The organism is Streptomyces bugieae (assembly GCF_036352915.1).
GTDB classification, from domain to species: domain Bacteria; phylum Actinomycetota; class Actinomycetes; order Streptomycetales; family Streptomycetaceae; genus Streptomyces; species Streptomyces endophytica.
Genome location: NZ_JAZBJP010000013.1, coordinates 112,230 through 169,502 on the forward strand (window position 1 = coordinate 112,230; position 57,273 = coordinate 169,502).

The 57,273-nt window shown below is 72.2% G+C and carries 46 protein-coding genes and 2 pseudogenes (1 of these 48 cut by a window edge); 28 read left to right on the forward strand and 20 right to left on the reverse strand.

The window, feature by feature from the left end; all coding sequences use genetic code 11:
* Positions 1–10: 10 nt before the first annotated feature.
* Both V2J85_RS21440 and V2J85_RS21445 read right to left on the reverse strand, forming a co-directional pair.
* Positions 11–469, reverse strand: coding sequence for a peroxiredoxin (locus tag V2J85_RS21440; RefSeq protein WP_261951749.1), 459 nt, complete (start codon positions 467–469; stop codon positions 11–13).
* 145 nt (positions 470–614) lie between these two features.
* Complete coding sequence (locus V2J85_RS21445) at positions 615–1,046, reverse strand: DUF3052 domain-containing protein (protein ID WP_030414571.1); 432 nt, start codon at positions 1,044–1,046, stop codon at positions 615–617.
* Positions 1,047–1,565: 519 nt separating this feature from the next.
* Here V2J85_RS21445 and aceE point away from each other — a divergent pair.
* Entirely contained in the window at positions 1,566–4,298 is a 2,733-nt protein-coding gene (aceE, locus tag V2J85_RS21450; protein WP_330822477.1) for a pyruvate dehydrogenase (acetyl-transferring), homodimeric type, read from the forward strand.
* 128 nt (positions 4,299–4,426) lie between these two features.
* Here the strand turns inward: aceE and V2J85_RS21455 are convergent, their stop codons facing one another.
* Both V2J85_RS21455 and V2J85_RS21460 read right to left on the reverse strand, forming a co-directional pair.
* Positions 4,427–4,852, reverse strand: coding sequence for a peptidase inhibitor family I36 protein (locus tag V2J85_RS21455; protein WP_261951747.1), 426 nt, complete (start codon positions 4,850–4,852; stop codon positions 4,427–4,429).
* A 552-nt stretch (positions 4,853–5,404) separates the two neighbouring features.
* Positions 5,405–7,006 carry an MFS transporter gene (locus V2J85_RS21460; protein WP_261951746.1) on the reverse strand — a complete coding sequence of 534 codons (1,602 nt, stop codon included), beginning with the start codon at positions 7,004–7,006 and terminating at the stop codon, positions 5,405–5,407.
* 115 nt (positions 7,007–7,121) lie between these two features.
* Between V2J85_RS21460 and V2J85_RS21465 the strand changes: the two genes are divergently transcribed.
* The 7 genes from V2J85_RS21465 to V2J85_RS21495 all read left to right on the forward strand — a co-directional run bounded on the left by V2J85_RS21465 (position 7,122) and on the right by V2J85_RS21495 (position 15,671).
* Positions 7,122–7,781, forward strand: coding sequence for a TetR/AcrR family transcriptional regulator (locus tag V2J85_RS21465; protein ID WP_261951745.1), 660 nt, complete (start codon positions 7,122–7,124; stop codon positions 7,779–7,781).
* 198 nt (positions 7,782–7,979) lie between these two features.
* Entirely contained in the window at positions 7,980–9,194 is a 1,215-nt protein-coding gene (locus V2J85_RS21470; protein WP_261951744.1) for an alpha/beta hydrolase family protein, read from the forward strand.
* A gap of 211 nt (positions 9,195–9,405) precedes the next feature.
* A complete protein-coding gene (locus tag V2J85_RS21475; protein WP_330822478.1) occupies positions 9,406–10,287 on the forward strand; it encodes a DUF4429 domain-containing protein in 882 nt (293 codons plus the stop codon).
* A gap of 134 nt (positions 10,288–10,421) precedes the next feature.
* On the forward strand, positions 10,422–11,927 hold the full coding sequence (locus tag V2J85_RS21480) for a sensor histidine kinase (protein ID WP_330822479.1): 1,506 nt from the start codon (positions 10,422–10,424) through the stop codon (positions 11,925–11,927).
* On the forward strand, positions 11,924–12,607 hold the full coding sequence (locus V2J85_RS21485) for a response regulator (RefSeq protein WP_261951741.1): 684 nt from the start codon (positions 11,924–11,926) through the stop codon (positions 12,605–12,607). The genes V2J85_RS21480 and V2J85_RS21485 overlap by 4 nt, the downstream gene beginning before the upstream one ends.
* A 410-nt stretch (positions 12,608–13,017) precedes the next feature.
* Positions 13,018–14,187 carry an alpha/beta hydrolase gene (locus V2J85_RS21490; RefSeq protein ID WP_330822480.1) on the forward strand — a complete coding sequence of 390 codons (1,170 nt, stop codon included), beginning with the start codon at positions 13,018–13,020 and terminating at the stop codon, positions 14,185–14,187.
* 263 nt (positions 14,188–14,450) lie between these two features.
* Positions 14,451–15,671 carry an acyltransferase family protein gene (locus V2J85_RS21495; protein ID WP_261951739.1) on the forward strand — a complete coding sequence of 407 codons (1,221 nt, stop codon included), beginning with the start codon at positions 14,451–14,453 and terminating at the stop codon, positions 15,669–15,671.
* A gap of 164 nt (positions 15,672–15,835) precedes the next feature.
* On the opposite strand, the gene V2J85_RS21500 is transcribed toward V2J85_RS21495, so the two are convergent.
* A complete protein-coding gene (locus V2J85_RS21500; protein ID WP_261951738.1) occupies positions 15,836–16,861 on the reverse strand; it encodes an aldo/keto reductase in 1,026 nt (341 codons plus the stop codon).
* A gap of 6 nt (positions 16,862–16,867) precedes the next feature.
* Complete coding sequence (locus V2J85_RS21505; protein ID WP_261951737.1) at positions 16,868–17,359, reverse strand: MerR family transcriptional regulator; 492 nt, start codon at positions 17,357–17,359, stop codon at positions 16,868–16,870.
* A 167-nt stretch (positions 17,360–17,526) separates the two neighbouring features.
* On the opposite strand from V2J85_RS21505, the gene V2J85_RS21510 reads away from it, so the two are divergent.
* A complete protein-coding gene (locus V2J85_RS21510; RefSeq protein ID WP_261951736.1) occupies positions 17,527–18,348 on the forward strand; it encodes a serine hydrolase domain-containing protein in 822 nt (273 codons plus the stop codon).
* A 63-nt stretch (positions 18,349–18,411) separates the two neighbouring features.
* Here V2J85_RS21510 and V2J85_RS21515 read toward each other — a convergent pair whose 3' ends face one another.
* Entirely contained in the window at positions 18,412–19,083 is a 672-nt protein-coding gene (locus V2J85_RS21515; protein WP_261951735.1) for a pirin family protein, read from the reverse strand.
* 57 nt (positions 19,084–19,140) lie between these two features.
* Between V2J85_RS21515 and V2J85_RS21520 the strand changes: the two genes are divergently transcribed.
* From V2J85_RS21520 to V2J85_RS21540, 5 genes are all read left to right on the forward strand, one after another.
* Positions 19,141–20,325, forward strand: coding sequence for a PucR family transcriptional regulator (locus V2J85_RS21520; protein ID WP_030414586.1), 1,185 nt, complete (start codon positions 19,141–19,143; stop codon positions 20,323–20,325).
* An 89-nt stretch (positions 20,326–20,414) separates the two neighbouring features.
* On the forward strand, positions 20,415–21,377 hold the full coding sequence (locus V2J85_RS21525) for an ACP S-malonyltransferase (RefSeq protein ID WP_261951734.1): 963 nt from the start codon (positions 20,415–20,417) through the stop codon (positions 21,375–21,377).
* Between the two features lie 13 nt (positions 21,378–21,390).
* Positions 21,391–22,437: a ketoacyl-ACP synthase III gene (locus V2J85_RS21530; RefSeq protein ID WP_261951733.1), complete on the forward strand. Its 1,047-nt coding sequence runs from the start codon at positions 21,391–21,393 to the stop codon at positions 22,435–22,437.
* A 105-nt stretch (positions 22,438–22,542) separates the two neighbouring features.
* Positions 22,543–22,791 (forward strand): acyl carrier protein, encoded by a 249-nt coding sequence (locus V2J85_RS21535; RefSeq protein ID WP_006605825.1) that lies wholly within the window; start codon positions 22,543–22,545, stop codon positions 22,789–22,791.
* Positions 22,792–22,868: 77 nt separating this feature from the next.
* Entirely contained in the window at positions 22,869–24,155 is a 1,287-nt protein-coding gene (locus V2J85_RS21540) for a beta-ketoacyl-[acyl-carrier-protein] synthase family protein (RefSeq protein ID WP_261951732.1), read from the forward strand.
* 102 nt (positions 24,156–24,257) lie between these two features.
* Here V2J85_RS21540 and V2J85_RS21545 read toward each other — a convergent pair whose 3' ends face one another.
* Both V2J85_RS21545 and V2J85_RS21550 read right to left on the reverse strand, forming a co-directional pair.
* Positions 24,258–25,148 (reverse strand): NAD(P)-dependent oxidoreductase, encoded by an 891-nt coding sequence (locus V2J85_RS21545; RefSeq protein WP_261951731.1) that lies wholly within the window; start codon positions 25,146–25,148, stop codon positions 24,258–24,260.
* A gap of 204 nt (positions 25,149–25,352) precedes the next feature.
* Positions 25,353–25,847, reverse strand: coding sequence for a DUF3145 domain-containing protein (locus tag V2J85_RS21550; protein WP_261951730.1), 495 nt, complete (start codon positions 25,845–25,847; stop codon positions 25,353–25,355).
* A 323-nt stretch (positions 25,848–26,170) separates the two neighbouring features.
* Between V2J85_RS21550 and V2J85_RS21555 the strand changes: the two genes are divergently transcribed.
* From V2J85_RS21555 to V2J85_RS21565, 3 genes are all read left to right on the forward strand, one after another.
* Positions 26,171–27,082 (forward strand): GDSL-type esterase/lipase family protein, encoded by a 912-nt coding sequence (locus V2J85_RS21555; RefSeq protein ID WP_261951729.1) that lies wholly within the window; start codon positions 26,171–26,173, stop codon positions 27,080–27,082.
* A 219-nt stretch (positions 27,083–27,301) separates the two neighbouring features.
* Positions 27,302–28,366, forward strand: coding sequence for an aldose epimerase family protein (locus V2J85_RS21560; RefSeq protein WP_330822481.1), 1,065 nt, complete (start codon positions 27,302–27,304; stop codon positions 28,364–28,366).
* 311 nt (positions 28,367–28,677) lie between these two features.
* On the forward strand, positions 28,678–29,376 hold the full coding sequence (locus tag V2J85_RS21565) for a DUF4097 family beta strand repeat-containing protein (RefSeq protein WP_330822482.1): 699 nt from the start codon (positions 28,678–28,680) through the stop codon (positions 29,374–29,376).
* Between the two features lie 185 nt (positions 29,377–29,561).
* On the opposite strand, the gene V2J85_RS21570 is transcribed toward V2J85_RS21565, so the two are convergent.
* On the reverse strand, positions 29,562–32,486 hold the full coding sequence (locus V2J85_RS21570; RefSeq protein WP_330822483.1) for a beta-glucosidase: 2,925 nt from the start codon (positions 32,484–32,486) through the stop codon (positions 29,562–29,564).
* A 199-nt stretch (positions 32,487–32,685) separates the two neighbouring features.
* Between V2J85_RS21570 and V2J85_RS21575 the strand changes: the two genes are divergently transcribed.
* Positions 32,686–33,408 carry a TetR/AcrR family transcriptional regulator gene (locus V2J85_RS21575; RefSeq protein WP_261951725.1) on the forward strand — a complete coding sequence of 241 codons (723 nt, stop codon included), beginning with the start codon at positions 32,686–32,688 and terminating at the stop codon, positions 33,406–33,408.
* A 130-nt stretch (positions 33,409–33,538) separates the two neighbouring features.
* Here the strand turns inward: V2J85_RS21575 and V2J85_RS21580 are convergent, their stop codons facing one another.
* Complete coding sequence (locus V2J85_RS21580; protein WP_330822484.1) at positions 33,539–34,288, reverse strand: DUF3824 domain-containing protein; 750 nt, start codon at positions 34,286–34,288, stop codon at positions 33,539–33,541.
* Positions 34,289–34,725: 437 nt separating this feature from the next.
* On the opposite strand from V2J85_RS21580, the gene V2J85_RS21585 reads away from it, so the two are divergent.
* From V2J85_RS21585 to V2J85_RS21595, 3 genes and pseudogenes are all read left to right on the forward strand, one after another.
* Positions 34,726–36,144: a pyroglutamyl peptidase gene (locus tag V2J85_RS21585; protein WP_330822485.1), complete on the forward strand. Its 1,419-nt coding sequence runs from the start codon at positions 34,726–34,728 to the stop codon at positions 36,142–36,144.
* Between the two features lie 168 nt (positions 36,145–36,312).
* A pseudogene (locus tag V2J85_RS21590) lies at positions 36,313–36,876 on the forward strand (carbon-nitrogen hydrolase family protein); the annotation flags it as partial.
* 123 nt (positions 36,877–36,999) lie between these two features.
* A complete protein-coding gene (locus tag V2J85_RS21595; protein WP_330822494.1) occupies positions 37,000–37,641 on the forward strand; it encodes a M15 family metallopeptidase in 642 nt (213 codons plus the stop codon).
* 177 nt (positions 37,642–37,818) lie between these two features.
* On the opposite strand, the gene rbsK is transcribed toward V2J85_RS21595, so the two are convergent.
* From rbsK to V2J85_RS21625, 6 genes and pseudogenes are all read right to left on the reverse strand, one after another.
* Positions 37,819–38,757, reverse strand: coding sequence for a ribokinase (gene rbsK, locus V2J85_RS21600; protein ID WP_330822486.1), 939 nt, complete (start codon positions 38,755–38,757; stop codon positions 37,819–37,821).
* 338 nt (positions 38,758–39,095) lie between these two features.
* Positions 39,096–41,170, reverse strand: a pseudogene (locus V2J85_RS21605) (ABC transporter permease/substrate-binding protein).
* Positions 41,160–42,944 (reverse strand): sugar ABC transporter ATP-binding protein, encoded by a 1,785-nt coding sequence (locus V2J85_RS21610; protein ID WP_330822495.1) that lies wholly within the window; start codon positions 42,942–42,944, stop codon positions 41,160–41,162. Before V2J85_RS21610 ends, V2J85_RS21605 begins: the two are co-directional and overlap by 11 nt.
* Before the next feature lie 399 nt (positions 42,945–43,343).
* The gene (locus V2J85_RS21615; protein ID WP_261951720.1) at positions 43,344–44,345 is read right to left on the reverse strand and encodes a LacI family DNA-binding transcriptional regulator; all 1,002 of its coding nucleotides are present in this window, start codon (positions 44,343–44,345) and stop codon (positions 43,344–43,346) included.
* Positions 44,346–44,654: 309 nt separating this feature from the next.
* A complete protein-coding gene (locus tag V2J85_RS21620; RefSeq protein ID WP_261951719.1) occupies positions 44,655–45,083 on the reverse strand; it encodes an organic hydroperoxide resistance protein in 429 nt (142 codons plus the stop codon).
* A 129-nt stretch (positions 45,084–45,212) separates the two neighbouring features.
* Entirely contained in the window at positions 45,213–46,235 is a 1,023-nt protein-coding gene (locus V2J85_RS21625; protein ID WP_261951718.1) for an NADP-dependent oxidoreductase, read from the reverse strand.
* A gap of 87 nt (positions 46,236–46,322) precedes the next feature.
* On the opposite strand from V2J85_RS21625, the gene V2J85_RS21630 reads away from it, so the two are divergent.
* Positions 46,323–46,754, forward strand: coding sequence for a MarR family winged helix-turn-helix transcriptional regulator (locus V2J85_RS21630; RefSeq protein ID WP_261951717.1), 432 nt, complete (start codon positions 46,323–46,325; stop codon positions 46,752–46,754).
* Between the two features lie 128 nt (positions 46,755–46,882).
* Positions 46,883–47,506 (forward strand): mycothiol-dependent nitroreductase Rv2466c family protein, encoded by a 624-nt coding sequence (locus V2J85_RS21635; RefSeq protein ID WP_261951716.1) that lies wholly within the window; start codon positions 46,883–46,885, stop codon positions 47,504–47,506.
* Here the strand turns inward: V2J85_RS21635 and V2J85_RS21640 are convergent.
* Positions 47,499–49,097 (reverse strand): MFS transporter, encoded by a 1,599-nt coding sequence (locus V2J85_RS21640; protein WP_261951715.1) that lies wholly within the window; start codon positions 49,095–49,097, stop codon positions 47,499–47,501. The two genes, V2J85_RS21635 and V2J85_RS21640, sit on opposite strands and share 8 nt — an antisense overlap.
* Before the next feature lie 227 nt (positions 49,098–49,324).
* On the opposite strand from V2J85_RS21640, the gene V2J85_RS21645 reads away from it, so the two are divergent.
* Positions 49,325–50,275, forward strand: a complete 951-nt coding sequence (locus tag V2J85_RS21645) for a TetR/AcrR family transcriptional regulator C-terminal domain-containing protein (protein ID WP_330822487.1) — start codon at positions 49,325–49,327, stop codon at positions 50,273–50,275.
* Between the two features lie 14 nt (positions 50,276–50,289).
* Here V2J85_RS21645 and V2J85_RS21650 read toward each other — a convergent pair whose 3' ends face one another.
* Both V2J85_RS21650 and V2J85_RS21655 read right to left on the reverse strand, forming a co-directional pair.
* Positions 50,290–51,549 (reverse strand): PucR-like N-terminal domain-containing protein, encoded by a 1,260-nt coding sequence (locus V2J85_RS21650; RefSeq protein ID WP_261951713.1) that lies wholly within the window; start codon positions 51,547–51,549, stop codon positions 50,290–50,292.
* 54 nt (positions 51,550–51,603) lie between these two features.
* Positions 51,604–51,750 carry a hypothetical protein gene (locus V2J85_RS21655; RefSeq protein WP_261951712.1) on the reverse strand — a complete coding sequence of 49 codons (147 nt, stop codon included), beginning with the start codon at positions 51,748–51,750 and terminating at the stop codon, positions 51,604–51,606.
* Positions 51,751–52,050: 300 nt separating this feature from the next.
* Here V2J85_RS21655 and pgfA point away from each other — a divergent pair, with 300 nt between their 5' ends.
* The 4 genes from pgfA to V2J85_RS21675 form a co-directional block, all read left to right on the forward strand.
* Entirely contained in the window at positions 52,051–53,061 is a 1,011-nt protein-coding gene (gene pgfA / locus V2J85_RS21660) for a cell envelope lipid trafficking protein PgfA (protein WP_330822488.1), read from the forward strand.
* A 219-nt stretch (positions 53,062–53,280) separates the two neighbouring features.
* Positions 53,281–54,489: a glycosyltransferase family 4 protein gene (locus V2J85_RS21665; RefSeq protein WP_261951710.1), complete on the forward strand. Its 1,209-nt coding sequence runs from the start codon at positions 53,281–53,283 to the stop codon at positions 54,487–54,489.
* Positions 54,490–54,497: 8 nt separating this feature from the next.
* Positions 54,498–55,223: a class I SAM-dependent methyltransferase gene (locus V2J85_RS21670; RefSeq protein WP_261951709.1), complete on the forward strand. Its 726-nt coding sequence runs from the start codon at positions 54,498–54,500 to the stop codon at positions 55,221–55,223.
* The coding region annotated (locus V2J85_RS21675) for an alpha-(1->3)-arabinofuranosyltransferase domain-containing protein (protein WP_330822489.1) crosses the window boundary (this coding region is incomplete at its 3' end): on the forward strand, positions 55,220–57,273 show 2,054 of its 3,750 nt. 1,696 nt of the annotated region lie beyond the right edge of the window. The genes V2J85_RS21670 and V2J85_RS21675, both read left to right, overlap by 4 nt.

Sequence of the window (57,273 nt, forward strand, 5' to 3'; positions counted from 1 at the left end):
GCGCCCCGGCTCAGAGGGTTTCGAGGGCCTTGACGTAGTCGTTCAGGTCGCGGGCGTCGGGCAGGCCGTTGACGACCGTCCAGCGGACCACGCCCTCCTTGTCGATGACGAAGGTGCCGCGCACCGCGCAGCCCTTCTCCTCGTCGAAGACGCCGTAGGCGCGGGAGGCCTCGCCGTGCGGCCAGAAGTCCGACAGCAGCGGGTACTCCAGGCCCTCCTGCTCGGCGAAGATGCGCAGCGAGAAGGGGGAGTCGTTGGAGACGGCCAGCAGCTGGACGTCGTCGTTGACGAACTTCGGCAGCTCGTCGCGGAGGGCGCACAGCTCGCCGGTGCACACGCCGGTGAAGGCGAACGGGTAGAAGAGGAGGACGACGGCCTTCTCGCCGCGGAAGTCGGAGAGCTTGACCAGCTCGCCGTGCTGGTTCTTCAGCTCGAAATCCGGAGCCTTCGTGCCGACCTCGATCGCCATGGGGGTGCTTCCCTTCCGCTCACGCTCTACAGAACGCGACCACCCTACGCGCCGGGGCACCCCTCCGGGGACCCGACCTGAACGGGTCCGAGCCCCCTCCGGAACAGGGCGGAGGGGGCTCGGTGGCGAGTGAGGGGCCTGCGGCTCAGCGCTTGCCGGACTTGGGCGTGACCAGCCGGCTGCCCGTCCAGTCCTTGCCCGCGTTGATGCTCCGGGTCTGCGACAGGCCCGCGGTCTGCGCGGCTTCGTTGATGTCGCTGGGCTCGATGTAGCCGTCACGGCCGGTCTTGGGCGTCATCAGCCAGATCTGGCCGCCCTCGTCGATCAGACCGATGGCATCCACCAGCGCGTCCGTGAGGTCGCCGTCTTCATCGCGGAACCACAGCAGAACGACGTCGGCCACATCGTCGTAGTCCTCGTCGACGAGATCCTGGCCGATCACGGTCTCAATGGCTTCGCGGAGATCCTGATCGACGTCATCGTCGTAGCCGATCTCCTGGACCACCTGTCCGGGCTCGAACCCCAGCCTGGCGGCAGGGTTGGTCCGCTCCTCCGCGTGGTCCGCGGTCGCGCTCACGGATTGCCTCCTGTCATGTTTCGGAAAATGCTCGGGGACCCCGCGCGTGCGCGGAGCATTGGGCGTAGTCCACACGGGCCGGGCGGATCGCGCAAGTACCCGGCGGTCCAGACCGCCGAAACGGTGACGTTTGGCGGCGTCTCGCCGCAACCGCGACCCCCGGAAGACAGGGTGAAGTGATTCACACCACAGCGTTCTGCGGGGTTTATCGGGTAGTCGCGCGTGACTGGTCCCTTCGGGGGGTGGCCGGGCCCGGTACCGGATCTCATTTCGGAGGGCGTACGTCCGTACGCGAAGCACTTTCCGCATGGGCGTATGGTTGCGATTTGGCCGACGCGAGAAATCGGCCCTTTCAGCGCCATCTCTCAGCGGATGGTTACCCATCGGTAGAGGTGACGTATCGCTGTGGCTCGGTACACGATGGAAGACGGCGCGACACCAAGGCAGAGACAGCATTCGTCCCGTGCACGGCATGAATAACGTGCGGAGCACGACACGACCCGAACACGAAGGAACAGCGTGGCTTCCGGATCCGATCGAAACCCGATCATCATTGGCGGCCTTCCCAGCCAGGTCCCGGACTTCGATCCCGAAGAGACCCAGGAATGGCTCGACTCGCTCGACGCGGCCGTCGACGAGCGAGGCCGGGAACGTGCCCGCTATCTCATGCTCCGGCTGATCGAGCGGGCCCGCGAGAAGCGCGTGGCCGTGCCGGAGATGCGCAGCACGGACTACGTCAACACCATCGCGACCAAGGACGAGCCGTTCTTCCCCGGCAACGAGGAGATCGAGCGCAAGGTCCTCAACGCGACCCGGTGGAACGCCGCCGTCATGGTGTCCCGCGCCCAGCGCCCCGGCATCGGCGTCGGCGGTCACATCGCCACCTTCGCGTCCTCCGCCTCCCTCTACGACGTGGGCTTCAACCACTTCTTCCGGGGCAAGGACGAGGGTGACGGCGGCGACCAGATCTTCTTCCAGGGCCACGCCTCGCCCGGTGTCTACGCCCGCGCGTTCCTCCTCGACCGGCTGTCCGAGGCCCAGCTGGACGCCTTCCGCCAGGAGAAGTCCAAGGCCCCCAACGGTCTGTCCAGCTACCCGCACCCGCGGCTGATGCCGGACTTCTGGGAGTTCCCGACCGTCTCGATGGGCCTCGGCCCGCTCGGCGCGATCTACCAGGCCCGGATGAACCGCTACATGGAGGCCCGCGGCATCGCCGACACCTCCAAGTCGCACGTGTGGGCCTACCTCGGCGACGGCGAGATGGACGAGCCCGAGTCGCTCGGCCAGCTGTCCATCGCCGCCCGCGAGGGCCTGGACAACCTGACCTTCGTCGTCAACTGCAACCTGCAGCGCCTGGACGGCCCGGTCCGCGGCAACGGCAAGATCATGCAGGAGCTGGAGTCGCAGTTCCGCGGCGCCGGCTGGAACGTCATCAAGCTGGTCTGGGACCGCAGCTGGGACCCGCTGCTCGCACAGGACCGCGACGGCATTCTGGTCAACAAGCTCAACAGCACCCCCGACGGCCAGTTCCAGACGTACGCGACCGAGACCGGCTCGTACATCCGCGAGCACTTCTTCGGCGACGACCACCGTCTGCGGAAGATGGTCGAGAACATGACCGACGACCAGATCCTGCACCTGGGCCGCGGCGGTCACGACCACAAGAAGATCTACGCGGCCTATGCGGCGGCCAAGGCGCACAAGGGCCAGCCGACCGTGATCCTCGCGCAGACCGTCAAGGGCTGGACGCTCGGCCCGAACTTCGAGGGCCGCAACGCGACCCACCAGATGAAGAAGCTGACGGTCGAGGACCTCAAGGGCTTCCGCGACCGGCTGCACCTGCCGATCCCGGACAAGGACCTGGAGGACGGCCTGCCGCCGTACTACCACCCGGGCCGGAACTCCGAAGAGATCCAGTACATGCACGACCGCCGCAAGGCGCTGGGCGGGTACGTACCCACCCGTGTCGTGCGCGCCGAGCCGCTGCATCTGCCGGACGACAAGGCCTACGCGGGCGCCAAGAAGGGCTCGGGCCAGCAGAAGATCGCCACGACCATGGCGTTCGTCCGCATCCTGAAGGACCTCATGCGGGACAAGGAGATCGGCAAGCGCTTCGTGCCGATCGCGCCCGACGAGTACCGGACCTTCGGCATGGACGCGTTCTTCCCGTCGGCCAAGATCTACAACCCGCTGGGCCAGCAGTACGAGTCGGTGGACCGCGAACTGCTCCTGGCCTACAAGGAGTCGCCGACCGGCCAGATGCTGCACGACGGCATCACCGAGGCGGGCTGCACGGCCTCGCTGATCGCGGCGGGCTCCGCCTATGCCACGCACGGCGAGCCGCTGATCCCGGTCTACGTCTTCTACTCGATGTTCGGGTTCCAGCGCACCGGTGACCAGTTCTGGCAGATGGCCGACCAGCTCGCGCGCGGTTTCGTGCTCGGCGCGACCGCGGGTCGTACGACGCTGACCGGTGAGGGCCTCCAGCACGCCGACGGCCACTCCCAGCTGCTGGCCTCGACGAACCCGGCCTGTGTCGCCTACGACCCGGCCTACGGTTACGAGATCGCGCACATCGTCAAGGACGGTCTGCGGCGGATGTACGGCGAGAACGCCGAGGACGTCTTCTACTACCTGACCGTCTACAACGAGCCGATCCAGCACCCCGCGGAGCCGGCCGACGTCGACGTCGAGGGCATCCTCAAGGGTCTGCACCGCATCAAGGCCGGCGAGAAGGGCGAGCACGCGGCCCAGATCCTCGCCTCCGGCGTCGCGGTGCCGTGGGCGGTCGAGGCCCAGCAGATCCTCGCGGACGAGTGGAACGTCAAGGCCGATGTGTGGTCGGCGACCTCCTGGAACGAGCTGCGCCGCGAGGCGGTGGACGTCGAGGAGCACAACCTGCTGCACCCGGAGGAGGAGCAGCGCGTCCCGTACGTGACGCAGAAGCTCCAGGGCGCCGAGGGCCCGAAGGTCGCGGTCTCGGACTGGATGCGTGCCGTCCCGGACCAGATCTCCCGCTGGGTCCCGGGTACGTACCAGTCGCTGGGCGCCGACGGCTTCGGCTTCGCGGACACCCGTGGCGCGGCCCGTCGCTTCTTCCACATCGACGCGCAGTCCATCGTCCTGAGCGTGCTCACCGAGCTCGCCAAGGAGGGCAAGGTCGACCGCTCCCTGCTGAAGCAGGCCATCGACCGCTACCAGCTCCTGGACGTCGCGGCCGCCGACGCGGGTGAGGCCGGCGGCGACGCCTGATCCTCCCGCGGCCTGCCGCCGCACCGCTTCCCTCGCGCCCCCCGGCCGGTGTCCTCCACCGGCCGGGGGGCGCGGTGGTGTGCGGCCCGGCGGGCCGGCACCCCGCGGTGGGACCGCCGGTGCGCGGTTCATCGCTCCCACACCTTGAACGCCCTTACCTGGTAAGGGGATCGGGGCACCCAGGTGCCGCCGCCGGGGTAGGTGTTGTACTCGGCGGTCTCGGCGCACTCCGCACTCTGGTACGTGGTGACCGGCCGGCCCATCCGGTTGGCGAACGAGGCGGCGCTGACGCCCTTGGGCAAGGCGATGCAGCTCTCGATGTCCGTGTCGGACAGCTCGAAGGTCCGCCGCTTGCCGGCGAAGTCCGCCCTCGGCCAGAGGCACAGCTGCCCCGCCGCGCACGGGCCCGAGGCCGCGGCGGTACGGCCGGTGGTGGCCGCGTGCGCGGGGACGGTGCCGAGCGCGGTCGGGAGGGTGAGCGCGGCGGCCAGGGTGGCGAGGCCGGTGAACAGCGCGGTGGCGGTGGTGGTGGACGTGCGCAGACGCAGACGCATAGGAATCTCTCCCCCGTGAGGTACGTGACGTGCCGCGGCGGGCGGCTGCCCGCGGCGGGTTCGTCATCGACCTTCGCCGGGCCGCGGTGCGGTTGCCAAGGCCCGGCCGGGTCCACCACCCGGATCAGGTATGTGGACAAGCGGACCGGCCCGAAGCGGGGCCGCGGCGTACGAGGTTGACGTGGCGCGGGGCGGCCGGGCGGGCCGCGGAAACCGTTCTTCGCTGACACCTGCCGGGGGCGGGGGCAGGGGCGTCGCCTGTAATGCGCGCGGGAGCCAGGTCGGTTCCCGGCACGGCTCACCAGGATGAGGGATTCGGCGTTGCGGAAGGGGTCAACTGCCGCTTGGTTCCTGGCCGATGGGACCGTGCGGCGGCCCGGAGTGGCTGGTTGACGCGGTCGGCCCCGCGGATCCGCGACCGCGGCCAGGCATCCGCGGCCGGCACAACGGCAACGCATGCGACGGCGCGCGGCCGGCCGAGGAGTGCCTCGACCGGCCGCGCGCCGGGTGATGCGGGCGAGCCCGGGCGCTCACACGCCCCGGCGGCCCGGGTCAGATGTGGCCGACGCCGGCACCCGCCTCGGCGTTCGCTCCGCGCTTGGTGAAGAGCGCGACGACCGCCGCGACGACCGCGACACCGCAGGCGACGGTGAAGGCCAGGCCCATGCCGGACACGAAGGTGTCGTGCGCGACCGAGGTGATCTTCTGCGCGAACTCCGGCGGGGTGTGCTTCGGGACCGGTGCGATACCGGCCGAGACGGCATCCGAGACCTTCGGCATCTGGGCGGGCGGGATCGGCGGGAGGCCGGCCGACTGCCACTTGTCCGGGAGGTCGTTCTCCACGCGGGAGGCCATCACCGCGCCGAGCACGGCCGTGCCGAGGCTGCCGCCGACCTGCATGGCGGCCTGCTGGAGGCCGCCGGCGACGCCGGAGAGCTCCAGGGGGGCGTTGCCGACGATGACCTCGGTGGCGCCGACCATGACGGGCGCGAGTCCCAGGCCGAGCAGCGCGAACCAGACGGACATCGGCCCGGTGCCGGTGCCGGTGTCCAGGCCGGCCATGCCGTACATGGCGACCGCGGTGAGGACCATGCCGCCGACCAGCGGGATGCGCGGGCCGAACTTGGTGATCAGGGCGCCCGCCAGCGGCGAGCCGACGATCATCATGCCGGTGAGCGGGAGGAGGTGCAGGCCGCTGTCCACGGGGGTCATGCCGTGGACGTTCTGCAGGTAGAACGTCACGAAGAACAGGCCGCCCATGAAGGCGAAGGCCATCAGCACCATCAGGATCGTGCCGGCGGTCAGCGGCACGGAGCGGAACATCCGCAGCGGGATGAGCGGTTCGCGGACCCTGGTCTCCAGGAGGGCGAACAGCGCGAACAGGACCACGGCCCCGATCAGGAAGCCCCAGGTCTTCATGTCACCCCAGCCCCAGTCGGTCGCCTTGATCAGCGGCCAGATGAGGCAGAACATCGCGGCGGAGAGCAGCACGATGCCGGGGACGTCGAACGAGCGGGGGGCGTTCTCCGCGCGGTGGTCCTTGAGGATCACCAGGCCGAGGATCAGGGCCAGCACGCCGACCGGAACGTTGATGAAGAACACGGACTGCCAGTTGACGTGCTCGACCAGCAGTCCGCCGACTATGGGGCCGCCGGCGGTGGAGGCGCCTATGACCATGCCCCAGATACCGATCGCCATGTTGAGCTTCTCGGCCGGGAAGGTGGCGCGCAGCAGTCCGAGGGCGGCGGGCATCAGCAGCGCGCCGAACAGGCCCTGGAACACGCGGAAGACGATGACCAGCGTGACCTGGCTGGAGAAGCCGATGGCTCCGGAGGCGGCGGCGAAACCGACGATGCCTATGAGGAAGGTCTGGCGGTGGCCGAAGCGGTCACCGAGCTTTCCGGCCGTGATCAGCGCGACGGCCAGGGCGAGCATGTAGCCGTTGGTGATCCACTGCACGTCGCCGAACGAGGCGCCGAGGTCTTCCTTGATCGCCGGGTTGGCGATGGCGACGATCGTGCCGTCCAGGGCCACCATCATGACGCCGATGGCGACGGAGAAGAGGGTCAGCCACGGATGGCCTCGCAGCCCCCTCGGGGGCTCCGGTACGGGAAGTTCCGGCGCGGCGTGGGCGACCGGGGTCTGGGAACTCATACCCAGAGGCTAATGTCAGCGTCTGACAATTGACAAAGCAATTCATGATTCGGTAACTGTCATCTCCCTCACAGGTAACCTGAGCAGCGAGAACACCACGGAAAGGCGGCGCAGGATGGCCACCTCGACGCCGCAGACGTCCCCCGTAGGCGGACTGCGCGAACGCAAGAAGCAGCGCACCCGCGACGCCCTGATCCGCGCGGCGCTCGAACTGTTCACGGAGCAGGGCTACGAGGAGACGACCGTCGACGAGATCGCCGAGGCGGTGGACGTCTCCCAGAGGACGTACTTCCGGTACTTCGCCAACAAGGAGGACGTCGCCTTCGCGGTCCAGGAGATGGTCGAGGCCCGCTTCCTCGAAGAGCTGACCGCACGCCCCGCCGCCGAGGACCCGCTGACGGCGCTGCGCAGCGCGGTGATGGTGGCGTGGGACGACATCGGCAGCGCCATCGAGTCGGTGATCCCGGTGGAGCTGCACATGCGGACGTACCGGATGATCGAGTCCACACCCACGCTCGTGGCCTCCCATCTGCGGCGCTCGTCCGAACTGGAGGAGCGGATCGCGGGGTTGATCGCCCGGCGCGAGGGGCTGGACGTCGAAGCCGATCCGCGGCCGCGGGTGCTGGTCGCCGCGTTCTGCGGGGTGATGCGGGTGGCCGGCAAGGTGTGGGGCGAGGGCCCGGACTGCAGCGTGGCGTCCATCCGTGAGCTGACCCAGTCCTATCTGGACCACATCCAGCCGGCGATCGGCGGCGACTGGCGTTCCGCCCGCTGAGGCCGAACCCCCCACAACTACCTGTAACGGACAGCCGCCGTTGAGCAACCCATTAACCGCATGATGAGACCGCCCCTGCACGACTGAGCGCGGGAAATCAGCAATTCATGTCCGGTTTGGTCGAAATACCCGCCGCGAAACGTGATATCACTCACGGGCCCGGCAGCTGGCCTGCCCGGTCTCCTAGGGTGGCCCGCGGTGACTTCCTTCCCGGGCCTGGGCCCCTCCTCCGGTTTTCTGCAGTCCACCGCCTGGCGTGCGGCACTCGCCTTGGCGGTGGTGTTCGTGATGCTCGCCATGACCGGCTGGACGGCCGTCAGAGGCACCAAGGACGACGCCAACCCCCTGGCCACGGCCAGAACCGCCTGGAAGCACGCCACCTTCCTCGGGCGTCCGTTGCCCGACCCCAACGGCTCCCCGGCCAGCCTGCGGACCTTCTTCGCCGCGCTCACCGCTGCCCAGAAGCAGCAGCTCGCCGCCCGTTATCCGCTGGTCGTCGGCAACATGGGCGGCGCGCCCGTCGCACTGCGTTACCGCGCCAACCGGATGGCGATCGACGACGCCCGCGCCGTGGAGAAGCGGCGGATGGCCGACCACCGGCTCACGCCCGTGGGCCGCCAGGAGGCCGGCCGGCTCATGCACCGCTTCGAGTCGATGATGAGCCCCGGGCGGCAGATCCTCGCCTTCGATCCGGCCGGCGGCGGCCGGGCCGCCGAGGTCTTCGGCAGCCTTCCGGCGGCGAAGCGGGTCTCCGTGGTGGTGCCCGGTGTGGACACCAACCTGTCGACCTTCGAACGGACCGCACGGGCCACCGCGGCGCCCGTCGGCATGGGGCGCTCCCTCTACGACGCCGAGCGCGCGGCCAAGCCGGGCGTGCGGACGGCCGTGATCGCCTGGGCCGACTACACCACGCCGTCCGGCCTCGGCGTCGAGGCCGCCACCGGGAACCTCGCCGAGGCCGGCGCGGTCCGCCTGCGCGCCCTGGTGAAGTCACTGCCGTCCTCCGACACCATCTCGCTGTTCTGCCACAGCTACGGCTCCGTGGTGTGCGGCGTCGCGGCCCGGCACCTGCCGGCGAACGTCGAGGACATCGCGGTCGCGGGCAGCCCCGGCATGCGGGCGGAAAGCCTCTCCGGGCTCGGCACCCACGCCCGGGTCTGGGCGATGCGGGACTCCGACGACTGGATCCAGGACGTGCCGTACCTGGAGGTCGGCGGGCTCGGCCACGGCGCCGACCCGGTCGATCCGTCCTTCGGCTCCCGGATCCTGTCCGCCGACGGCGCCGTCGGACACGCCGGCTACTTCGCGCCCGGCACCCGCAGCCTGCGCAACTTCGCTCTGGTCGGGGTCGGTTCGCTCGACTCGGTGGCCTGCGCGACCGACGACCCGCACTGCAGCACGGGCCTCGCCTGAGGTCCCGCGAGACGGCCGGTTCCCGCCGGTACGGCCCGGCGCCCGGGGACGGGCCGTGCCGACGGGAACCGTCACCGGTGGCGAGCGCGTCCATGGAACAAGGGCCGGAAGCGGCCGGGCCGAAGGCGCGTGACGCGCGTAGTCCTGGCAGGCGCCTTCGAGGTGTCCGGAAGGGGGACGGGCGGGCAACCGCCCGCATACGATGAGCCGCATGGGTGATGTGCTGGCCGGTTTTCATGCCGTCTGGGAGTTCGACACGGACTCCGTACTCATCCGCTTCGAACGGGGGATCCGCAGGCCGAAGCTCTTCCAGGCGCTCGGCGAGCGACGCATTCCGTACGAGGCGCTGAGCTCCGTCGAGGTGTCCGAGGGCAGACGCGGCACGGTGGTGCTGCACGCCGTGCCCCGGCCGGGCGCCGACCCCCTGATGGAGGCGGCCAACGGGCAACTCAAGGAGGAGGCCGATCCGTACCGGCTGGTGCTGCCGGCCGAGCGCGAGACGCTGGCGGAGTTCTACGCCGACGAACTGCGCACGGCGCTGGGCCCCGATGCCAAGGAAGCCGCCGAGCGTCATCTGGTGACCGCACCGGAACCTCCGCTCCACTTCAAGGCGTACGACGGCAAGGCGTCCTTCGACGGCCGTTCGGTCGCGTTCCGCTGGTTCTGGACGGGGGCGTCGTCGGCGAAATGGAAGTGCGGCGACCAGACCTTCACGGTGGGCGAGTTGGCCGGTGTCGAGTGGCGCTCGCCGGAGGTCTTCAACGGCTACCTCCGGTTGCTGGAACGCGGGGCGGCCGAGCCGGGGAAGGGCGAGGCCGACCAGGACCCGGCAGCCGTGGTGTTCGGGCTGGGGTACGGCCCGGTCCACGAGTCCCTGCCGTTCGCCGCCGCGGTCCTGCAGGCCGTGCGCGCCGCCGAGCCGGAGCAGGAGACCGCGGAGCGCGAACCGGTCTGCCGCCGGGCCGGGGACGCCCGCCGGGACCCGGCGGACATCGCGGACCGGATACGGCACCTGGGAGAGCTGCACGACGCCGGGCTGCTGACGGACGACGAGTTCAGCGCGAAGAAGGCCGAACTGCTGGCGGAGTTGTAGGGGCCGGGCTCGCTGCGGGCCCGGCCGCCTCGCCGCGGTGTCGTACCGCGGTGGGTCATACCGTGGTACGGGGCCGAAGGCCGAACCGTGGTATGACGCCCGGGCCCCGGCCGCCCGCTTAGATTGACTCCGCGATGAACGGACGATCCCCCACCCCAGCCCCCGAGGCGGCCCGCAGCGCCGAGCGCGAGCCGGCCCGGTCGAGAGCGCTGCGCGCCGCACGGCAGGCGCTGCGCATCCTCGCCGTCGAGCTCGGCACCCCGACCGAACCCGGCATCCCGCTGTTCGCCGGTGTGCAGAACCCCTGGCTGCGCCGGGTGCCGTATCTCGTCGCCTTCGCGTTCGCGGTGTCGCTGCTGCCGACGACCATCAATGTCCTCGGCAACGACTACGGCATGAACGGCGGTCTGGCCGGCGCGCTCGCCACCGCCCAGACCGTGCCCCTGATGCTGGCCGTGACCCGGCCGCTGCAGGCCTGGTGGGTGATCTTCGCCGCGGATGTCGTCTGTGCACTGGGGCTCACCGTGGTCGACGGCGTGGCGGACCGCGCCTGGCCCTGGACGCCCCCGGCGATCGTCGGCTATCTCGCACTGATGCTGGCGCTGTCCCTGCGCGAGCGCCGGCGCACCCTGATAGCCGTCTGGCTGACGACCGGCTTCGCCGGAATTCTCTCCGAGACGATGACCCCGGAGCGCAGCCAGAGCACCTGGGTGCTGATGTTCGTCCTCGCCGGCGTGATGCTGCTGATGGGCGCCACCCTGCGGGAACGGGGCGACGCACAGCGGAAGTTGATCGAGCAGGAGACCATCAGCGAGGCCGAGCGTGCCCGCCGTACGCTCCTGGAGGAGCGCACCCGGATCGCCCGCGAGCTGCACGACGTGGTCGCCCACCACATGTCGGTGATCACGGTCCAGGCGGACAGTGCTCCGTACCGCATCAGCGGGATACCCGAGGAGGCGCAGGAGGAGTTCGGGTCGATCGCCGCGACCGCGCGCGAGTCCCTGGCGGAGATGCGGCGGCTGCTCGGTGTGCTGCGCAGCGAGGAGACGGAACGGCAGGGCGGCCCGGAGAAGACCCCGCAACCCGGGGTGGCGATGCTGCCGAAGCTGGTCGAGGGCACCGTACGGGCCGGCGTGCCGGTGGAGTTGGTACTGCCGGAGGAGGCGGTGGTACTCGAACCGGCTGTGGATCTGTCGGCGTACCGCATCGTGCAGGAGGCGCTGGCCAATGTGGTGCGGCACGCCCCCGGCGCCCAGACCCGGGTGTCGGTCATCCCGACCGCGGACCGCACCCGGCTGACGGTGCTGATCGTCAACTCCGCCCCGCCCGCGGCGTTGGCGCCCTCCGCGCCGCTGGAGACGACCGGGACCGGCCACGGCCTGGTCGGGATGCGGGAGCGGGTGCGGCTGGTGGACGGTTCGCTCGACACCGGTCCGCTGCCCGACGGCGGCTTCCGGGTCGCGGCACAGCTGCCCTTCGCGGCCGCGCCCGGCTCTCCCTCAACCGGCACCGCCGCATCCGGCTCTCCAGCACCCGGCACCGCCGCACCCGGCTCCTCCGCGCCCGGTTCCCCGGCACCCGGTTCCGCCGCGTCCCCCTCGACCTCTCCCCTCTCAGCGAAGGATTCCGGCTCTTCATGACCACGCGCGTGATCATCGTCGACGACCAGGCCATGGTGCGCGCGGGGTTCGCCGCGCTGCTCGCCGCGCAGAGCGACATCGATGTGGTGGGCGACGCCCCCGACGGTGTGCAGGGGGTGGAGCTGAGCCGTCGGACGCACCCCGATGTGGTGCTGATGGACGTCCGGATGCCGGAGATGGACGGGCTGGAGGCGGCCCGGCAACTGCTCAGTCCGCCGCCCGGTGTCACCCACCGCCCCAAGGTGCTCATGCTGACCACCTTCGACGTCGACGACTACGTCTACGAAGCGCTGCGCGCCGGGGCCTCGGGGTTCCTGCTGAAGGACGCCCCGCCGGCCGATCTGATCTCCGCGGTGCGCGTGGTGGCGGCGGGCGAGGCACTGCTGGCGCCATCGGTGACCCGTCGGCTGATCGCCGATTTCGCCCGCCAGCGGCCGGCGCCCCGCAAGGACCGTGCCTCGCTGCGGCTGAACGGCCTGACCCCACGGGAGACCGAGGTGCTGGAGTTGATCGCCCGTGGTCTGTCGAACCAGGAGATCGCCGAGGCGCTGATCCTCGCCGAGCAGACCGTGAAGACCCACATCGGGCGGGTGCTGGCCAAGCTGGAACTGCGGGACCGCGCGCAGGCCGTGATCTTCGCGTACGAGTCGGGTCTGGTGGCGCCGGGGAGCGGCAGCTAGAGCGGTAGGTGGAGCTGTGGTGGAAGCTCTCCCTGGCGCCGCTGTGGTGGAGGCTCTCCCTGGCGCTGTAGTGGAAGCTCGCCCTCGAACTGCCATCGAAGGTCCCCTTGGAGCTGCAGTGGGAGCGGTGGGGCGGCAGCTCTTGGCGGCCCCGGTCGCCGGCCCTCTTCGGGCCGACGGCTGGGGCCGCGGCCTGTCGTACGCCCCCTGACGCGACGCGTGCCCCGCCCACCCGCGCAACCCCTACGTTCCCCCTACGCCCCCTCGCGCGCGCTCCTTCCTGAGGACGAGCGCGGTGCCGGACCCCCTACCCCGGTATCACCCGGGAGTTGGCTCCGCGGTGTGACGCCGTGTCATACACCGTCTCCCTACCTTTCCTCCGCCACACCAACGGGAGAGGGAGACACACCATGTCCGTGCTGCGCACCGTCGCTCGACGCAGCAAGCGCACGCTGATCGCCGCCGCGCTCGCGGTGACCGTGGCCGCCGGAACCGGCGGCTGGGCGGCCGGTTCCGCGCAGACCGCGGTCACCGGTCCGCCGCCCGGCGCCGCCGCCTGGCGTGCCGACCACTCCCTCGGCATGGGGTTGCCGGACCCGGCGACCGCCCGACCCGCCGCCGTCGCCCGCTTCTTCGCCGCCCTGACCGACGCCCAGCAGCAGGCGCTCGCCGTCCGGCACCCACTCACCGTGGGCAATCTCGACGGCGCCCCGATCGCCCTGCGGTACACGGCCAACTCCCTTGCCCTGAAGGCGGAACGTGCCCGGCAGCTGGCCCGTGCCACGGATCCGGCCGGCACCCTCCAGGACCACCAGCAGGCCAGGAAGGCAGCCGACCGGTGTGCCGCACTGCTCAAGCCCGGCCGCCGGATCCTCGCCTTCGACCCTCGGGGACGTGGCCAAGTGGCGGAGGTGTACGGCGACTTGACCACCGCAGAGCACACCGCCGTGATCGTGCCGGGCTCGGACATCGACCTGGGGTCGTTCGACCGCGCCAAGGACCCCTACGGCACACCGGCCGGGATGGCCAGGTCGCTGCGTACGCAGCTGACCGCCGACGCGCCCGGGACCCGTACCGCCGTCATCGCCTGGGTCGGGTACACCACCCCGGTCGGCCTCGGCCCGGACGCCGCCACCGGCCGGCTCGCCGAGGCCGGTGCGCCCCGCCTGGCCCGCCTCCTGTCCGGGCTGACGGCCACCGGCGTGCCGGCGCCGGCCGTGCTGTGTCACAGCTACGGCTCGGTGGTCTGCGGGCTGGCCGTGCCTCAGCTGGGTGGTCAGGGCCGCATCGCCGACCTGATCGTCTTCGGCTCCCCCGGTATGCGCCGGGACGACGTGGCGGAACTGCACACCTCCGCCCGGGTCTGGGCGGCCCGGGACGCGTCCGACTGGATCGGCGACATCCCGAACGTCGAGCTGCTGGGCCTCGGTCACGGCGAGGACCCCACCGACCCCGCCTTCGGCGCCCGGCACGTCTCCGCGACGCGCGCCGAGGGCCACACCGGCTACCTCGCCCCCGGCACGGACTCGCTCCGGAACTTCGCGGCCATCGTGCTGGGCCGGTACGGCCAGGTCAGCTGACACGCGCAAGGCGCGGGCGCGGCACGGCACCGGATGGCACGACACGGCACCGCACGGCACGACACGGCACAGCACGGCAGACCGCAGCACGGCGTGACATCTCGCCGCACGGCGCGGCACCACGGCGCACCCCCGGCGCGGCACGGAGTCGAGGCACCCGCCCCGCACGCCGTCCCCCTCCCCTCCCCCCGCACCCCGGCGCCGCCCACCTTCAAGGCACCACTGCACCACCCATCTTCAGGACGCAGAGGCCAAGGACACCCATGAAAACCACAGACACCCTCCGCTCGGCCGTCCGCGCCATCGAGGCGCGTACCCCCGTGGAACGGGACCGGGCGATCGACGGGCTGCGGGCGCTCGCGCTGCTCGCGGTACCCACCGGCCACTGGCTGCTCGGTGGCTTCACGCTGGACACCGACGGTGCGCTGCACAACGCCAGCCCGCTGACCACCTTCGGCACTCTCGCGCCCGCCAGTTGGGTGCTGCAGATGCTCGGCATCTTCTTCCTGGTCGGCGGCTATTCCTCGGTGCTGTCCTACCGGCGCGCGATCGGGCGCGGCGAGTCCGTCGGTGGCTGGCTGCGCGGACGGCTCGTCAGGCTGGGCCGGCCGGTGCTCGGCGTCACGGCCGTATGGGCGGCACTGCTGCCGCTGCTCTACAGCGTGGGCGTGCCGGAGGCGACCCTGCGGACCGGCGCGACGCTGGTGATCCAGCCGCTGTGGTTCGTCGGCGTGTACGCGGCGATCACCGCGCTGACGCCGTACTGCGTCCGCGCGGCGCGCCGTATGGGGGCCTGGGCCGCCGCGCCGCTACTGGGGGCGGTGGCGGCGGTGGACTTCCTGCGTTACGGGCCGTTCGCCGACGCCATGCCGTCCTGGCTGAGCCTGCTGAACCTGCTCCCCGGCTGGATGTTCGCCTATCAGCTCGGCGTCTCCTGGGGCGAACGGCGGCTCGGCCGGCGGGCCGCTTGGACGCTGCTGTTCGGCGGGGCGGCGCTGTTCGCGGCGCTGCTGCTGTTCTTCCACTACCCGGCGAGCATGGTCGGCGTCCCCGGTCAGGACCGTACGAACTCGCATCCGCCGTCGTTGCTGGTCCTGGCGCTGGCGGCGGCCCAGTCGGGTGCCGCGATCCTGCTCCGGGACCGGATCGCCGGCCTGCTGCGCCGGCCCGCCCTGTGGGCGCCGGTCGTGGTCATCAACCTGTCGGCGATGACGATCCTGTGCTGGCACCAGACGGCGATGCTGTCCGCGGCGGTGCCCGCGTCCTTCCTCGGAGCGGTGCCCGGTCTGACCGTCGCGCCCGTCACGCCGGGGTGGGTCCTCGTCCGGCTCGCCTGGCTGCCGGTCTTCGCCGTCGCCCTGCTGCTGATCGGCCGCAACACCCGCCGTTTCGAGGGCCCTTGGGTGGGCGTCACCCGGGCCCGTCGCGCCCTCGCCGCGGTCCTGGCCACCGCGTTCGCGGCGTTCGCACTGGGGCTGGCGTAGGACCGGGGCTAAGGCTGGCGTAGGACCGGGGCGCGGCTGCCCGCGGCGCGGCAGGCCGGGGCGCGGGCAGCCAGGGGCCACCGGCCCCCGGGTCACCCGGGCCGACCGCACGCCACGCCACGCCCCGCCCCAGCGCGAGGAGCTACGGCTCCCGTACCGGCGAGCTACTCCCGCCCCGCCGACGTGTGCGTCATGTCCGCGTAGCGCTCGCCCGCCACCTTGTCGGCGATCGGCTCCAGCAGGGCCAGTTCCTCGTGGGTGAGCCGGACGCGGGTGGCGGCGGTGTTCTCCTCGACGCGGTGGCGCTTGCGGGTGCCGGGGATCGGGACGACGGCCAGCCGGTGTACGGCGGCCTGCTGCTGCACCCAGGCCAGGGCGATCTGGCCGAGCGTGGCGTCGTGGGCGTCGGCGACCGTCCGGACCGGCTCCAGCAGTGCGGCGTTGGCGGCCGCGTTGTCGCCGGTGAAGCGCGGCTGCGTACGGCGGAAGTCGTCCGCGCCGAGCTCCTGGTCGGCGTGCACGAACGCGCCGGTCAGAAAGCCGCGGCCGAGCGGCGAGTAGGGCACCAGGCCGACGCCGAGCTCGGCCGCGGCCGGCACCACGCCGCCCTCGATGTCCCGGCTGAAGAGGGACCACTCGGACTGGACGGCCGCGATCGGGTGGATGGCGTGCGCCGCGCGCAGTTCGCTGCCGGTCACCTCGCTCAGCCCCAGGTGCTTGACCTTTCCCTCGGCGACCAGTTCGGCCATCGCCCCGATCGACTCCTCCAGGGGGACGTCCGGGGTGCGGCGGTGCATGTAGTAGAGGTCGATCTCGTCGACGCCCAGCCGCTTGAGGCTGCCTTCGACGGCCTGGCGGATGTACGCGCGGTCGTTGCGGATGATGCGCCGGTACGGGTCGTCCGGGGCGTCCGGGTCGGGGGAGATGGCGAACTTGGTGGCCAGGACGACCTCGTCGCGGTGCGCCTGGATGAAGGGGGCGATGAACTTCTCGTTCTCCCCCCGGCCGTACATGTCGGCCGTGTCGTAGAGCGTCACGCCCAGCTCCAGCGCGCGCTCCAGGGTGGCCCGCGCCTCGTCGGCGTCCGTGGGACCGTAGGCGAAACTCATGCCCATACAGCCGAGGCCCTGCACCCCGACGCGGGGGCCGCCGGTGCCCAGCTCGACCGTCTCGATCTTCTCGCTACCCATGAGACCTCAGAACCTCTCGGACGCCCGCCGGGCGTCGGCGTAGATGTTGATCTTGCAGTCGAGGACGTCCAGCGTGCTCTGCAGGTCCGCTATGCGCTGCCGCACGTCCTCGCGGTGCGCGGTCAGCAGCTGCTCACGCTCGGCGAAGGTGCTCTCGCCCAGCCGGACCAGCTCGGCGTAGCGGACCATGTCGGCGACCGGCATGCCGGTCAGCCGCAGCTTGGTGACCAGGCTCAGCCAGTTCAGATCGCGGTTGCTGAAGCGGCGCTGCCCGGTGTGCGTCCGGTCCACGTGCGGCATCAGCCCTATCCGCTCGTACCAGCGGAGGGTGTGGGCGCTGAGCCCGGTGTGTTCCGCCACCTCGCTGATCGTGTACCGGTCCTCGCCGGTGGGCTTGGGGTGCGGGGGCGGCGGGGCGCCGCAGTTGGGGGCCCGCGCCGGCCGTGCGGCGGTCGCTGCCACGCCGCTCGTCACCGGTTCGCTCTGCGTGACCGTCATGCCCCGTCTCCCCTGTTTCACCGGATTGCTCTCGACTTCGCCGCGGACCTCGCGGCTTCCGCCGGACGCCTTGCGACGTCTTCAACGCTAGAGACTTCGAGCGCACTCCAAGCAAGCGCGTATCGGGCGCAGACTTGACCCGAATTTGGGGAGGTTAGGCTCGGAGCATGCAGAGCCTGCGGATGATCGAGAACTGGCCGGTGCCCACCGCTGCGGCCGCCGTCGTACGAGCCGACGGGTCGGTGACCGGATCGCACGGCCCCCTGGAGCAGAGGTTCCCGCTGGCGTCGGTGACCAAGCCGCTGGCCGCGTACGCCGCCCTGCTGGCCGTCGAGGAGGGCGCCGTCGAGCTGGACGAGCCGGCCGGCCCCGAGGGTTCCACGGTCCGTCATCTGCTCGCGCACACCTCGGGGCTCGCCTTCGACGAGCAGCGAGTGATGGCCGCCCCCGGCACCCGCCGGATCTACTCCAACACCGGCTTCGAGGTGCTGGGCGACCACATCGCCAAGGCGACCGACATCCCCTTCCCGCAGTATCTGCACGAGGCGGTTCTCCAGCCGCTCGGCATGACCGCGACGGAACTGCCCGGCTCGCCCGCCAAGGACGGCGTCTCCACGGTCGCCGACCTGATCCGGTTCGCGGCCGAGCTGCAGGCGCCGCGACTGCTCGCGCCGCAGACGCTCGCGGAGGCGACGCAGGTGGTCTTCCCCGGGCTGACGGGCGTGCTGCCGGGCTACGGCCACCAGAAGCCGAACGACTGGGGGCTGGGCTTCGAGATCCGCGACGGCAAGTCGCCGCACTGGACGGGCGCCGGCTCCTCGCCGCGCACCTACGGGCACTTCGGGCAGTCCGGGACGTTCCTGTGGGTGGACCCGGATGCCGGGGCCGCCTGTGTGGCGCTGACCGACCGGGCCTTCGGACCATGGGCGATCGAGGTCTGGCCGAAGCTGACGGACGCGGTGCTGGACGAGCTGGCGCGGTCGGCCTGACACGGCGGGCCGGCGGGGCGGGCGCGTCCCGTGGGAGCGGGAAGCGGAATCGGGCCCGCCCGCTCACCCGTAGACCGGCTCCGGCCCCATCTCCCACATCAGGCACTCCGACGCCGCCAGCGCCGTCAGCTCCAGCTCGGTCCCGTCCGTGATCCGCGCCGCGTCGCCCGCCTCCAGGCGCTGCCCGCCGATCCCGATCGCGCCCCGCACGACGTGCACGTACACCCGCTCCGCGGCCGGGACGGCGGTGCGCTCACCGTCCGTGAGGCGGCGCACATGCAGCAGGGCGCCGGCCCGCGGGACCGCGTACGGAGTGCCGTCGGCGATGCCGCGGACGATCTCGTACGCCGGCTCCCCGCCGAATTCGCGCGGCGCCAGCCACATCTGCACGAAGCGCAGCGGGGCCCCGCCGGCGTTGCGCTCCACGTGCCGCACGCCGCCGGCGGAGCTGAGCCGCTGGAGATCGCCGGAGCGTACCGTGGTCTCGTGACCGGCCGAGTCGCGGTGGGTCAGCTCACCCTCGACCACCCAGGTCACGATCTCGGTGTCGCGGTGCGGATGCTCGTCGAAGCCGGCACCGGCCGCCAGCCGCTCCTCATTGCAGGCGATAAGCGCCCCGAAGCGCAGATTGTCCGGGTCGAAGTGGGGCCCGAAGGAGAATGCGTGCAGTGACTCGATCCCGCCGTCCGGATCGCCGCCCCGATAGCGTTCCTCGCCCCTGCGCACCTGAATCATGCGCCCACGGTAGCCCCGCCCCCTCACCTCCTCGCCCCGATAGTGCAGGCTTGTCCCGTGTCTGAACCCGCATCGCGCGACGCGCACCCGCACTCCGCGACCCTCCGGCGGCTGGAGAATTCCTCCGGCACGCTGGCGGCCGCGGCCATCGCCCGCATGGACGCCACGTTGCCGTGGTACCGCGCGATGCCCCCGGAGAACCGCTCCTGGATCGGCCTGGTCGCCCAGGCCGGTATCGCCGCGTTCACCGAGTGGTTCCGGCATCCGGAGACCCCGCAGGCGATCAGCACCGACGTCTTCGGCACCGCGCCGCGCGAGCTGACCCGGGCGATCACACTGCGCCAGACCGTCGAGATGGTCCGGACGACCATCGAGGTCATGGAGGCGGCGATCGACGACGTCGCGGCCCCCGGCGACGAGTCCGTACTGCGCGAGGCGCTCCTGGTGTACGCCCGGGAGATCGCCTTCGCCACCGCCCAGGTGTACGCGCAGGCCGCCGAGGCCCGCGGCGCCTGGGACGCCCGCCTGGAGTCGCTCGTGGTCAACGCGGTGCTCTCGGGGGAGGCCGACGAGGGCGCGGTCTCCCGGGCGGCGGCACTGGGCTGGAACTCCCCCGAGCACGTCTGCGTGGTGCTGGGCACCGCCCCGGACGGCGACAGCGAGCTGACCGTGGAGGCGATCCGGCGGGCCGCCCGGCACGCCAAGCTCCAGGTGCTGACCGGCGTGCTGGGCTCGCGCCTGGTGGTGATCGCGGGCGGTTCGGACAATCCGCTCAAGGCGGCGAAGGCGCTGATCGGCCCGTATGCCGCCGGCCCCGTGGTGGCCGGTCCGGTGGTCTCCGACCTCCTGGCGGCGACCCGTTCCGCGCAGGCCGCGGCGGCCGGTCTGCGGGCGTGCGCGGCCTGGCCGGACGCCCCGCGCCCGGTGCTCGCGGACGATCTGCTTCCGGAACGCGCGATGGCCTCCGACCCGGTCGCGCGGGAGCAGTTGGTGGAGGAGATCTACAGACCGCTGGAGGAAGCCGGGTCGGCCCTCCTGGAGACGCTGAGCGTCTATCTTGAGCAGGCGAGCAGTCTGGAGGGCGCGGCCCGGATGCTGTTCGTCCACCCCAACACCGTGCGCTATCGGCTGCGACGTGTGACGGACGTCACCGGGTGGTCACCCTCCGATGTGCGCTCGGCCTTCACCCTCCGTATCGCGCTGATTCTGGGGCGTCTGGCTGACGGTGAGGCGCAACTCTAGACTTTTGTCGGAGACCAACAATTACCCCGATGGTTCTTCGTCCTTGTCCCCACGGGCGGGCGGAACCACCCACAAGAGAGAGTGTGAGGGTGCTCGTACTCGTCGCTCCCGGCCAAGGCGCCCAGACGCCCGGCTTCCTGACCCCCTGGCTCGACCTCCCCGGTGTCGAAGACCGGCTCCGTGAGTGGTCGGCCGCCATCGACCTCGACCTGGTCCACTACGGCACGAAGGCGGACGAAGAGGAAATCCGCGACACCGCGGTGGCGCAGCCGCTGCTGGTGGCGTCCGCCCTGATTTCCGCCCGTCAGCTGTTCGCGACGGCCGACGACGTCTCCTCCAAGGTCGGCGCCGCGGCCGGCCACAGCGTCGGCGAGCTCGCCGCCGCCGCGCTGACCGGCACGCTCTCCGACGAGGCCGCGATGGGGCTGGTACGCCGCCGTGGCCTGGCGATGGCCGAGGCCGCCGCCGTTACCGAGACCGGCATGGCCGCGCTGCTGGGCGGCGACGAGGACGTCGTCATCCCGCACCTGGAGCGGCTGGGCCTCACCCCGGCGAACGTCAACGGCGCCGGCCAGATCGTCGCGGCCGGCACCGCCGAGCAGATCGCCGCGCTGGTCGAGAACAAGCCGGAGGGCACTCGCCGGGTCGTACCGCTGAAGGTGGCCGGCGCGTTCCATACTCACCACATGGCACCCGCCGTCTCCGCGCTGGAATCCGCGACCGCTTCGCTGTCGGTCGCCGATCCGCACACCCGTTACGTCTCCAACAAGGACGGGCAGCTGGTCTCCTCCGGTCAGGAACTGGTGCAGCGGCTGGTCGGCCAGGTGGCCAACCCCGTGCGCTGGGACCTGTGCATGGAGACCTTCAAGGCGCTCGGCGTCACCGCGCTCATCGAGGCCGCCCCCGGCGGCACGCTCACCGGCCTGGCCAAGCGCGCCCTGCCCGGCGTGCGGACCCTCGCCCTCAAGTCGCCCGACGACCTCGACGCGGCCCGCACGCTGATCGCCGAGGCGTCCGCCGCCACCGCTGCTGGCTCGGCACCGGCCGAATAGGAGTCCGAAGCGCATGACCTCGAAGATCAAGCCCTCCAAGGGCGCTCCGTACGCCCGGATCATGGGCGTCGGCGGCTACCGGCCGACCCGTGTGGTGCCCAACGAGGAGATCCTCAAGCACATCGACTCGTCCGACGAGTGGATCCGCTCGCGGTCCGGTATCGCGACCCGCCACTGGGCGGGCCCCGAGGAGACCGTGGCGCAGATGTCGGTCGAGGCGTCCGGCAAGGCCATCGCCGACGCCGGCATCACGCCCGAGCAGATCGGTGCCGTGATCGTCTCCACCGTCTCGCACTTCAAGCAGACCCCGGCGATCGCGACCGAGATCGCGCACCGCATCGGCGCCGGCAAGCCGGCCGCCTTCGACATCTCGGCGGGCTGCGCGGGCTTCGGCTACGGACTGACCCTCGCCAAGGGCCTGGTGACGGAGGGTTCGGCGGAGTACGTCCTGGTCATCGGCGTCGAGCGGCTGTCGGACCTGACCGACCTGGAGGACCGCGCGACGGCCTTCCTGTTCGGTGACGGCGCCGGCGCCGTGGTCGTCGGCCCGGCCAACGAGCCGGAGATCGGCCCGACGGTCTGGGGCTCGGAGGGCGACAAGGCCGACACGATCAAGCAGACCCTCGGCTGGGACGTCTACCGTTCCACGCCGTTCCCCGGAGGCGACGGGCCCGAGGCGCGCCCCGCCCTGGAGGAGATCCGGTACCCCGCCATCACCCAGGAGGGCCAGTCGGTCTTCCGGTGGGCGGTGTTCGAGATGGCGAAGGTCGCCCAGCAGGCGCTGGACGCGGCCGGAGTCAGCCCGGACGACCTGGACGTCTTCATCCCGCACCAGGCCAACATGCGGATCATCGACTCGATGGTGAAGACTCTGAAGCTGCCGGAGAGCGTGACGGTCGCCCGCGACGTGGAGACCACCGGCAACACCTCGGCCGCCTCCATTCCGCTCGCCATGGAGCGGCTGTTGGCGACCGGACAGGCCAAGAGCGGCGACACCGCGCTGGTCATCGGCTTCGGGGCGGGTCTCGTGTACGCCGCGACGGTCGTTACCCTCCCCTAGGCAAGATCTGCGCAGCACCGTCCGTCTCCGGACGTGCCGGGCGCCGCACGGATCTTCACCGCAAGTAACGCAGTTTCCCCTTAAAATGACCGAAGGAGCGCCATCATGGCCGCCACTCAGGAAGAGATCGTCGCCGGTCTCGCCGAGATCGTGAACGAGATCGCCGGGATCCCCACCGAGGACGTCCAGGTGGACAAGTCCTTCACCGACGACCTGGACGTTGACTCGCTGTCCATGGTCGAGGTCGTCGTCGCCGCCGAAGAGCGCTTCGACGTGAAGATCCCGGACGACGACGTCAAGAACCTCAAGACCGTCGGCGACGCGACCGACTACATCCTCAAGCACCAGAGCTGATCCAGCTCCCGCGCATGTCGCCACCCTGCGGTGGCGCCGTCGATTCAGACCCCTCTACCCGTGGAGTAAGAATTCCCGTGAACGCGACCAATCGCACCGTGGTCGTCACCGGTATCGGCGCAACCACACCGCTGGGTGGCGACAGCGCTTCGACCTGGGAGGCCCTGCTCGCCGGACGCTCCGGTGTCAGCCCCCTCGAACAGGACTGGGCTGCCGACCTGCCCGTCCAGATCGCCGCTCAGGCGGCCGTCGACCCGGCGGAGGTCCTTCCCCGGGCACAGGCGCGCAAGCTGGACCGTTCGGCGCAGTTCGCGCTGATCGCCGCCCGCGAGGCCTGGGCGGACGCCGGTTTCACCGCCAGGGCCGGTGAGCCCGACGCCGCCGCCGGCGCGGCCGGCTCGGTCAACCCCGACCGGCTGGGCACCGTCATCGCCTCCGGCATCGGCGGCGTGACCACCCTGCTCGGCCAGTACGACATCCTGCGGGAGAAGGGCGTGCGCCGCGTCTCCCCGCACACGGTGCCGATGCTGATGCCCAACGGCCCGTCCGCCAACGTCGGCCTGGACGTGAACGCCCGCGCGGGTGTGCACACCCCGGTCAGCGCCTGTGCGTCCGGCTCGGAGGCGATCGGCTACGCCATCGAGATGATCCGTACGGGCCGTGCCGACATCGTCGTCGCGGGCGGTACGGAGGCGGCCATCCACCCGCTGCCGATCGCCGCGTTCGGCAACATGATGGCGATGTCCAAGAACAACGAGGACCCGCAGGGCGCCTCCCGCCCGTTCGACGTCGCCCGCAACGGCTTCGTCCTCGGTGAGGGCGCCGGCGTGATCGTCCTGGAGTCCGCCGAGCACGCCGCCAAGCGCGGTGCCAAGGTCTACGCCGAGGCCGTCGGCCAGGGCGTCTCCGCGGACAGCCACGACATCGTGCAGCCCGAGCCGTCCGGCAACGGCATCGCGCACGCCCTGCAGAACCTCCTCGACGGCAGCGACCTCGACCCGGCCGAGATCGTGCACGTCAACGCGCACGCCACGTCCACGCCGCAGGGCGACCTGGCCGAACTGAAGGCGCTGCGCAAGGTGTTCGGCGACGACACCGACCACATGGCGGTCTCCGCCACCAAGTCGATGACCGGTCACCTCCTGGGCGGCGCGGGCGGCGTCGAGACGGTCGCCGCCATCCTGGCGCTGTACCACCGGGTGGCGCCGCCGACCATCAACATCGACGAGCTCGACCCGGAGGCCGACGCGGACATCGTCCGCGGCGAGGCCCGCAAGCTGCCGGCCGAGGGCCGGATCGCGGCACTGAACGACTCGTTCGGCTTCGGCGGCCACAACGTCGTGCTCGCTTTCCGCACGGTCTGAGGCGCGCCAGCAGACGCGTAGGAGGGCCCGCCCGGTGACACGTTCACCGGGCGGGCCCTCCGCCTTTCCCAGGCCGGCGTTTCGAGCCGGTTTCCGCCGCTCTCAGTCGTCGAAGCTGGCGAAGTACGCCGCCGCGCCGTCCTCGTCGCCGTGCCCCTGCGCCTCGGCCCGGCGGAAGCGGTCGGCCGCCGCCTGCGCCAGATCCACCCGTACGCCGGCCCGGTGGGCGGCCTCGGTGATCAGGCGGGTGTCCTTGCGGGCGGCGGAGACGGTGAAGCTCGCGGGGTACTCACCGGACAGGATGAGCTCGGACTTCATCCGCAGATACGGCACGTCCAGCGCCCCGCCGGCGACCGCCGCGAGCACCTCGCGCGGGTCCACGCCGAGTCCCTTGGCCAGCGCCATGGTCTCCCCCGTGCCGGTGATGAGCGTCATCACCCAGTTGTTGACGACCAGTTTGAGCCGGCTGGCGGCCCCGCTCGCACCGTCCTCGCCCACCCACTGGGTGCGGCTGCCGACGATCCCGAAGACCCGCTCGGCGCGCTCCCGCACGTCCGGTGCGCCGGCCGCCAGAATCGTCAACTCCCCCTTCTCGGCAGGCGCCTTGGTGCCCAATACGGGGGCGTCGACGAACCGCAGTCCGTGGTCGTCGGCGAAACGGGCGAGCGGGTCGAGCGCCTCGTCGCCCACCGTGCTCATCTGGAGCCAGAGGGCGCCGGCGGGCAGCGCCGGGGCGGCCTGCCGCACCGCGTCGAGGACGGCGTCCCCGTCGAGCAGCATGGTGAGCACCACCTCGGCGCCGTCCACCGCCTCGGCGGGCGTGTCGGCGATCCGGACCCCGTCGGCCGCCAGCGGCTCGGCCCTGGCCCGGGTACGGTTCCAGGCGCGGACGTCCAGCCCGGCCCGGGCGAGGTTGCGGGCCATCGCCGCGCCCATGATTCCGGTACCCAGGACGGCTACTGACAGCGTGTCGGGAGAGTTGTTGTCGGCCATGAGGGCACGCTAAGTCTTCGAGCGCACTCCAGGACAACCGCTGCGGCGTGTCGCCCTTCGGGCGCCACGGCGGCGGCGTCGGACGACCTGGTGCAGCCAGCGCACTGGCGCCTAGCTCCTCATACGGCCTGGTGCAGGCAGCGCACCGGGGCGCCTCGCTCCCCAGACGGCCTGGCACAGGCAGCGCATGGGGCGCCTAGCTCCTCAGACGACCTGGTGCAGCCAGCGCACCGGGGCGCCCTCGCCGGCGTACCGGAAGGGCTCCAGTTCGTCGTCCCAGGGCTTGCCGAGGAGTTTGGCGACCTCGGCGGCCAGCTCGGTCTCGCCGCGCGCGGAGCGGGCGACGGCGGCGCGCAGCCGGTCCTCGGGGATCAGGATGTCGCCGTGGATGCCCGTAACGGCGTGGAAGATGCCCAGGTCAGGGGTGGAGCTGTAGCGCTCACCCTCGGCGCTGGCGCAGGGTTCCGCGGTCACCTCGAAGCGCAGCAGGTGCCAGCCGCGCAGCGCGGAGGCGAGCTTGGAGGCCGTACCGACCTCGCCCTGCCAGGAGAATTCGGCTCTCCACGTGCCCGGCGACGCCGGCTGCCGGATCCAGTCGAGGTTGACGCGCACCCCGAGGACGCCCGCCACGGCCCATTCGACGTGCGGGCACAGCGCGCGCGGAGCGGAGTGGACGTACAGAACTCCACGTGTCGTCACCGGGACCTCCAGTGCGGTTCGAGGTTCGCCTTCCCCAGCGGCCTCGTGCCCGTTCCGGTTGCGGCCGGGACAGTTGTCATTCTGCCCCAGTGATCACTTCGGCACCAGCCTGCGAGGTGACCTACAGTAAACACCATTAGGCGGAATTTGCCGCAAAAGGGACAGGAAATGACGTGATGTAATTTGTCTGTGCCGACCGCACGTGCCACTTTGGGTCACCGCCCGGCAGGCACGGGGCAAAGCTACCGCGCGGTGCCGGACGAGGGGGTGACGTACCGTCGGTACCCGAAGAGATATCACTCGCACGCCGGAGGGGACAGGGGATGACCCAGATCGATCGGCCCTTTCGCCTCCGTCACCACGGTCCTCGCGCACGCCGCACACGCACCGTCACCGCCGTCTCCGCCCTGCTGCTCGCCCTCGCCTCCTGTAGTGCCGGCAGCGGCGCACCTCCCCACTCCAGCCCGTCGGCCGGACGGCAGGCGAAACCGGCACCCGCCTGGCGCACCCACCCCCGCTCGATCGCGGCGCTCGGTGACTCGATCACCGTCGGCTTCAACGCCTGCACCATCCTCTCCGAATGTCCCGAGGTCTCCTGGTCCACCGGCACCGACCCCAAGGTCGACAGCCTCGCCCGACGCCTGGTGAAACGCCCCGCCACCCACAGCTGGAACTTCGCCCGGGCCGGCGCCCTGATGGACGACCTGCCCGGCCAGGTGGCCGCCGCGGCCGTACGGAAGCCCGAACTGGTCACGGTCCTGATCGGCGCCAACGACGCCTGCCGCACCGATGTCGGATCGATGACCCCGACGGCCTCCTTCCGCGCCGACTTCACGCGCTCCCTGAGGGCGCTGCGGCGCTCCCTGCCGCACACCCAGGTCTATGTCGCGTCGGTGCCCGACCTGTTGCGGCTGTGGTCCGAGGGACGCAAGAACCCGCTCGGCAAGGAAGTCTGGAAGCTCGGCATCTGCGGTTCGATGCTGCGGGATCCGGACGACCTGACCAAGCCGGCCCAGGACCGGCGGGAGAAGGTGCGCGAGCGGGTCATGGCCTACAACTCGGCGCTGGCCGACGTCTGCGGCAAGGACCCGCTGTGCCGCTTCGACCCCGCCGTCTTCGACTACCGGTTCACCGGGCGCCAGTTGAGCACCTGGGACTGGTTCCACCCGGGCGCCGGCGGCCAGAAGGAACTGGCCGAGCTGGCGTTCCGCACGATCACGCGCCGGCAGGGGTAGCGGGGCCGGCCAGCGGGCCGGTTCAACGGGCCGGCTCGGCGAGACCGTCCGCCCAGCCGGTCCGGCCCTTTGGGCGGGCGGTCGGTGTGCGGTGTGTCGGTGTGCGGTGTGTCGGTGTGTGGTGTGTCGGTGTGCGGTGTGTCGGTGTGTGTCCGCAGGGCGCGCGGCGGGTTGCCTTCCGCCCGGCATCGGCTCCCGGGCGGGCATAGGCTCATGCCCATGAAGACGCAGGTCAGCAGGGAACCCTTCGGCACGCTGGACGACGGGACCGGCGTCGACCGCTGGACCCTGGAGTCGGGCGCCGGCCCGGACGCACTACGGGTGCGGGTCCTGACGTACGGCGGCATCGTCCAGACCATCGAGGCCCCCGACCGGGACGGCAGGTCCGGCCAGCTGGCGCTCGGCTTCCGCGACCTGGCCTCCTACGTGGCCCACGGCGGCTCCCACTTCGGCGCGTTGGTCGGCCGCTACGCCAACAGGATCGCCGGGGCCGCCTTCCCCCTCGACGGCAGGACGTACCCGCTCACGGCGAACGACGGGCACAACAGCCTGCACGGCGGGCCGCGCAACTTCTCCCGGGTGGTGTGGGACGCCCGGGAGGTCGAGGGCGGGGTGGAGCTGCACCGGGTCAGCCCCGACGGCGAGGAGGGCTTCCCCGGCAACCTGGACGTGCGGGTGACCTACACCCTCTCCCCCGGCCCGCGCGGCGGCACCCTGCACCTCTCCTACGACGCGCACTCCGACGCCCCCACCGTCCTGAACCTCACCAACCACACCTACCTCCACCTGGGCGGCGACGGCAACGGCAGCGCCACCGGGCACGAGCTGCGGCTCGCCGCCAGCCGCTACACGCCCGTCGACGACACCGGCATTCCGCTGCCCGGCGCGCCGGCCGCGGTCGCCGGTACCCGCTTCGACTTCCGCGCCGCCCGCGCGGTGGGCGACCCGTACGACCACAACTTCGTGCTGGACGGCGGCGTGACCACGACCCCGCGCCCGGTCGCGGAGCTCTACGACCCGGCGTCCGGCCGCGCCCTCGAACTGGCCACCACGGAACCCGGTCTGCAGCTCTACACCGCCGACCATCTCGACGGTTCCCTGACCGGCTTCTCCGGCTTGCCCTACGGCCCGGCGGCCGGCCTCGCCCTCGAAACCCAGCACTTCCCGGACTCCCCCAACCGCCCGGACTACCCCAGCACCGTCCTGCGCCCGGGCGAGGTCCACCATTCCGAGACCGTGTACCACTTCTCCGTGCGACCGCGGGAGGCGGGCGCTGCGTCGTGAGCCGGGGGCCGAGGGCGGAGGGCCGTGAGCCGGGGGCCGGGAGCCGGAGGCCTGGGGGCGGGAGCCGGAGGCCGGAGGCCGAGGGCCAGGAGCCGAGGGCCGGGGGCCGTTGGGGGGCTCCCCGGGGAGGGCGGCGCTCAGGGGTGAGGGGCGCCTCCCCCTAGGGGACTCTCATACCGTGCGGTGATGCCAAAGGTCATACCCTGCGGTGACGATTCCCGATTCGCGATACCCGAAGATGATCAGTGTCCGGCCCACCCGGTCCGGAACCGCTTCGGTCCCCTTCCCTTCGTCTCGGGAGACGTATCACCATGGCCCGCCTCCGCGCTCCTCATCTCGTCCTGTCCTGTGCGGCCTTGACCGCGCTGGTGGCCGGCTGCTCGCTCTCCGATTTCGGCCCGACCAAAGAGGCGAAGCGCACGTACACCGTGGGCGGAAAGATCACTGCTCTCTCGGCGACGACCCACGGCGGGGACATCGAGGTGGTCCCGGTCGCGGCCGGCGGCTCGGTGAAGGTCACCGAGAAGTACCGCTACAACGACCGCAAGCCGACCCCGGCGCACAGCGTCAAGAACGGCCAGTTGACCCTGAAGGCCGAGGACTGCGGCATGGGCCGCAAGTGCGAGGTGGACTTCAAGGTGCTGCTGCCGCGCGACGCCTCCGTCAATCTGCACACCAGCGGCGGGGACGTCATCGTCCACGGCACCTCGGGCGCCATCGACGCGGAGACCAGCGGCGGCGACGTCACCATTGCGGACTCCACGGCCCGCAGAGCCCAGGCCAGAACCAGCGGCGGAGACGTCGACCTGACGCTGACCACGATGCCCGACGACATCTCGGCCCGCACCAGCGGAGGCAACGTCACCGTCCGTCTCCCGAAGGGCAGCTACGCGGTCAACGCCACCACCTCCGGCGGCACCAGCAAGGTCTCCGTACCGACGGACCCGAACTCCCCCCACAAGGTGACGGCCCGGACCAGCGGGGGTGATGTGTCGGTGCGGACCTCTTAGTCAAGGACCGACCGGCCACAGACGACTGCGGTGACCGGCGCTGGCTATCACGTGGCGTTTTCTGTGGCTTTCAGGTGGCGGTGACCTCGTCTGTCAGGTGGCGTTGGCCTCCTCTGTCCGGCGGCGGTGACCTCGGCTGTCAGGTGGAGGTGACGTCCCGTGTCCGGCGGCGGTGACCTGCGCTGTCAGGTGGCGGTGACCTCGGCTGTGAGGCGGCGGTCGGTGAAGCTGTGGGCGGCTTCGACGGTGTAGACGCCCTTGATCCGGCGCCAGTCGCCTGCCGCCTCGTCCCAGATCTCGAAGGCCCGGTCCGGCAACGGGATTTCGGCCTCGGCGCTCTCACCGGGCCCGGCCTCGACGGCGGCGAAGCCGACCAGCCAGCGGGCCGGTCGTTCGGGTGCCGTCGGGGTGGCGGTCGGGGCGAGCGAGGCGGCGGCCGAGGTTGGGGTGGGGTCGGCGTGCGGGGCGGACGGGGTGCTCGGCGGGTTCGTGGGGGTGGGGCTCAGGTAGATCTGGACGATTTCGCGGCCGGGGCGGGGCCCTGCGTTGCGGAGGCGTACGCGTACCGAGTCGGGGGTGGTGTCCAGGGACTCGTACTCCCAGTCGGTGTAGCCGAGGCCGTGGCCGAAGGGGTAGGCGGGGGCGGGGAGCGACGCGTCGCGCTGCCAGGCGCGATAGCCGATGAACGGGCCCTCGGAGTACGCGAGTTGGCCGTTGGTGGGAGTGACCGTGGTGACCGGGGCATCGCCGAGGCGGGCCGGCCAGGTGGTGGGGAGCCGACCGCCGGGCTCATGGGTCCCGAGCAGGACGTCGGCGAGTGCGGCACCGGCCTCCTGCCCGGGGAACCAGCTCAGCAGGACCGCGGCGACCTGCTCGCGCCAGGGAAGTTCCACCGGAGAGCCGGAGTTGACCACGACGACGGTGCGCGGGTTGACCGCGGCGACGCGGGTGACCAGCTCGTCCTGGCGGCCGGGAAGCCGTAGATCGCGGCGGTCGAAGCCCTCGGACTCGACCTCTTCGGTCGTGGCGACGACCACGACCGCCACATCGGAGGCGGCCGCGGCGCGGACCGCTTCGTCGATCTCGGCGTCCGCGTCGAGCTGCGGCGCGCTGTGGCCGAGGGTGAAGTTCAGCGCGTCCATGCCCTCCCCCAGCCCGAGGCTGCGCGGTACGAACCGCAGGGTGACGTCGATCCGCTCCCCCGCCGCCAGTTCCGCCGTCACCTGCTGCTCGACGGGGTTCATGAACGCCTCGAAGGGGTCGCTGCCCTCGGGTGTGACGGTGTCGTCGAAGAGGGCCGTGCCGCCCACGGTCAGCCGGAGGGCGCCGGTCCCGGCGACGGCGAAGGTGTGCGCGCCGCTGAGCTGGGGGGTGTAGCTGCCGGTCAGTTCGACGGCGCTGAGGTTCTGCCGGGTGACGCCGGCGGGGAAGCGGCCCATCACCTGCACCTTCCCGTCGAACTGCGAGGTTTCGGCCAGCAGGTTGCCGTCCGCATCGAGGTAACGGGCGTGCAGGGTGAACCCTTCGCGGGCGTGCGGGATCCGGGTGCGCGGGTCGGCGCCGACGGCGAAGGTGACCTCGACGTCGTCGGGCAGGGCCGCGCGGAGTCCTTCCAGCGGGGAGACGATCCGGTCGGGGAAGACGGTCGCGGATCCGCCGCCGAGGACACGGGCGTCGCGCGCGGTGGCTCCGATGACGGCGAGGGAGCGGATCGCCGTCGCGTCGAGGGGGAGCAAACGGCGGGCCCCGCCCGCTGGTCGGGTGGTCGCCGCCGCACCGATTACGGCTTCGTGGGCTGCCGTTTCGTGGGCTGACGTTTCGTGGGCCGCCACTTGGTGGGACGCCGCTTCGTGGGCTGTCGTCTCGTGGGCTGTCGTCTCGTGGGCTGTCGTTTCGTGGGCCGTCGTCTCGTGGGCTCCGGGTTCATCGACGACCGGCGCCTGGGCTGTCCCCGTCCCGCGCCGCGCCCGGTTGTCCGCCGTCGGCGCATCGGCCAGCTGTTCACCGGCGACCGGTTCGTTGCGGAGCAGGACGAACGCGCGTCGGGCGATTTCGCGGGCCATCGCGGGGCCGTCGATGGCCTGGGGTACGTCGGCCGGGGCGACGGCGGCGGGTACGCCCGCGAGGCATCCCGTCCGGGCGGCGAGCAGGAGTACGCGGCGGACCGCGTCATCCACCTCGTTTTCGGCGACCTCACCGGCTCGGACGGCCTCGGCGAGCGGGGCGCCGTACACGGTGCGCGGGCCGGGCATCGCCACGTCCAGGCCGCCACGCAGCGCCCGGACGGTGTCGCGGGCGGCCGTCCAGTCGGAGACGTTGCAGCCGTCGAAGCCCCATTCACCGCGCAGGACCTCCTGGACGAGGTAGCGGTGTTCGGTCATCGTCGAGCCGTTGACCTGGTTGTACGCGGTCATGATGCCCCAGGGGCGGGCGTGGGTGACGATGTGCTCGAACGGCGCGAGGTACAGCTCGCGCAGCGGGCGGGGAGCGATGCGGTTGTCGACGGTGAGCCGGTCGGTCTCGGCGTCGTTGCCGACGAAGTGCTTGACCGTAGTGGCGACGCCGCCTTCCTGCACCCCTCGTACGTATCCGGCGCCCATCACGCCGGTGAGGAGCGGGTCTTCCGAGTAGCACTCGAAGTGGCGGCCGCCCAGCGGGGAGCGGTGCAGATTGACGGTCGGCGCCAGGAGGACGTGCACGCCCTTGCGGCGGGCCTCCTGGGCGAGGAGTTGCCCGGCGCGGCGGGCGAGTTCGGGGTCCCAGGTGGCGGCCAGGGCGGTGGGGCTGGGCAGGGCGACCGAGGGGTCCTCGGCGCTCCATTCCTGGCCGCGTACGCCGATCGGGCCGTCCGACATCACCAGCGACCGCAGGCCGATCTCGGGGACGGCCGGGAGGGTCCACATGTCCTGGCCGGAGAGCAGCCGGACCTTGGTGTCGAGGTCGAGCGCGGTAAGCGCCCGTTCGACGGCCGCGGCGTGTGCGTCGGCGAGCGCCGCCCCGTATGCGTCGGCGTGTGTCTCGGCGTGTGTCTCGGCGTGTGTCTCCGCACGAGTGGGGGCGTGGACGGGCGCGGTGTCGCGGGAGGGGCGGTCTGACTGGGCGTCGGTCATACGGCTCTCCGGTCTCGCTGGCGGGGCCTGTTGGGGCTGTGGATCCTGAGGGACCTGAGGGACCTGAGAGACCTACGGGTCCCGGACGTCATGGGGCCCTGGCCGGATTCTGATCCCCTGACCTCCCGAACGGTAGGCATTGTAACGTTTCCGTTACCTTGCCCGTACGAGTTCTCCACGCCGGGGTTACGCTCGGCCGGTGACTGCACGAGAGCGAGGCGCCTCCCGCGACGGCCGGCCGGGGCCGCGGCGCGGCGGTGGCGGACGGGAGGCCCAGCGCGCGGAGCGGCGCGAGGCCATCCTGGAGGCCGCCATGGAACTCATCGCCGAGCGGGGCTACCGCCGCACCTCACTGGCCGCCGTCGCCGAGCGCGCCGGGCTGACCCAGCAGGGGCTGCTGCACCACTTCCCCACCAAGGAACTGCTGCTGGTCGCTGTGCTGGAGGCACGCGACCGTTGGGACCTGGCCTCGTCCGTCGCCGCATCCGGCACTTGGCGTACCGACACCCTCGCTCAGCTCGTCGACTACAACGCCACCCGCCCCGGCATCGTCCAGACCTACACCGTCCTGTCCGCCGACAGCGTCACGGAGGGCCATCCGGCCCGCGCGTTCTTCGAGTCCCGCTTCCGGACCGTACGCGCGGCGATGGCGGCCGCGCTACGGGCCGAGTTCGGGGACCGGCTGCCCGGCGGGCTGACGCCGGAGCGTGCGGCTCCGCTGCTGGTCGCGGTGATGGACGGGCTCCAGCTGCAGTGGCTGCTGGACCCGGAGAACGTCGATATGCCCGTGGCGTTCCGGGACTTCGTGGCGTTGCTCAAGGGCGGGGAGGGCGAGGGGACGAGCGACGGGGAGGGCCAGGGGACGAGCGACGGGAAGGGCGATGGGGAGGGCGACGGAGAAGGCACCCTCCGGAGGACGTGACGGGCGGGCCGGTGGGCGTGAGGGCGGGTGTGAGGGACGTCGGAATGCCGGAACATCGGGACACCGGAACGCCAGGACGTTAAGGACGCCGGGACGTTAAGGACCTCGGGACGTCGGGGCGTCGGGGCTTCTACCGGAGAGGTGTGAGGCAGGAGGTCGTCATCCCGTCCGAGCTGTACTTGGTGTCGGCCAGGTAGTCCCCGTCGGCGCACTGCTCTCCCGAGGAGTGGCCCGTGCGGGTCACCTTGAACTGTGCATCGGCCGATCCGCAGTCCAGTGTCCGCAGGTCCTGGTCGTGCCAGTCGCCGTCATTGTGTACGCAGTCGCCGACGACGAGGGTCTGCGCCTTCTCCACTCCGGTAGTGGACGAGCTGTCGTGCGGGTCGTCTGCGAGCAGGCCGATGATGAACAGCACCGGCAGCAGCAGCGCGAGCAGCGTCATCGGCACCAGGAACAGCATCGCCTCGGGGCGGCGGGTGAGCGACTTGCCCGGATCGAGCGGGGGTCGGAAGCCGCCCATCGGAGGCGCCAGTTTGCGGAAGCGGGACCGGGGGCCGAGGTTGATCAGGAGAGTGAGCGGCGTGATGGCCACGGAGAGCGGGCTCCACCACCCCTGCCACAGGGTTTTCGCCGACATCTCCCGGTAGGTGGCCAGTCCGCACGAACGGCAGAACATGCCGCTGCGGCTGAGGAACCGCATGACGTAGAGGATGCCCTGGTGGCCTCGTACGGTGGCCTGGACGGCGGGCTGCGCACCGCAGAACATGCAACCGGGTGCGGGGGCCGCCGCCCCGTAGGACTGGGCGTACGGATCCGGGTGCTGGTGGGGCGGGTACTGGTGCTGGGGCGGGTACTGGTGCGGCGGGTACTGCTGGGGCACCGGCGGTTGCTGAGGGTACGGATACGCGTGGGGTGCCTGGGCTGCCTGGTTCGGGGCCGAGGTCGGGGTCGGGGCCGGAGTCGGGGTCGGGTAACCCGGTTGCGGGCCGTACGGGTTCGGGCCGGCCTGGCTCGGCGGCGGAGCGTACGGGTGCGGGCCGTGCGGTGGTGGCGGAGTGGCCACAGAGATCCCCCTGAGTCTCACGGAAAACAAGTCCGGTACATGTCATGTCGCGCACGTATCGCGTCACGTATCGCGTCATGGATCACGGGTCTTGGGTCATGTCATGTCCGGATTCGAGCGCGGTGCCGGTGGCTTGGCGTTCGGGAGCGGACCAGAACCGGCCCCGGACCGGACGGGAAACCCTATCCGTGACCGCGCGGGGCCGTGCACCCGCCCTCTACCGTCGCGGCCCGCGCCCCCGCTTTACTCACCCCATGAGATCGCTCTTCAACCCCTCACGCATGGCGCACACCGGACGCTCAACTGCGCGGCTGGGCACGCTCGGTGTCGCGCTGTTGGCCGCCGTTCCGCTGTCCCTCCCGGCCCCATCGGCCGCGGCGACCCCGACCCGCACGACGACCGCCACCACCACACCCACCGCAGCCTCCATAGCCTCCGCGCCACCCACAACGAGCGCCCCTCCGGCTACGGCGACGGACCTCACCGTGGAGGAAGGCCGACTGGCGCAGACCGCCCCTCAGGAGATCCTGCGACGCAGTGGATTTGCCGTATGGCCGCGGAAGTTCGGGCGCGGGCTGGCGCGGATGAGCACGTATCCACAGGCCAGGCGGTATGTGGAGGCGGAGGGACGGGCGTTGTGGCGGCGTGCCGTGGACCGGGCGCAGGGGCGCGGGCCCGCGGGCGGCGACCTCAGCCGGGACGACGACCGCCCGCTGTATTGGGCGCGGTTGGGGATGTCGAAGGAACTGCGGCAGTGGCGGCCGGGCTTCGAACTGTCAGCCGCGCAACGCGCCGCGCTGCTCGGCAGGTTGGAGCGCGGCTCGCGGGGCCAGGACTCGATCGAGCTGCCCGCGGGCAAGCACCTGCTGCGGATCGTGGTGACCGGGTTCGACCCGTTCCAGCTGGATGCCGATCCGCGGCGGAGCAATCCGTCGGGAGCGGCGGCGCTCGCGCTGGACGGGACGACGATACGGACCGCGTCGGGTGAGCCGGCGCGGCTCGAGGCCGCGGTCTTCCCCGTACGGTGGGCCGATTTCGTGCAGGGGACCGTGGAGCGAACCCTGGCACCGTATTTCCGGCACGGGCCGCGGCAGGTGGATCTGTTCACGACGATCAGCCAAGGGCGGCCGGGGCGGTTCGACGTGGAGCGGACCAACGGGGCCTGGCGGGGCGGCTATCCGGACAATGTGCGGGAGTCGCGTACGGAGACCGTGCCGATTCCGCCCGGGGTGCCGACCGTTACGCCACAGCCGCAGTGGACGACCACGAGTCTGCCGTACGCGCGGATCGTGGCGGCCGGTACCGGGCCGTACCCGGTGGTCGATCACACCGCGGTGACGGAGATCCCGGCGGGCGGTACGGCGCCGGTCGAGCGGCCGGACGGTCCGACTCCGGGGTCCACCGCTCGGGCCGGGGGCGGCGGGGACTACCTGTCCAATGAGATCGCTTATCGGGCGACGCTGTTGCGGGATGCGGTAGGGCGTCCGGCGCTGCCGGGCGGGCATCTGCACACCCCTGTCCTGGAGTTCGGGCCCGGCAACACGGACCCGGAGAACGGGCAGGTCACCGACCCGGTCCTGGTGCAGAACCGGTTGGCGATCACCCGGCAGGTGCGGGAGATCGTGACGGTGGCGGCCGACTCGGCGAGCGGCGCTGAGGCCGGTACGTCGTAGCGAAAGGAAGGGGCGAGCGGGCTCGACCAGCCAGGCGCGACCGGGCCTGCGAAGAGTTATCCACAGGCCCGCACGCGGCGGGGCCGCGGCGGGCATCATGGGGGAATGATCACCGCAGCCGCACAGTTCGCCCCCGTGCCAGGGGATATCGAGGCCAACGCCGCGCGGATGGCCGCGCTCATCGGCGAGGCCGCCGGCCGTGACGCCGGCCTGGTGGTGTTTTCCGAACTCGCCCTGACGCACTACGACCTGCGGCTCATAGCGGCCGATCCGGACCGGCTGACGGTCGCTCCCGACGATGCCCGGCTGGCGCCGGTCCGGGATGCCTGCCGGGCGAGCGGGGTGGCGGCGGTGGTGAACGCCGCGGGCCGGGCCGTCGAGCCCGGCGGCCGGCCGACGATCTCCTCGTTCGTCTACGGACCGGACGGCGCCCTGCTGACCCGTTACGACAAGGTCCATCTGTCCGACGACGAGAGCGAGGTCTTCGCGCCGGGCAGCGCCGACGGCCGGTTCTTCCTCGGCGGGATCCGGTTCGCGCTGGCCACGTGCTTCGACAACAGTTTCCCCGAGGTGCCGGCGCGGGCCGCGGCGGACGGCTGCCGGGTGTATCTCTCCAGCGCCTTCCACGATGCGGCGGAAGGGTTGGCGCGGTACGGCGCGATAGCGCGGGAGCACGGCCTCCTCGTCGTGCTCGCCAACGGGATGGAGGTCGGCAGTCCCGGGCCGGCCTGCGGACTGAGCGGAGTCTGGCTGCCGTCGGGCGAGCGGGTGGCGGCGGCCGCCGAGTGGACCGCGCCGGTGCCGGGCGACGGTGCGGAGCTGGTGGTGAGCGACGTCCGTGACCGCATCACGCTGATGTCGAATCCGGCGGTGGCGGCGATACCGGTCAAGGAGTGCGGTGAGCAGCTGGTGGACGTGCGGACCGCGGTGCCCGGTCTGCTGGTGGCCGCGGACCGGCGCGACGAGCGGGGTGCGTTCGCGTATCTGCGGGAGGGAGTGCTGCGGCGGCTGCTGGACGCGCAGCGGGCGCTGCCGGACGGGCTGCGGCTGCAGTTCGTCGAGGGGTACCGCCCGCCGGGCCTCCAGCGGCGCTATTTCGAACAGTACGCGGACGAGCTGCGCGCCGCGCACCCGGACTGGGACGGGGCACGGGTCCATGAGGCCGCCAGCCGGTATGTGTCCCCGCCGGAGATAGCGCCGCACAGCGCGGGTGGTGCGGTGGACCTCACGCTCGTCAGCGCAGACGGCGAGGAAGTCGACATGGGCACACCGATCAACGCCTCCCCGGAGGAGAGCGACGGTGCCTGCTACACGGCCGCGCCGGGCTTGTCCCCCGCGGCGCGCGAGCACCGCCGCATACTGAGCGCCGCGCTCACCGCCGCCGGGCTGGTCAACTACCCGACGGAGTGGTGGCACTGGTCCTACGGCGACCGCTACTGGGCAGTGGCGACCGGCGCGGACCGTGCGCTGTACGGACCGAAGGAGCTGGGGAACTGAGGGAGTTGAGGAACTGACGGAGCTGGGGGACTGACGGAGTTGAGGAGCTGATGGAGCTGGGGGAACTGGCGGAGTTGGGGGAACTGAAGGAGGAAGGGGCGGAAGGACGGGGAGCAGGCGCGGGCCGCCTGCGTCCCCGGCGAGGCCGGGGACGGTGGGCGCGCGCCGGTACTCGCCTCAGCTGCCGCCGCCCGCGTCCTGGGCGGATTCCGGTACCAGGGCTTCCAGTTCGGCGCGGGTGGGGTACGAGGGCTGGGCGCCCGGCTTGGTGACGGCTGCGGCTCCGACCCGTACGGCGAAGCGGGCGGCCTCGGGGAGGGTGTCGCCGCGGGCCAGGCGGGTGGCCAGGGCACCGGTGAAGGCGTCGCCGGCGCCGGTGGTGTCCACGGCCTTGACGCGGACGCCGGGCACCTCGGTGGCTCCGGAGGCGTCCAGGACCAGCGCGCCGTCGCCGCCGAGGGTGACGACGACGGAGCGGGCGCCCTGGTCGCGCAGTGCCGCGGCCCACTCGGCGGGCGTGCCGTCGGCGCGGCCGGAGAGCTGACGGGCTTCGTGCTCGTTGACCACCAACGGATCGGCGACTGCGAGGAGTTCGGGAGCCAGGGCCGTCTGGGGTGCCGGGGAGGGGTTGAGGACGACGCGGGTGCCGGCCTGTTCGGCGGCGGCTGCGGCGGCCCGTACGGACTCCATGGGGATCTCCAGCTGGAGGGAGACCACCGCGGAGGCGGCGATGGTGTGCTTCGCCGCGGCCACGTCCTGCGGGGTGAGGGCGGCGTTGGCGCCCGGGGAGACGACGATGCTGTTGTCGCCGTCCGGATCGACGATGATCATCGCGGTGCCGGTGCGGGCCGACTCGTCCACGATGACCGGTGTGACGTCGGTGCCCGCCTCGCGCTGGGCGTGCAGCAGCAGTTCACCGTAGGCGTCGCCGCCGACCCGGGCGAGCAGCGCGGTGCGGCCGCCGATCCGGGCGGCGGCGGCCGCCTGGTTGGCGCCCTTGCCGCCGGCCGATTCGACCAGGTCCGTGCCGAGCACGGTCTCTCCCGCGCCGGGCCGTCGCTCGACCCGTACCGTCAGATCCGCGTTGGCCGAGCCGACCACCAGGACGTCATACATGCGCCGTTCTCCCGTTTCCGAGCGTCGCCCGGCCCCGCCGATGGCTGTCCATGCGCCGCTCTCCTTCTGTTCTCGTGTGTGGTGCGTGAGTCATGTTGTTGCAGTCGAGGATGTTGCTGTCGAGGTTGTTGCTGTCACGCGTGTTGTGGCGGCGTGTGGGTTTCCGTGTGTTGCCGTCGCGTGTCAGTTGTTGCCGTCGCGTGTGGGGTCTTGCTGCCGTGTGGGGTGATGCTGCCGTGTGGGGTGTTGCTGCCGTGTGTGTTGTTGTCGTCGTGCCTGCCGTTGCTGTCCTGCGGGTTGCATGAGCCCGCACCTGGGATCGGGTCTGTGGGTGGGCCTCATCCGCCGTCGAACGTGGCCGCGTTCTTGCGGGTCACCAGGACCACCGGGACCTTGACCGACTGCGGCAGCTTCTCACCGTGGGCGGCCTTCAGGGCCCAGTCCACGGCCTGTTTGCCGAGGAGTTCCGGCTGCTGGGCGATGGTGGCGGTCAGGGTTCCGTTGCGGACGGCCGTGATCCCGTCGGGTGTCCCGTCGAACGCCACCACCTGGACGTCCTTGCCCGACCGGCCGCCCAGCGCCTTGGCGGCGCCGAGCGCCATCTCGTCGTTGGCGGCGAAGACCCCGGTGAGGTCGCGGTGGGCCTGGAGCATGTTGGTCATCACGTCCATGCCCTTGGTGCGATCGAAGTCGGCGGGCTGGCGGGCGACGACCTGGATGCCCGGGTACTTCCTGAGGCCCTCCTCGAAGCCCCGGCCGCGCTCGCGGGCGGCGGAGGTGCCGGGCTGCCCTTCGAGGAAGGCCACCTTGCCCTTGCCGCCGAGCGATTCGGCCAGTGTCTTCGCGGCGAGCCGGCCGCCGGCGACGTTGTCGGAAGCGATGGTCGAGCCGACCGTGCCGCCGTTGACGCCGCGGTCCAGGGAGATGACCGGCACCTTCGCCCGGTTGGCGACGCCGACGGCCGGGACGGCGGCGTCGGAGTCGACCGGGTTGATGATGGCGGCCTTGACGTTCTGGCTGGTGAAGGTCTCCATCTGGTTGATCTGCTGGGTGGGGTCGTTCTGGGCGTCGGTGATGTTGATGTGCAGCCCGCGGGCGTCGGCCTCGGCCTGCGCGCCCTTCTTGATGCCGACGAAGAACGGGTTGTTCATCGTGGACAGGGCGAGCCCCAGGTCGGTGTTGCCGCCGCGGTCGCAGCCGGTGAGCGCGAGCGCGGCCGTGAGGGTCCCGGCCACCGCCATCGCGAGCGTCCCGCTACGCGCACGCCCACCAGCATCCCTGCGAGCACGCCCACGGGCCTCCCCGCGCGCCCTCCTCCGGGCATCCCGGCGGGCATCCGTGTGCGTACCCCCAGGGGCGTCGCCGCGGCGCGTGCGCGCGTCCGCGCCCGCCCTCATCGGGTGCTCCGGCGGCGCAGCGTGTCCAGGAGGACCGCGAGGGCGATGACCAGGCCGGTGGCCACCTGCTGCCAGAAGGCCGACACGCTCAGCAGGTTGAGGCCGTTGCGCAGCACGGCCAGGATCAGGGCGCCGATGAGGGTGCCGGACGCCTTGCCGGAGCCGCCGGAGAGGCTGGCCCCGCCGATCACCACGGCCGCGATCGCGTCCAGTTCGTAGCCGGTGGCCGCCTGGGGCTGGGCGGAGGTGAGGCGGGCCGCGAGCACGATGCCGGCGACCGCCGCGAACAGCCCGGACAGCGCGTAGATGACGAGCTTGCGGCGCTTGACGTGGATGCCGGAGAGACGGGCCGCCTCCTCGTTGCCGCCGATCGCGAACATCGCGCGTCCGGCGTACGTGCGGGCCAGGATCAGGGCGGCGACCAGCCCCATGCCGATCATGACGAGCACCGGTACCGGCAGCCAGCCGCCGAGGGTGTCACCGAGCCTGCTGACCGAGGCGGGGAAGGGGATCGGCGAGCCGCCGGAGATGACCAGGGCCAGACCGCGGCCCACGGACAGCATCGCCAACGTCGCGATGAACGCGGGCAGTTTGCCGTACGCGACCAGTGCGCCGGAGAGCAGTCCGGATCCCGCGCCGACCGCGAGGCCGAGCAGTACGGCGATCCAGACCGGCAGGCCCTGGCCGGTGGCGGCCCAGGCGACGACGGTGGCGGCGAGCCCGGCGACCGAGCCGACGGACAGGTCGATGCCGGCCGAGACGATCACGAAGGTGACGCCGAAGGCGAGGATCGCGGTGACCGATGCCTGGACGCCGACGTTGAGGAGGTTCTGGCCGTTGAGGAAATCCTTGGAGAGCGCGGCCATCACCACGACCAGGGCGGCCAGGCCGCCGAGCGGGCCGTTCTTGAGGACCGCCCGGGAGAACCACGCCGCGGGCCGGTGGCCGCCCGCCTCCCGGTCCGGTGCCCGTCCCACCGCCTCGGCGGCGGCTCCCGTCTTCAGCTCAGCGGACATCGGAGCCCTCCATCGCGCTCTTGTCGGTGTGGTTGCGGTGGCCGGCGCCGCGGTCGGTGCCGTGGGCCGTGCCGCGGTCGGTGCCGTGGGCCGTGTGGAGGGCCAGCTCCATCACGGCGTCCTGGGTGGCCTCTTCGGCGGTGAGCTCTCCGGCCAGCCGGCCCTGGGACATCACCAGCACCCGGTCGCTCATGCCGAGCACCTCCGGCAGGTCGCTGGAGATCATCAGGACCGCCCGGCCGGACGCCGTCAGCTCGTTGATGAGCTGGTAGATCTCGACCTTGGCGCCGACGTCGATGCCCCGCGTGGGCTCGTCGAGGATCAGCAGCCGGGTGTCCGCGAGCAGCCACTTGCCGATGACGATCTTCTGCTGGTTGCCGCCGGAGAGCGTCCGGGCGGACTGCGCCAGGCCGCTCATCCGCACCTTCAACTGCTCGGCCACGGTGGCCGCCCGGCGCCGCTGGGCGCCGCGGTCCACCAGCCCGCCACGGGTGTCGCGGGTGAGCCGGGCCAGGGTGAGGTTGTCCTGGAGGGACGCGTCCAGGACCAGGCCCTGACCCTTGCGGTCCTCCGGTACGAGGCCGAGGCCGGCGCGCATCGCGGCGCGGACATCGCCCCGGGCCAGTCGCTCGCCGTCGATCTCGACCGTGCCGGCGTCATACGGGTCCACCCCGAAGACCGCCCGGGCCACCTCGGTACGGCCCGCGCCGACCAGTCCGGCCAGGCCCACGACCTCACCGGCGCGCACCTCGAAGTCGACGTCCTGGAACACCGGTCCGGTCCCGCGGCCGTGGCGGGTCAGGCCGCGGACCCGCAGCAGCGGCGGGCCGGGCCGGTCGGGGCGCTGCCGCGGGTACTGCTCGGCGATGTCCCGGCCGACCATGAGGCGGATCAGCTCGTCCTCGCCGGTCGAGGCCGGTACCTGGGCGACGGAGCGGCCGTCGCGCAGCACGGTGACGCGGTCGCCGAGCGCGCCGATCTCCTCCAGGTGGTGGGTGATGAAGAGGATGCCGACGCCGGCGTCGCGCAGTTCGCGGACGATCCCGAAGAGGGTGCTCACCTCCTCGGAGGTGAGCACCGCAGTCGGCTCGTCCATGATCAGCACCCGGGCGTCGAGGCTGAGCGCCTTGGCGATCTCGACCATCTGGAGGCGGGCGATGCCCAGTTCGGCGACCGGGGTGTCCGGGGAGACGTCCAGCCTTACGCGGCGCAGCAGTTCGGCGGCGCGGGCCCGCATCGTCTTCTTGTCGATGAGGCCGAGGCGGGTGCGGGGCTGACGGCCGAGGAAGAGGTTCTCGGCGACGGTCAGACCGGGGACGAGGGTGAACTCCTGGTAGATGGTGGCGATGCCGAGCCGCTCGGCGTCCTGGGCGGAGCGGATGTGCACCTCGCGCAGATCGCCGCCGGGACGGGTGCCGGGCCTGGTGGTGGGCCTGGTGCCGGGCCTGGTGGTGGGCTTGGTGGTGGGCTTGGCGCCGAGCCTGGGGGTGGACTTGGTGGTGGGCCCGGCCTCGGGGCGGTCCGGCCCGGTGGCAGGCACGTCCGGCCCAGTGGCAGGCACGTCCGGCCCGGCGGCAGGCACGTCCGGCCCGGCGGCGAGGATGCGGCCCTGGTCGGGGCGGTGGGCGCCGGAGAGCATCTTGATGAGCGTGCTCTTGCCCGCGCCGTTCTCACCGAGGAGGACGTGCACCTCGCCGCGGCGCAGGCTCAGGTCCACGCCGTCCAGCGCGCGCACCCCGGGGAAGGACTTGGTCACCCCCTCCACGCGCAGCATTTCGCGGCCGTCCGGCACGTCGTCCGGTGCGCGGCCCGGCACATCGGCCGGTGCGCTGTCCGGTATGCCGTCCGGAACGTCGTCGTTGACGCCGGTCATGCGCTGCCCCTCTCATCCTCATGTGACTGCTCGCCGGTGACTGCTTGTTGTCGGCTGCTTGCTGGTGTGGCTGCTCGCTGGTGTGGCCGCTGGTGCGACGGCTGTGGTGGCCGCCCGCCGATCCGGCTGGTGGTGTGGCTGCTCGGGTGGTCCTCGGAGACGAAGTGCGGGGTCGGAGACGGTCGGGAACGGGTGCCGGGGGTGCGCTGCCGGGTGCCCAGGGGTCGGGGGTCAGAGGTCGGGGGTCAGGGGTCGGAAGTCGGAGGCGTACGTACCGCCCGCCGCTCAGCCGCCCGCCGCTCAGCCGCCCGCCGGTTCGCCGCAGGAGCGGCGGGGCACGAGCCGGGCCGGGAGCAGTACCGATTCGGCGGGGCTGCCCTCGATCCGGGCCAGCAGGGTGCGGACGGCGGCCCGGCCCAGTTCACGGGTGGGCTGCGCGATGGCGGTCAGCGGCGGATCGGTGTGGGCGAACCAGGGCACGTCGTCGTAGACCACCAGCGCCATGTCGTCGGGGACCCGCAGTCCGCGGGCGCGGAGTTCGTCCAGCGCGCCGAGCGCCATCAGGTTGTCGGTGGCCAGCACCGCGTCCGGCGGCTCGGGGAGGTCGAGGAAGCCGCGCATCACCTGGCGGCCGCCGGTGGGCTGGAGGTCGGGGGTGGCGCCGACCCGCTCGTCGGGCAGCGGGATGTCGTGGCGGGCCAGCGCCGTACGGAAGAGGGCGAGGCGCTCGTCGCCGGTGGGGGTGCCGGCCGGGGCGACGATGATCGCGGGGCGGCGGCGGCCGAGGGCGGCGAGATGGCCGGCGAGTTCGGTGAGCGCGGCGCGTCCGTCGGCGCGTACGCAGGGGGCGTCGACGCCGGGAACGCTGCGGTCCAGCAGGACCAGCGGGGTGCCGGAGGCGACGACCTCGCGGAGCATCGCCGAACCGGTACCGGCCGAGCTGACCAGCAGGCCGTCGATCCGGCGGTCGAGCAGGGTGCGGATGTAGTCGTCCTGCTGCTCGGGGCGTTCGCCGGCGTTGCCGATGACCAGGCTGTAGCCGAGGCTGCGGGCCGCGTCCTCGACGGCGTCGGCGAGCTCGGTGAAGAACGGGTTGGTCAGATCGCTGATGATCAGGCCGAGCGCGCCGGTCCGCGCGGTGCGCAGGGCGCGGGCGACGTTGTTGGGGCGGTAGCCCAGCTCGTGTACGGCGGCGAGCACCCGGTCGCGGGTCTCGGCGACCGGGCTGTGCCCGTTGAGGACCCGGGAGACCGTGGCCACGGAGACCCCTGCCCGCTCTGCCACGTCCTTGATGTTCGCCATGGCGCCGTTGCCGTTCCGATCGTCGGTGTAATCGTTTTCACGAGGATGTCATGAGGGCTACGAAATCGATTACACGGCGGGGGCGTCAAGGTGCGGTGCGCGTGGCCTGCGTCACACCGTGATCGCGCGGCCGGCCGCTGGGGGCATGCGACGGGGCGGGAGAAGGGTGGCCGTACGGGCCTCCGCGAACGACAGGGGCCGCACCCCGGGTCGGTCCGGGATGCGGCCCCTGGCGCGTGCGCGAAGGCGCCGTTACGGGAAACGCCGTGCGGCAGACGCCTCTTCAGGAGACGTCACTGCGGCGCTCGGTCAGGCGACGGTCAGCTTGACGTCGATGTTGCCGCGGGTGGCGTGGGAGTACGGGCACACCTGGTGCGCCTTCTCCACGAGGTCCTTGGCGGTGGCGGCGTCGACCGTGGGGATGGAGGCCACGATCTCGACGGTGAGGCCGAAGCCGCCGTCCGGGGTCTTGCCGATGCCGACCTTGGCGGTCACCCGGGAGCCGGAGACATCGGCGTTCTCCCGGCGGGCGACGACGCTGAGCGCGCCCTGGAAGCAGGCGCTGTAACCGGCCGCGAACAGCTGCTCCGGGTTGGTGCCGGCGCCGCTGCCGCCCTGCTCCTTGGGCGGGTTGACGACCACGTCGAGCTTGCCGTCGTCGCTGGCGACGCGGCCGTCACGGCCGTTCTCAGCGGTGGCGACGGCGGTGTAGACGACGTCGACGGTCTGGATGGACATACGAAATCCTCCTGTGGTTCGCCGCGACTCGCGCCCACGGATCGCGACGGCTTGCCGCCGAGCCTAACGGGCCCGCGCAAGGGCACGGCGAGGAGGGCTCGCCGTCCGGCGGCCGCCGCCGGTGATCGCTCAGGCCTCCGTCAGGCTCACGATCATCTTTCCGGTGTTCTCGCCGCGGAGCATGCCCAGGAAGGCGTCCACGCCGTGCTCGATGCCGGCGACCTTGGTCTCGCTGTACTGCAGCTCGCCGGAGCGGATCCAGGCGGAGACCTCCTCGACGAACTGCGGCTGCAGCGCGGAGTGGTCGCTGACCAGCAGGCCCTGGAGGCGCAGCCGCTTGCCGATGACCATGGCGAGGTTGCGCGGCGCGGGGCTGGGCTCCGTGGCGTTGTACATCGAGATCATGCCGCAGATGGCCGCCCGGCCGTGGACGTTGAGGGCGCTGATGGCCGCTTCGAGGTGGTCGCCGCCGACGTTGTCGAAGTAGACGTCGATGCCTTCGGGCGCGGCCTCCTTCAGCTGCTGGGTGACGTTGCCGTTCTTGTAGTTGAAGGCGGCGTCGAAGCCGTACTCCTCGACCAGGAGCTTGACCTTCTCGTCGGAGCCGGCCGAGCCGATGACCCGGGAGGCGCCCTTGAGCTTGGCGATCTGGCCGACCTGGCTGCCCACCGCGCCGGCCGCGCCGGACACGAAGACGGCGTCGCCCTCCTTGAAGGACGCGACCTCCAGCAGGCCCGCGTACGCGGTCAGGCCCGGCATGCCCAGGACGCCGAGGTAGGCGGTGAGCGGGGCCAGCGACGGGTCCACCTTGGCGGTCCGCTTGGCGTCCACGACGGCGTACTCGCGCCAGCCGAGGCCGTGCAGGACGTGGTCGCCGACGGCGAGGGAGTCGGCGCGGGAGGCGATGACCTCGCCGACCGCGCCGCCCTCCATCGGCTCGTCGAGCTGGAAGGGCGGGACGTAGGACTTCACGTCGTTCATCCGGCCGCGCATGTACGGGTCGACGGAGAAGTGCTGGTTGCGGACGAGGACCTGGCCCTCGCCGAGCTCGGGCACCGCGGCCTCGCGCAGCGCGAAGTCCTCCGGGGTGGGCCAGCCGTGCGGGCGGGCGACGAGGTGCCATTCGCGGCTGGTCGTGGGCAGTGCGGACATGAGAGCCATCCTCCTAATGCTTCAGGTGCTGAAACAATAATGGACTCGATATTTCATGATGTCAAGTAATCGGGTATCCTGGTGCACATGACACCGCGCCCAGACTCCTTGACCGTCGAGGTCGTCGATCTCATCGGCACCGTCGTCGCCCGTTACCACGAGGAGTACGAGCACGCCGCGGCCGAGCACTCCCTCACCGGCACGCAGGCCCGCGTCCTCAGCCTGCTCGCGGTCGGGCCGCAGCCCATGCGCAAGATCGCCAACTGCCTGAAGTGCGAGCCGTCGAACGTCACCGGCATCGTGGACCGCCTGGAGTCCCGCGGCCTGGTCGAGCGCCGCCCCGATCCGGACGACCGCCGCGTGAAGCTCGCCGCCGCGACGGCCGAGGGCGCGCGGACGGCCGAGGCGCTGCGGACCTCGCTGCACTTCGCCCGCGAGCCGCTCGGCAAGCTGACCATCGCCGAGCGCACGCTGCTGAAGGAACTGCTGCAGCGGATGCTGGGCGGCACCGCGGAGTAGGCGGAGTAGCGGGGCGGCACCGCGGAGCAACGGCGAGGAGCACCGCCGTCACCGTCGCGCAAGTGGCCCACGATCACCGCGGCCAGGTGGACCGGGCGGGCGGGCCGGTGGCGGCTTAGGGTCGCCGTATGACACAGACCGGCGAGACCCGCCACTCCGTCGACTTCTACTTCGACCCCATCTGCCCGTTCGCCTGGATCTCCTCCCGCTGGATCCTGGAGGTCGAGCAGCACCGCGAGCTGGACCTGCGGTTCCGCGTGATGAGCCTGTCCGTGCTCAACGAGGGCCGCACGGACCTCCCCGAGAAGTACCGCGAGCTGCTGGACTCCGGGTGGGGACCGGTGCGGGTGTGCATCGCGGCGGCCCAGGAGCACGGCGAGGACGTGCTGCGCGACCTCTACACCGCGCTGGGCACCCGGATCCACAACAACGGCCGCGAGGACACCGCGGCCGTCATCGAGGAGGCGCTCGCCGAGGTCGGACTGCCGGCGGAGCTGGCCCGTGCCGCCGGGAGCGAGGCGTACGACGATGCGCTGCGCAAGAGCCACCACGAGGGCATGGACCCGGTCGGCGAGGACGTCGGGACGCCCACGATCCACATCGACGGCGTCGCCTTCTTCGGGCCGGTCCTGATGGCGATCCCGCGTGGCGAGGACGCGGTGCGGGTCTTCGACGGCGCCCGCCTCCTCGCCGGTTACGACAAGTTCTTCGAGCTCAAGCGGACCCGCACCGGCGAGTTCGACTTCAGCTGACCGCTTCCGTGGAGGCCGGGGCCGGGGCCGGGTCCACCGGAGCCGGTGTGGGACGTACCCCCCGCAGCAGCGCCACGGCCAGCACGGCCGCGCAGAGCATCACGCCCGCGGCGCTCAGCACGGCCGTCTGCAGTCCGTCGGTGAAGGCGGTGCGGGCCGCGGTCAGCACCGCCCGGCCGGCCTGCGCCGGGAGATGCGCGGCCACCGCGGCGGCGCCGGCCAGCGTCTCCCGTGCGGCGTCGGCCGCCCCCTGGGGGAGGCCGGCCGGCAGGGCGTCGCCCATGTGGCCGCGGTAGACGGCACTGCCGACGCTGCCCAGGATCGCCATGCCCAGCGCGCCGCCCAGTTCGGTGCCGGACTCCAGCACGGCCGAGGCGGAGCCCGCGCGCTCCGGGGGTGCCGCGCCGAGGGCCAGTTCGTTGCCGAGCGACGCCACCATCACCAGGCCGGAGGCGTAGACCGACGAGGCGACCAGGACGTACCAGAGGGCCGAGCCCGGCTCCACCCAGGAGAGCCAGATGAAGCCGCCGGCCGCGAGGACGAAGCCGAGGGCGATGACGTGCGCCCGGTCCATCCGCTGGGCGAGCGCCGTGGCCACCGCGGTCATGCCGCCCACGGCGAGGGTCGGCAGCAGGTTCCAGAGCGCGGCCTCCAGCGGGCTCATGCCCCGTACGGTCTGCAGGTACTGGGTGAAGAAGACCGCGCAGCCGACGATCGCGAACATCGCCAGCAGGTTCATCAGCACCGAGACGCTGAACCCGCGGTGCCGGAAGAGTTCGAGGTCGAGCATGGGGTGGCGGGCGGTGCGCTGGCGGACGACGAAGCCCGCGGCGGCCAGCAGGCCGACGGCGAGGGCGAGGACGGGCAGGACGGACACGCCGTTGCGGGCCATCTCCTTGATGCCGTAGACGATCGGCAGCATGGCGAGCAGGGAGAGCAGCGAGCCGGGCAGGTCGAAGCGGCCGGTGGCCGGATTCCTGAACTCCGGGAGCAGCAGCGGCCCGCAGACCAGCAGCAGCACCATCGCCGGCGTGTTGATCAGGAACACCGAGCCCCACCAGAAGTGCTCCAGCAGCAGCCCGCTGAGCACCGGTCCGACCGCGATGCCGCCCATGGTCGCGGCCGACCAGATGGCGATGGCCTTGCCGCGCTGCTTGGCGTCGTGGAAGAGGTTGCGGATCAGCGCCAGGGTGGACGGCATCAGGGTCGCGCCCCCGATGCCGAGCAACGCCCGGGCGGCGATGAGCATTTCGGCGCTGCCGGCGTAGGCGGCGAGCCCGGAGGCGAGGGCGAAGAGCAGGGCGCCGAACAGCAGCAGCCGGCGGCGCCCGATGCGGTCGCCCAGCGCGCCCATGGTGATGAGCAGGCCGGCCAGGACGAACCCGTAGACGTCCAGGATCCACAGCTGCTGGACGCTGCTGGGTTCGAGCTGCGCGGTCAGGAACGGCACCGCGAAGTAGAGCACCGAGACGTCCATGGAGACCAGGAGGCAGGGCAGCAGGAGGACGGCGAGGGCAATCCACTCCCGGCGGCCGGCCCGCGGCTCGGGGGCCGGGGCGGGGGCAGGCGATGTGTACGAGGTAAACGACATGGGTGACACGGTAAGCACCCGCGACTTACGGTGCAAACATCAGGAACGGCAAGGGAGTTGCAGGTGCATCACACTAGTGCACCTGCCTAGTGCGCAATATCAGAGCGCCGCAGGTAGGGGCGGGTAGTTCCCCGCGCTGCTACTGTCGGCGTCAGTGCGAAGGCCCTGGTGCACTAGTACGGCACCGATGAGGCCCTGACCCGGCACCCAGACGGAGGAGGCCCCCCGTGGCGCAGCCCAGCGCACCGCCCTACCGCCGGATCGTCGCGGAGATCCGGCGCCGCATCGACGCCGGTGAACTGGCGCCGGGCGACCGGGTGCCGTCGACCCGGCGGATCACCCAGGAATGGGGGGTGGCGATGGCCACCGCCACGAAGGTACTGACCACGCTGCGCCAGGAGGGGGTCGTACGGGCGGTCCCGGGCGTGGGGACGGTGGTGGCCGAGCCGCGGCCGCAGCAGCGGGCGGCACGCGGTCCGGCCCCGCGGGAGCGGCGATCGCGGGACGCGGACGGCGGGCTGAGCCAGGAGCGGATCGTCCGGGCCGGGATCAAGGTCGCCGACGCCGAGGGGCTGCGCGCGCTGTCGATGCGCCGGGTCGCCGCCGAGTTCGGGGTGTCGTCGATGGCGCTCTACCGCCATGTGGCCGGCAAGGACGAGCTGGAACTGCTGATGGCGGACGCCGTGTTCGGGGAGGTGGAGCTGCCCGATCCGGCACCGGACGGCTGGCGCGACCGGATGGAGGCCGGGGCGCGGCTGCAGTGGACGCTCTACCGGCGCCATCCATGGCTGGCGAAGTACCTGTCGGTCACCCGCCCGCAGCCGATGCCGCGGGCGATGGCACTGATCGAGTGGACCGTGGGCCGGGTCGAAGGGGCGGCTCCGGTGACCCAGCTCCACATGGCCGTGACACTGCTGGGTTTCGTGATGTTCACCGCCGCCGGTTTCGAGGACGACCTGGAGGCCGAGCAGGAGACCGGGATGAACCAGGACCAGTGGATGGCCGCGATGGAGCCGGAGTTCGAGGGCATCTTCACGTCCGGCGCGTATCCGATGTACGCGGCGATGTCCGACTCCCCGGAGGACTCCTTCAACCTGGAGACGCTGTTCGAGTTCGGTCTGGCCCGCCTCCTGGACGGCATGGCGGTGCTGGTCGAGGGCCGCGGCGACACCGCCTGACCCGGCCGGAGAGCTCAGTGGAGTTCCCCGCGGAGCCGCCGCGCCCGTAACACCAGTTCCAGTTCGAAGCGGCGGTCCGGGTCGTCCACCTCCGGGCCCCATAACTCCCTTATCTGGCGCAGCCGGTAGCGCACGGTCTGCGGGTGGACGCCGAGCCGGGCGGCGATCTCCGGGGCCCCGCCGCGGGTCTCCAGCCAGGCGAGCAGGGTCTCCGCGAGCCGCCGCCCGTGGGTCGGGCCGCAGTCGTCGAGGGGGGCGAGGCGGCGGCGGGTGAGGTCGTCGATCAGCTCCTCGGGCGGCAGCAGGACCAGCGCCTCGGTGTGTTCGGTGCACTGCAGCAGTTCGCCGGCCGGCAGCAGTCCGCGCTCGATCAGGTCGGCCGCGGCCCCGGCCCAGCGCAGCGATTTCGCGGCGGCCGGCAGGGGGACGACCGGGCCGAGCGCGCCCGACCAGCCGGCCGCGGCCCGGCCCAGCAGCTCGCGCCGGCCCGGGGCGTCCGGTTCCGGCACCACCATCCGCGGCCGTTCGCACTCCATGTCCAGCAGGACGTCCGGGGCGACGGCGGGGGCCACCGCCGCCCGGTCCGGGCGCAGCAGCACGGCGACCGCGACGCGTTCGGGCAGCGGCCAGCCGATCCGGGCGGCGCGTTCGGCGAGCGCCGCCGGCACCCCGCCGGCCGCCCCGGGAGGGGCCGTTCCGGTTCCGCTCCCGCCGCGTCGCGTACGGGTCGCCGCGAGGCCGAAGAGCTGCTCCATCAGGCGGCGTTGCTGCCGCAGCCGCTCCCCCGCCTGGCGGGCGGCGGCCTCGGCGTAGCCGCGGACGGACTCGGCGACCAGCCCGTCGAGGTACTCGAAGCCGGACTCGGCCAGCTCGTACATCGCCGGGGCGGGGATGGCGACCTGCTGGCCGATCTCGGCGAGCCGCCGCCAGGCCAGCCGTACGCCGAGCCGGTAGATCGCCTGCAGCGCGTCCAGGCTGCGGCCCTGCATGCCCTCGCCGCGGCCGAACTCCTGGAAGACCCGCGGGTGGACGTGCGGCCGGTCCAGCCCGGTGGTCAGGTGCGTGACGAAGTGCTCCAGCGACTGGCGGATGCCGACCAGCGCCCGCGGCTCGCCGAACTCGTCCGGAACCAGCGGTAGTTGGGGGTACTCGTGGCGGATCTCGCGCAGGATGTCCTGGGCCAGCGTGGGCACCTCCGCCAGCGCCAGGGTGGCGAACTGCCGTACCTGGTAGGGCGGGACGTCCCGCCAGGCCGAGCGGACGGCGGTCACCATGGCGAGGACCTCCTTCGTACGCCGCGGGCCGGCCGGGCTGCGCATACCGCCCGCCTACTCGCCGGCCCGGTCGAAGGTCACCAGCGGCACATTGGGCTGTTCGGGGGTGGCATCCAGCGCCGCGACGATGCCGAGTGCGGCGGCGACGGCCAGGGCGGCGGCGGTCAGCGCGGTCAGTGCGGCGGCGAGCATCCGGTGCATGGCGCGGCGAGCCCTTCGTCGGGACCGGAGACCTCACCGGTCTCCGTCGGGTCGGTACGGCACACGGCACAGCCCCGGGGCGTACGGAATCGGGGTCCGGCTCGTGCCGCGTCCCACAGCGCGGCACCACTCGGTCGTGGTGACTGCCGAGTGTGGAAGGGCATTGACGGTCTGTCAAGAGTTCGCTTACGTTCCCGGCCCATGGGCGCCCGGCCCGCCCGACGCCGTTTCCCGGGCGGCCGCCCGCCCCTCCGCACGTGCACCAGAGCGTGATCCCCCACCGCTTCCAGGAGTGCCCGTATGCCTTCCCCCACCTCCGTTTCCGCCCCGCCTCCGGCCCCCGCCACCACGGCGACCGGTGCCCGCACCGCCGCCCCGACATCCCTGGCACTGCTCGGCCTCGGTGTCTTCCTGCTCGTCCTCGCACCCCTGCTGGCCTGGTACGTCACGCCGTGGGCGAAGGTCACCCCGGTCGACGTCGACGTCACCACCGTCTTCACCGGCACCGGCAGCTACTTCGACACCGACGCCCTGCGCACCAGGGACCGGCAGCGGATCACCCTCACCCGGCACGTACTGGGCGACGTCGCGGCGAGCGAGAAGAGCGGACGGGCCGTGTGGGACGTCTCCACCACGGTCGACACCCCGAAGACGCTGGCCCTCGCGGATCCGCGCCGGGCGTTCCAGTGGACCACCGAGCGCTGGGTCACCGACCGGCGCAGCAACGCCCCGGTGCACTGCTGCGGCGAGGCCCCGACCCGCTTCGACGGCGATGCCTACCTGAAGTTCCCCTTCGACCTGCGGCGGACCGGATACCGCTGGTGGGACAACACGCTGGGCGCCGCCGTTCCGCTCCGCTTCGCCGGTGAGCGGCGGGCCGGTGGGCTCGTGCTGTACCGCTTCACCGGGACCGTGCCGGCCACCAGGACCGGCAGCCGGCAGGTCCCCGGGCGGCTCGTCGGGCGGCCGCGGCAGGGCCAGATCCAGGCCGAGGAGTGGTACGCCAACTCCGGTATCGAGCTGGTCGCCGAGCAGCGCACCGGCCGGATCGTGGATGCGGCGATCTCGCCGGTCAAGACGCTGCGGGCGCCCGGCGGCCGGCACGACGCGGTGACGCTGCTGCGCGGCGAGCGGCTGCGGTTCACCCCGGCGACGCGACGGGCGCAGCTGCGGCTGGCGGAGGCGGACAGCGGCAGGCTGACGCTGGTCGGCGGGGCGCTGCCGGTGGGCGCCGCGGTGGCGGGCGGACTGCTGACGGCGGCCGGGGTGATCTGGGTGGCGCGGGGGCGGCGGCGCACGGAGGGCGGGTGACGCCCCGCGCCGCCGGCCGGCCGCGGCGCCCCACGGCTTGCGTGAAGTGATGAACCGTCAGTTCAAGACCGCGCGGATTTTGTCACCCCGGTGAGTAGCCGCACCCCGGGGCCCGGCCCAAAACTGTCCACCCCATGGCGCAGCACGACCCGCACGACTCAGCACGCAGTACGTCCCCCCACCACCGGTACCGCACCCTGAGACGAGTTGGATCCGCCCATGCCCCCACACGTACGGCCCGCTCCCGACACCCGCCCCGCTCCGCCGCTCGCCCCGCCCGCGGCCGCCGGTCCCCCCGCCGGCGGCCCGCCCCCGCTCCCCCGCCGGATCGTCTTCCTCGCCCGGCGTGACCTGGGCAACCCGGCCGCCGGCGGCTCCGAGCTGCTGGTGGACCGGATCGCCGAGGGCCTGACCGCACACGGTCACCAGGTCACCCTGGTGTGCGGCGGGCCGGCCTCCCCCAAGGCCTCGGCTCCGCCCGGCCAGGGAGGTACCCCCGCCCCGGACTACCGGGTGGTGTCCGCGGGCGGCGACGTCGGCCACTTCCTGCGCGCACCACGCCACCTGGAGCGCCGGGTCGGCGGCTGCGACCTGCTGGTCGAGGTCTGCAACGGCATGCCGTACCTCGCCCCGCTGTGGCACCGCGGACCGACGCTGTGCCTGGTCAACCACGTGCACACGGACCTGTGGCGGCTGCGCTACCCGGGGCCGGCCGCCCGGCTGGGCCGCCAACTGGAGCACTGGGCGCTGGCCGGGGCGCACCGCCGCAATCTGATGGTCGCGGTCTCCGGTTCGACCGCGGCCGCGCTGCACGAGCTGGGCGTGGCCCCCGAGCGCGTCCGGCTGGTGCACAACGGCGTGGAGGAACCGGGGCCGCTGGTCCCGAAGGCGCCCGAACCGCTGTTCCTGGCCATGGGCCGGCTCGTCGAGTACAAGCGGATCGACCTGCTGCTGCGGCTGTGGGAACGGGTCCGGCCGGTGACCGGCGGCCGATTGGTGATCGTCGGCGACGGACCGGAACGCGCCCGGCTGACCGCGCTGGCCGGCCCCGGCGTCACCTTCACCGGCCGGATCTGCGAACGGCGCAAACACGAACTGCTCTGCTCCGCGTGGCTGTTGCTGCACCCGTCGCTGGTCGAGGGGTGGGGCCTGGTGGTCATGGAGGCGGCCGCCCGGCGCACCCCCGCGCTCGGCTTCGACATCCCCGGACTGCGGGATTCCGTCGAGGACGGCGTCACCGGTCTGCTCGCCCGCGGGGAGAGCACCTTCGCCGCGCACTGGTGCGCCCTCGGGCTGAGCGCGCGGCGCCGTACCGCCCTGGGACTCGCCGCGGAGGCGCGGGCCGCCCGCTTCCGGTGGAGCCATACCGTCCGCAGCTTCCGTGCGGTCGCGGCGGAGGCGTTCCGCACCGCGTCCCCCGGGCGGTGAGGCCCGAAGTGCGCGACCCCTCACTGCGCCGGTCCTGGGCCCTGTTCCGGGCCTTCCTGCGGGAGCAGGACGATCCCGAGCACTGCTACCGGCTGCTCGCCCGCGACGCCGCCGACCAGGTCGAACGCCATCTGCCGCTGCAGGGCGCGGTGGTCGCCGACGTCGGCGGCGGCTGCGGCCACTTCACCGAGGAGTTCCGGCGGCGCGGCGCCCACGGCTACCTCTTCGAGCCCGATCCCGCCGAACTGACCGCCCGCGGGCGGCGGCCCGAGGGCGCGGTGATCGCCGACGGCTATCTGCTGCCGCTCGCCGACGGCGCCGCCGACGTCTGCTTCTCGTCCAACGTCCTGGAACACGTCGCCGACCCGCAGACCTTCCTCAGCGAACTGATCCGGGTCACCCGCCCCGGCGGGCTCGTCTACGTCGCCTTCACCAACTGGTTCTCCCCCTGGGGCGGCCACGAGACCGCGCCCTGGCACTACCTTGGCGCCGAGCGGGCCCGCAGCCGCTACCGGCGGCGCACCGGCGGACCGGCCAAACACACCCTGGGCGTCAACCTGTTCGCGGTGCACGTCGGCCGCACCCTGCGCCAGGTGCGGGCCCGGGACGACGTCGCGCTCGTCACCGCACGCTCCCGCTACGCGCCGTTCCTCGCCGAGGCCATCCCCCGCCTCCCGGGCATCCGGGAGGTCGCCACCTGGAACCTCCTCCTCATCCTGCGGCGGTTGCCATGACCCAGACCCTCAGGTCCTCCCCGTCCCCGGGGTCGCCCGACGCCGGCGGCCGGACCGCGCCCGTCCCGGCCCCCTCGCCCGGGCGGCCGCGGTCCCGGCGCTGGCTGCTCGCCTTCTGGGCGCTCACCCTGGCCGGCTTCCTCGCGCCCGCGCCGGGCAGGATGACGTTCGAGACGAAGCTGGGGGTCAGCACCGATCCCTGGCGCTTCCTCGGTGACCTCGGGCAGCTGTGGCACGACCGGGCCGGTCTCGGCGGCCTCGCCGACCAGTACATCGGCTACGCCTTCCCGGCCCTCCCGTATTACGGCCTGGCCCACCTCGCCCACCTACCGGTGTGGCTGGCCGAGCGGCTGTGGATGTCCCTGATCGTCACGACCGCGTTCTGGGGCGCCCTCCGGCTGGCCGAACGGCTGCGGTGCGGCTCCCCGGCCTCCCGCCTGCTGTCCGCCGCCTGTTACGCGCTGTGGCCCACCTTCACCCTCGTCATCGGCTCCACCTCCGCCGCCGCGCTGCCCGGGGCGATGCTGCCGTGGGTGCTGCTGCCGTTGACGAACACGCAGGTCAACGCGCGGATCGCGGCCGCCCGTTCGGCGCTGCTGATCCCGTTCATGGGCGGTGTCAACGCGGCCTCGACGCTGGCCTGCCTGCTGCCCGCCGGGCTGTACCTGCTCTCCCGCACCGGGCCGCGCCGGACCCGGCTGCTCGCCTGGTGGCTGCCCGGGGTCGTGCTGGCCACCGCCTGGTGGGTGGTGCCGCTGCTCCTGCTGGGCCTGCACGGCGAAAACTTCATGCCGTTCATCGAGCAGGCCGACACCACCACCGGCACCATGTCCGCCACCGAACTGCTGCGCGGCGCCGGCAACTGGGTCGGCTATCTGAACTTCGGCGAACCGTGGTTGCCCGCCGGCTGGACGCTGACCGCCCGACCGTACGCGGTGCTCGGCTCGGCGCTGGCCGCGGCCCTCGGCCTGGCCGGCCTGGCCCGCCGCGAGCTGCCCGAGCGGCGCTGGCTGCTGCTGACCGTGCTGTCCGTCGCGCTGATCACGCTGGCCGGATACGGCGGCGCGCTCGGCGGGCCGCTGCACGGGCCGTGGCAGGACTGGCTGAACGGCTGGCTGCGCCCGTTCCGCAACATCTACAAGTTCACGCCCGGCCTGGCGCTCGCGCTCACCCTGGGCCTGGCGCATCTGCTCGCGGCCGCCGGCGGACGGCACGCCACCCGCCGGGTCCCCGCCCGCCACCGGCTGCCCCTGCTGACCGCGCTCCTCATCCTGCCCGCGCTCGCCCTGCCGTTCCTCACCGGCACCGTCCTCCAGCCGGGCGCCTTCAAGCAGTTGCCCGCCTACTGGACGCAGACCGCCCAGTGGCTGAAAGCGCACTCCCCGCAGAGCCGCGCCCTGGTGGTCCCCGCCACCGCGCACGGCATCTACACCTGGGGCTCCCCCATCGACGACCCCCTCGACGTCCTGGCCCGATCGCCCTGGACGCAACGGGACTTCGTGCCCTTCGGCACCCCCGGCGCCCGGCGCGCCCTGGACGCCGTCGAACAGGCCCTGCTGACCGGCGCCGAGGTCCCGGGCCTGCGCGACTACCTGCACCGCGCCGGACTGTACGACGTCGTCGTCCGCAACGACCTCGACCCGGACCAGATCGGCTACGTCCCGCCGCAGACCGTCAAAAGCACCCTGGAGGCGTCCGGCTACCGCAAGGCGGCCGCCTTCGGCCCGCTCACCACCGGCGGCCGGATCCCCGCCGAGGCCCCGCTCCAGATCCAGGGCCTCTATCCGCGCCAACGCGCCGTCGAGATCTACCGGCCGAGGGACACCCCCGCGCCCGGACCGGTCACCGCCCGGGCCGTCGCGGACACCGCCCAGCTCAGCGGCGGCCCGGAGGCCCTCCTCCAGCTGTCCGCCGACCCCGCGCTGCGCCGCCGGCCCACCGTGCTGACCGGCGACCACCACCCCGGGCTCGGCACCCCGCCGCTCCAGCTGACCGCCGACGGACTGCGCCGCGCCGACACCCGCTTCGGACTCGTCAACAGCAACACCTC

Excerpts from the sequence above, each read along its gene's own strand:
- V2J85_RS21475 (WP_330822478.1), top strand. The coding sequence starts at position 9,406 with ATGGGTGATGTGCTGGCCGGTTTTCATGCCGTCTGGGAGTTCGACACG.
- V2J85_RS21500 (WP_261951738.1), bottom strand. The coding sequence starts at position 16,861 with ATGGGTAGCGAGAAGATCGAGACGGTCGAGCTGGGCACCGGCGGCCCC.
- V2J85_RS21530 (WP_261951733.1), top strand. The coding sequence starts at position 21,391 with ATGACCTCGAAGATCAAGCCCTCCAAGGGCGCTCCGTACGCCCGGATC.
- V2J85_RS21480 (WP_330822479.1), top strand. The coding sequence starts at position 10,422 with ATGAACGGACGATCCCCCACCCCAGCCCCCGAGGCGGCCCGCAGCGCC.
- V2J85_RS21620 (WP_261951719.1), bottom strand. The coding sequence starts at position 45,083 with ATGTCCATCCAGACCGTCGACGTCGTCTACACCGCCGTCGCCACCGCT.
- V2J85_RS21440 (WP_261951749.1), bottom strand. The coding sequence starts at position 469 with ATGGCGATCGAGGTCGGCACGAAGGCTCCGGATTTCGAGCTGAAGAAC.
- V2J85_RS21510 (WP_261951736.1), top strand. The coding sequence starts at position 17,527 with ATGCAGAGCCTGCGGATGATCGAGAACTGGCCGGTGCCCACCGCTGCG.
- V2J85_RS21625 (WP_261951718.1), bottom strand. The coding sequence starts at position 46,235 with ATGTCCGCACTGCCCACGACCAGCCGCGAATGGCACCTCGTCGCCCGC.
- V2J85_RS21455 (WP_261951747.1), bottom strand. The coding sequence starts at position 4,852 with ATGCGTCTGCGTCTGCGCACGTCCACCACCACCGCCACCGCGCTGTTC.
- V2J85_RS21485 (WP_261951741.1), top strand. The coding sequence starts at position 11,924 with ATGACCACGCGCGTGATCATCGTCGACGACCAGGCCATGGTGCGCGCG.
- V2J85_RS21665 (WP_261951710.1), top strand. The coding sequence starts at position 53,281 with ATGCCCCCACACGTACGGCCCGCTCCCGACACCCGCCCCGCTCCGCCG.
- V2J85_RS21490 (WP_330822480.1), top strand. The coding sequence starts at position 13,018 with ATGTCCGTGCTGCGCACCGTCGCTCGACGCAGCAAGCGCACGCTGATC.
- V2J85_RS21560 (WP_330822481.1), top strand. The coding sequence starts at position 27,302 with ATGAAGACGCAGGTCAGCAGGGAACCCTTCGGCACGCTGGACGACGGG.
- V2J85_RS21505 (WP_261951737.1), bottom strand. The coding sequence starts at position 17,359 with ATGACGGTCACGCAGAGCGAACCGGTGACGAGCGGCGTGGCAGCGACC.
- V2J85_RS21535 (WP_006605825.1), top strand. The coding sequence starts at position 22,543 with ATGGCCGCCACTCAGGAAGAGATCGTCGCCGGTCTCGCCGAGATCGTG.
- V2J85_RS21515 (WP_261951735.1), bottom strand. The coding sequence starts at position 19,083 with ATGATTCAGGTGCGCAGGGGCGAGGAACGCTATCGGGGCGGCGATCCG.
- V2J85_RS21615 (WP_261951720.1), bottom strand. The coding sequence starts at position 44,345 with ATGGCGAACATCAAGGACGTGGCAGAGCGGGCAGGGGTCTCCGTGGCC.
- V2J85_RS21570 (WP_330822483.1), bottom strand. The coding sequence starts at position 32,486 with ATGACCGACGCCCAGTCAGACCGCCCCTCCCGCGACACCGCGCCCGTC.
- V2J85_RS21465 (WP_261951745.1), top strand. The coding sequence starts at position 7,122 with ATGGCCACCTCGACGCCGCAGACGTCCCCCGTAGGCGGACTGCGCGAA.
- rbsK (WP_330822486.1), bottom strand. The coding sequence starts at position 38,757 with ATGTATGACGTCCTGGTGGTCGGCTCGGCCAACGCGGATCTGACGGTA.
- V2J85_RS21655 (WP_261951712.1), bottom strand. The coding sequence starts at position 51,750 with ATGCACCGGATGCTCGCCGCCGCACTGACCGCGCTGACCGCCGCCGCC.
- V2J85_RS21545 (WP_261951731.1), bottom strand. The coding sequence starts at position 25,148 with ATGGCCGACAACAACTCTCCCGACACGCTGTCAGTAGCCGTCCTGGGT.
- V2J85_RS21595 (WP_330822494.1), top strand. The coding sequence starts at position 37,000 with ATGTCGAATCCGGCGGTGGCGGCGATACCGGTCAAGGAGTGCGGTGAG.
- V2J85_RS21635 (WP_261951716.1), top strand. The coding sequence starts at position 46,883 with ATGACACAGACCGGCGAGACCCGCCACTCCGTCGACTTCTACTTCGAC.
- V2J85_RS21495 (WP_261951739.1), top strand. The coding sequence starts at position 14,451 with ATGAAAACCACAGACACCCTCCGCTCGGCCGTCCGCGCCATCGAGGCG.
- V2J85_RS21630 (WP_261951717.1), top strand. The coding sequence starts at position 46,323 with ATGACACCGCGCCCAGACTCCTTGACCGTCGAGGTCGTCGATCTCATC.
- V2J85_RS21585 (WP_330822485.1), top strand. The coding sequence starts at position 34,726 with ATGAGATCGCTCTTCAACCCCTCACGCATGGCGCACACCGGACGCTCA.
- V2J85_RS21610 (WP_330822495.1), bottom strand. The coding sequence starts at position 42,944 with ATGCTGCGCGTGGAGGGGGTGACCAAGTCCTTCCCCGGGGTGCGCGCG.
- V2J85_RS21555 (WP_261951729.1), top strand. The coding sequence starts at position 26,171 with ATGACCCAGATCGATCGGCCCTTTCGCCTCCGTCACCACGGTCCTCGC.
- V2J85_RS21650 (WP_261951713.1), bottom strand. The coding sequence starts at position 51,549 with ATGGTGACCGCCGTCCGCTCGGCCTGGCGGGACGTCCCGCCCTACCAG.
- V2J85_RS21460 (WP_261951746.1), bottom strand. The coding sequence starts at position 7,006 with ATGAGTTCCCAGACCCCGGTCGCCCACGCCGCGCCGGAACTTCCCGTA.
- pgfA (WP_330822488.1), top strand. The coding sequence starts at position 52,051 with ATGCCTTCCCCCACCTCCGTTTCCGCCCCGCCTCCGGCCCCCGCCACC.
- V2J85_RS21640 (WP_261951715.1), bottom strand. The coding sequence starts at position 49,097 with ATGTCGTTTACCTCGTACACATCGCCTGCCCCCGCCCCGGCCCCCGAG.
- V2J85_RS21565 (WP_330822482.1), top strand. The coding sequence starts at position 28,678 with ATGGCCCGCCTCCGCGCTCCTCATCTCGTCCTGTCCTGTGCGGCCTTG.